Annotated in this window: 37 protein-coding genes and 2 pseudogenes; 23 read left to right on the forward strand and 16 right to left on the reverse strand. The window is 48.0% G+C overall.

Going from position 1 to position 53,849, the window contains the following annotated elements:
* From HP401_RS33830 to HP401_RS33840, 3 genes and pseudogenes are all read right to left on the reverse strand, one after another.
* Positions 1-1,435 (reverse strand): annotated as a pseudogene (locus tag HP401_RS33830) (hypothetical protein); the annotation flags it as partial.
* A 151-nt stretch (positions 1,436-1,586) separates the two neighbouring features.
* Positions 1,587-2,789: a BMQ_0737 family morphogenetic spore coat protein gene (locus HP401_RS33835; RefSeq protein WP_041749331.1), complete on the reverse strand. Its 1,203-nt coding sequence runs from the start codon at positions 2,787-2,789 to the stop codon at positions 1,587-1,589.
* Positions 2,790-2,897: 108 nt separating this feature from the next.
* Positions 2,898-3,782 carry a glycosyltransferase family 2 protein gene (locus HP401_RS33840; RefSeq protein ID WP_012685457.1) on the reverse strand — a complete coding sequence of 295 codons (885 nt, stop codon included), beginning with the start codon at positions 3,780-3,782 and terminating at the stop codon, positions 2,898-2,900.
* Between the two features lie 136 nt (positions 3,783-3,918).
* Between HP401_RS33840 and HP401_RS33845 the strand changes: the two genes are divergently transcribed.
* Positions 3,919-5,280 (forward strand): hypothetical protein, encoded by a 1,362-nt coding sequence (locus tag HP401_RS33845; protein ID WP_173606857.1) that lies wholly within the window; start codon positions 3,919-3,921, stop codon positions 5,278-5,280.
* Between the two features lie 55 nt (positions 5,281-5,335).
* On the opposite strand, the gene HP401_RS33850 is transcribed toward HP401_RS33845, so the two are convergent.
* Positions 5,336-6,424 (reverse strand): peptidoglycan-binding protein, encoded by a 1,089-nt coding sequence (locus HP401_RS33850; RefSeq protein ID WP_173606858.1) that lies wholly within the window; start codon positions 6,422-6,424, stop codon positions 5,336-5,338.
* A gap of 95 nt (positions 6,425-6,519) precedes the next feature.
* Here HP401_RS33850 and HP401_RS33855 point away from each other — a divergent pair, with 95 nt between their 5' ends.
* On the forward strand, positions 6,520-6,867 hold the full coding sequence (locus HP401_RS33855) for a DUF1360 domain-containing protein (RefSeq protein WP_012685460.1): 348 nt from the start codon (positions 6,520-6,522) through the stop codon (positions 6,865-6,867).
* Between the two features lie 4 nt (positions 6,868-6,871).
* Here HP401_RS33855 and HP401_RS33860 read toward each other — a convergent pair whose 3' ends face one another.
* Both HP401_RS33860 and HP401_RS33865 read right to left on the reverse strand, forming a co-directional pair.
* On the reverse strand, positions 6,872-8,059 hold the full coding sequence (locus tag HP401_RS33860) for a glycosyltransferase family 2 protein (protein WP_173606859.1): 1,188 nt from the start codon (positions 8,057-8,059) through the stop codon (positions 6,872-6,874).
* A gap of 123 nt (positions 8,060-8,182) precedes the next feature.
* Positions 8,183-9,031 (reverse strand): DUF1698 domain-containing protein, encoded by an 849-nt coding sequence (locus HP401_RS33865; protein WP_173606860.1) that lies wholly within the window; start codon positions 9,029-9,031, stop codon positions 8,183-8,185.
* A 207-nt stretch (positions 9,032-9,238) separates the two neighbouring features.
* Here HP401_RS33865 and HP401_RS33870 point away from each other — a divergent pair, with 207 nt between their 5' ends.
* The 6 genes from HP401_RS33870 to HP401_RS33895 all read left to right on the forward strand — a co-directional run bounded on the left by HP401_RS33870 (position 9,239) and on the right by HP401_RS33895 (position 15,020).
* On the forward strand, positions 9,239-10,084 hold the full coding sequence (locus tag HP401_RS33870) for a hypothetical protein (protein WP_173606861.1): 846 nt from the start codon (positions 9,239-9,241) through the stop codon (positions 10,082-10,084).
* Between the two features lie 113 nt (positions 10,085-10,197).
* Positions 10,198-11,601 carry a sugar phosphate nucleotidyltransferase gene (locus tag HP401_RS33875; protein ID WP_173606862.1) on the forward strand — a complete coding sequence of 468 codons (1,404 nt, stop codon included), beginning with the start codon at positions 10,198-10,200 and terminating at the stop codon, positions 11,599-11,601.
* On the forward strand, positions 11,594-12,685 hold the full coding sequence (gene rfbG / locus HP401_RS33880) for a CDP-glucose 4,6-dehydratase (RefSeq protein ID WP_173606886.1): 1,092 nt from the start codon (positions 11,594-11,596) through the stop codon (positions 12,683-12,685). Before HP401_RS33875 ends, rfbG begins: the two co-directional genes overlap by 8 nt.
* Before the next feature lie 24 nt (positions 12,686-12,709).
* Entirely contained in the window at positions 12,710-13,489 is a 780-nt protein-coding gene (gene rfbF, locus HP401_RS33885; protein ID WP_173606863.1) for a glucose-1-phosphate cytidylyltransferase, read from the forward strand.
* Between the two features lie 13 nt (positions 13,490-13,502).
* A complete protein-coding gene (locus HP401_RS33890) occupies positions 13,503-14,096 on the forward strand; it encodes an FkbM family methyltransferase (RefSeq protein WP_012685468.1) in 594 nt (197 codons plus the stop codon).
* Between the two features lie 36 nt (positions 14,097-14,132).
* Positions 14,133-15,020: an NAD-dependent epimerase/dehydratase family protein gene (locus HP401_RS33895; RefSeq protein ID WP_173606864.1), complete on the forward strand. Its 888-nt coding sequence runs from the start codon at positions 14,133-14,135 to the stop codon at positions 15,018-15,020.
* Positions 15,021-15,071: 51 nt separating this feature from the next.
* On the opposite strand, the gene HP401_RS33900 is transcribed toward HP401_RS33895, so the two are convergent.
* The 6 genes from HP401_RS33900 to HP401_RS33925 all read right to left on the reverse strand — a co-directional run bounded on the left by HP401_RS33900 (position 15,072) and on the right by HP401_RS33925 (position 21,863).
* Positions 15,072-16,511: an FkbM family methyltransferase gene (locus tag HP401_RS33900; protein WP_173606865.1), complete on the reverse strand. Its 1,440-nt coding sequence runs from the start codon at positions 16,509-16,511 to the stop codon at positions 15,072-15,074.
* Between the two features lie 27 nt (positions 16,512-16,538).
* On the reverse strand, positions 16,539-17,645 hold the full coding sequence (locus HP401_RS33905; protein WP_173606866.1) for a glycosyltransferase family 4 protein: 1,107 nt from the start codon (positions 17,643-17,645) through the stop codon (positions 16,539-16,541).
* Positions 17,642-18,598 carry a GDP-L-fucose synthase family protein gene (locus tag HP401_RS33910; RefSeq protein ID WP_173606867.1) on the reverse strand — a complete coding sequence of 319 codons (957 nt, stop codon included), beginning with the start codon at positions 18,596-18,598 and terminating at the stop codon, positions 17,642-17,644. The genes HP401_RS33905 and HP401_RS33910 overlap by 4 nt, the downstream gene beginning before the upstream one ends.
* Positions 18,599-18,628: 30 nt before the next feature.
* The gene (locus tag HP401_RS33915; RefSeq protein ID WP_173606868.1) at positions 18,629-19,864 is read right to left on the reverse strand and encodes a glycosyltransferase family 2 protein; all 1,236 of its coding nucleotides are present in this window, start codon (positions 19,862-19,864) and stop codon (positions 18,629-18,631) included.
* Between the two features lie 44 nt (positions 19,865-19,908).
* A complete protein-coding gene (locus HP401_RS33920; RefSeq protein WP_064200891.1) occupies positions 19,909-20,880 on the reverse strand; it encodes a GDP-mannose 4,6-dehydratase in 972 nt (323 codons plus the stop codon).
* 125 nt (positions 20,881-21,005) lie between these two features.
* A complete protein-coding gene (locus HP401_RS33925; RefSeq protein WP_173606869.1) occupies positions 21,006-21,863 on the reverse strand; it encodes a hypothetical protein in 858 nt (285 codons plus the stop codon).
* A 179-nt stretch (positions 21,864-22,042) separates the two neighbouring features.
* On the opposite strand from HP401_RS33925, the gene HP401_RS33930 reads away from it, so the two are divergent.
* The gene (locus HP401_RS33930; protein ID WP_309145159.1) at positions 22,043-22,771 is read left to right on the forward strand and encodes a hypothetical protein; all 729 of its coding nucleotides are present in this window, start codon (positions 22,043-22,045) and stop codon (positions 22,769-22,771) included.
* A gap of 6 nt (positions 22,772-22,777) precedes the next feature.
* Here HP401_RS33930 and HP401_RS33935 read toward each other — a convergent pair whose 3' ends face one another.
* Positions 22,778-24,514 carry a phospho-sugar mutase gene (locus tag HP401_RS33935; RefSeq protein ID WP_173606870.1) on the reverse strand — a complete coding sequence of 579 codons (1,737 nt, stop codon included), beginning with the start codon at positions 24,512-24,514 and terminating at the stop codon, positions 22,778-22,780.
* Between the two features lie 106 nt (positions 24,515-24,620).
* On the opposite strand from HP401_RS33935, the gene glf reads away from it, so the two are divergent.
* Complete coding sequence (gene glf / locus HP401_RS33940) at positions 24,621-25,742, forward strand: UDP-galactopyranose mutase (protein WP_173606871.1); 1,122 nt, start codon at positions 24,621-24,623, stop codon at positions 25,740-25,742.
* Here glf and HP401_RS33945 read toward each other — a convergent pair whose 3' ends face one another.
* Positions 25,743-26,537, reverse strand: a complete 795-nt coding sequence (locus HP401_RS33945) for a glycosyltransferase family 2 protein (RefSeq protein ID WP_173606872.1) — start codon at positions 26,535-26,537, stop codon at positions 25,743-25,745.
* Between the two features lie 195 nt (positions 26,538-26,732).
* Here HP401_RS33945 and gmd point away from each other — a divergent pair, with 195 nt between their 5' ends.
* The 10 genes from gmd to HP401_RS34000 all read left to right on the forward strand — a co-directional run bounded on the left by gmd (position 26,733) and on the right by HP401_RS34000 (position 40,936).
* Positions 26,733-27,701 carry a GDP-mannose 4,6-dehydratase gene (gene gmd, locus HP401_RS33950; protein ID WP_173606873.1) on the forward strand — a complete coding sequence of 323 codons (969 nt, stop codon included), beginning with the start codon at positions 26,733-26,735 and terminating at the stop codon, positions 27,699-27,701.
* A 156-nt stretch (positions 27,702-27,857) separates the two neighbouring features.
* On the forward strand, positions 27,858-30,335 hold the full coding sequence (locus HP401_RS35575) for a BMQ_0737 family morphogenetic spore coat protein (protein ID WP_305852447.1): 2,478 nt from the start codon (positions 27,858-27,860) through the stop codon (positions 30,333-30,335).
* Between the two features lie 361 nt (positions 30,336-30,696).
* Positions 30,697-31,722 (forward strand): asparaginase, encoded by a 1,026-nt coding sequence (locus HP401_RS33965; protein ID WP_173606875.1) that lies wholly within the window; start codon positions 30,697-30,699, stop codon positions 31,720-31,722.
* 79 nt (positions 31,723-31,801) lie between these two features.
* Positions 31,802-33,472, forward strand: coding sequence for a peptide ABC transporter substrate-binding protein (locus HP401_RS33970; RefSeq protein ID WP_173606876.1), 1,671 nt, complete (start codon positions 31,802-31,804; stop codon positions 33,470-33,472).
* A 75-nt stretch (positions 33,473-33,547) separates the two neighbouring features.
* Positions 33,548-35,623 (forward strand): sigma-54 interaction domain-containing protein, encoded by a 2,076-nt coding sequence (locus tag HP401_RS33975; protein WP_173606877.1) that lies wholly within the window; start codon positions 33,548-33,550, stop codon positions 35,621-35,623.
* Positions 35,620-37,053 carry a dipeptidase PepV gene (pepV, locus tag HP401_RS33980; protein ID WP_173606878.1) on the forward strand — a complete coding sequence of 478 codons (1,434 nt, stop codon included), beginning with the start codon at positions 35,620-35,622 and terminating at the stop codon, positions 37,051-37,053. Before HP401_RS33975 ends, pepV begins: the two co-directional genes overlap by 4 nt.
* A gap of 15 nt (positions 37,054-37,068) precedes the next feature.
* Complete coding sequence (locus tag HP401_RS33985; RefSeq protein ID WP_173606879.1) at positions 37,069-38,001, forward strand: ABC transporter permease; 933 nt, start codon at positions 37,069-37,071, stop codon at positions 37,999-38,001.
* A 9-nt stretch (positions 38,002-38,010) separates the two neighbouring features.
* Positions 38,011-38,946, forward strand: coding sequence for an ABC transporter permease (locus tag HP401_RS33990; RefSeq protein ID WP_173606888.1), 936 nt, complete (start codon positions 38,011-38,013; stop codon positions 38,944-38,946).
* A gap of 20 nt (positions 38,947-38,966) precedes the next feature.
* Complete coding sequence (locus tag HP401_RS33995) at positions 38,967-39,989, forward strand: ABC transporter ATP-binding protein (RefSeq protein ID WP_173606880.1); 1,023 nt, start codon at positions 38,967-38,969, stop codon at positions 39,987-39,989.
* Complete coding sequence (locus HP401_RS34000) at positions 39,986-40,936, forward strand: ABC transporter ATP-binding protein (protein ID WP_173606881.1); 951 nt, start codon at positions 39,986-39,988, stop codon at positions 40,934-40,936. The genes HP401_RS33995 and HP401_RS34000 overlap by 4 nt, the downstream gene beginning before the upstream one ends.
* Positions 40,937-40,987: 51 nt before the next feature.
* Here the strand turns inward: HP401_RS34000 and HP401_RS34005 are convergent, their stop codons facing one another.
* Together HP401_RS34005 and HP401_RS34010 are read right to left on the reverse strand one after the other, a co-directional pair.
* A complete protein-coding gene (locus tag HP401_RS34005; RefSeq protein WP_173606882.1) occupies positions 40,988-41,365 on the reverse strand; it encodes a DUF3899 domain-containing protein in 378 nt (125 codons plus the stop codon).
* A gap of 18 nt (positions 41,366-41,383) precedes the next feature.
* Complete coding sequence (locus HP401_RS34010; RefSeq protein ID WP_173606883.1) at positions 41,384-42,253, reverse strand: LysR family transcriptional regulator; 870 nt, start codon at positions 42,251-42,253, stop codon at positions 41,384-41,386.
* Between the two features lie 127 nt (positions 42,254-42,380).
* Here HP401_RS34010 and HP401_RS34015 point away from each other — a divergent pair, with 127 nt between their 5' ends.
* The 3 genes and pseudogenes from HP401_RS34015 to HP401_RS34025 all read left to right on the forward strand — a co-directional run.
* Positions 42,381-43,277, forward strand: coding sequence for a PhzF family phenazine biosynthesis protein (locus HP401_RS34015; protein WP_173606884.1), 897 nt, complete (start codon positions 42,381-42,383; stop codon positions 43,275-43,277).
* Between the two features lie 178 nt (positions 43,278-43,455).
* Positions 43,456-51,198, forward strand: coding sequence for a S8 family serine peptidase (locus HP401_RS34020; RefSeq protein WP_173606885.1), 7,743 nt, complete (start codon positions 43,456-43,458; stop codon positions 51,196-51,198).
* A gap of 62 nt (positions 51,199-51,260) precedes the next feature.
* Positions 51,261-53,849: pseudogene (locus HP401_RS34025) on the forward strand (type IV secretion protein Rhs); the annotation flags it as partial.

Genomic DNA, 53,849 nt, shown 5'->3' on the forward strand with positions numbered 1-53,849 from the left:
GTTTTAAAGATTGCAGTTCTTGGTTTTGCCTGTGCAACTCTTGCTCAAAACCGAGAAGTTCCTGCTGTCGTGCTTGAAGCTCTTGTGTCTGAGAATGCAACTCCAGCTCCTTAGCCTCGAGTTTTTGCTCAGTAACAAGCAGCTCCTGTTCTTTGGTCTGCAGGTTATGTTTTAAGGATTGCAGTTCTTGGTTTTGCCCCTGCAACTCCTGTTCAAAACCGAGAAGTTCCTGCTGCCGTGCTTGAAGCTCTTGTGTCTGAGAATGCAGCTCCAGCTCTTTAGCCTCGAGCTTTTGATCTGTAGCAAGCAGCTCTTGTTCTTTGGTCTTCAGGTGATCCGCTTGCGTATGCAGTTCTAACCATTGGGTCTGAAGCTCTTGTTCAAGACCAAGCAATTTCTGCTCCCGTTTTTGTAAGTGTTGCGACTGAGAGTGTAGATCCTGCTCTTTCGTCTCAAGGCTACTCGATAGGGATTGCAGTTCCTGCCCTTGCCCCCGCAGCTCTTGTTCAAGATCGTGCAGCTCCTGCTCGTGAGCTTGGAGACTATGCTCAAATGCGTGGAGGTTTTGCTCGCGCACCTGTAGTTCTTGTTCTCGCATCTGTAGCTCCTGCTCCCGCTGTACCCAATTTCCGCTTACTGCTGTAAGCTGCTGTAGGTCAGAGAGTGTTTGCTCTTCCCGTGCCCGTGCATCCTCCAACTGCTGATTCAATGATTCAATTTTGGATAGTTGCTCGTGCTGTCTTATCTGCGCACTCTCAAACTCTTCATTTGCATGATCCAAAGCTTGTTTCCATGTAAGTTGTTGCTGCTCCAGATGCGCGATCATGTCTAAATGCTGCTGGCGTTCATGCAGGATCTCCTCGATTTGACTCAGCTTCTGCTGATCTTGCTCCTGTAACGCCTTTTGCCAGTGTGCCTCTTTTTGTTCGTAGCTTTGTACTTGCCGCTGGAGCAATTCAATGTGCTCGCGCAAGTGTGCTTCCTGGGCTTGATGTTTGGACATGATTTCTTCAAGCCGTGGACCTTTTCGTTGTTCTCTGATCTCGGTTTGCAAGCTCTCGATTGAACGCTTTAGTTTTGCCTCTGTTTCCTGGTGGTCGGTTATGGCATTTTCGCGTTGTTTCAAGAGATGTTCGTAGTAGTCGAGCTTGCCCTTCATTTCTTGAAGCATGTCTTGTGAATCGTTCAAGCGCTGCTTCCATTCTGCCCCTTTGCTGTCCAAATCGTGGAGGTTCTGGTTCAGATGTTCAAGCTGCTCTCTATATGCTTCGTTTTGTTGGGATGTTTCCTCGATCAGCTTTTGTAGGTGCCACACTTCTTGCATGAGTTGTTTTGTTTTTTCTTCGTAGTAGTGTGCTTGTTTTTTTAGCAGGAGGAGCTTCTCATTTTCTCTCTCTTTCGACTTGTTCGCATTGGAGATTCTCCTTTTGTACACAGTGTTGTCCTCCTTTTTCCGTCTGGCTTACCCATATAGACATATGTACGGGGTGGGAATTGGTGCCTGTATTGTAGTGACGGTTCCTCTATAGAAAAAACGGGAGAAGAGTTGGTCTTCTCCCGCCTGATTGGAAACGAATATTTTTTTCTTATGGAGTGGTAATGACAATATCCCCAAACGTGATGCAATCGGCAACCAGTAATTGTTCGTCCGGAACGACTGTAATGGTGGCGCTGAAGACGAGAACACCAGAAGAGTCGGTGAGTGTGAGAATGATAACGTCTGGCAGGCCGAGTCCTGTTTCGGCGAGTGTCAGAGAGTAGGTCAGGGTTTCTTGTGCGCCTGTTGCTGTGAATGTCCGTACACCAGTACCTGTTACGACCAGACCTGTCACAATTGGCAGGATAGGCAGTACGGTAATGCATGTTGGAGAGCTGATAGTCGTTGGAGAGAAGCTGAAGCTTTGATCGCCAAGGACATCAGGCAGGAGAGCATCAAAGAAGTTAAAGGTAAACGAGCTGCTGGATGGATCGCAGCTTGGGCAGATATCTGCGATGAGCTGGATCGTACCGACGGCAACAGCGAGTGGGATACCAATAGAAATGGAAACGTTTGGTACCAACGCGTTGACGGACGCCTGGCAATCGCAGTTGCGTACTGGGAAGATTGGTGGGCATTGTGGCGGGAATGTAATCGGCGGGCAACGGAAAGATGGCGTTGGCGATGGAATTGGAATGCTGTTTGGACGTGGAGAGCAGAATTTCGCCAATACTTCCAGTTTGACTTCTGCTTCTACTTGGATTTCTACGCAGACAATGACGTCGAGTTGAACCATGCCTCCGAGGAGAACAGTACCGGTCGGTGAGCACTCGAAAGCACTGATTCGGCACAAGATATTGTCCTCGTCAAGCGGTTCAGGCAAGCAGAGAACGACTTCCTGATCGAATTGCACTGTCGTTGTGAATTCGCAGAGAGGCGTTCCGTCTGCGAAAACGCGAACGAGCACAGTGGCTCCGAACACAAAGCGAACGACTCCGACCCGAACAGTGGTCCCATTGACTGTAATGTTCTCGCGGCGAATACTGACGACTCTGCAAGTAGGACCAGGAGAAACTGGCTCAACGCAGGAGAGCGTGATATCTTGCCCAGCACGAATGGCAGCGTCTACCAGAGCTTGACAATCGTCGGGAAGGGCAATCTTGTTTCGGTAGCTGTTCGCTAATACTACCCAGTCATACACCTTATTGACGCGAATGCACTCTTCCTGCAGGTTGTTCGATATAGGAGGAGTTGCTGTAGGCGTCGGTGTAGGGAGCTGGCGACCCATAATGGGCTTCACGTGATGTTTCACCGTAAGAATCCTTCCTTTCCTAGGGAGTTTGCTTTGCAGTTACATACTATGTGGGCAACGGGAGTTTGGCATGTTGAGCATGCGCCTATTTTTTAGGTCACTATCTTGTCAGAAAGGAATTTGGAATTTTTGGAAGAACCAATTGTCGTCGAATTTTCTTTGGGAAGTGTATCGAACACGCTGAGCAGCAGCTCCGCAAGTCAGCACATCATCCGCAATTTCACTGGCATTTGCGTAGAGCACAAGTTTTTTCGCAGCCTCAATCCGCCGCTCGTTAAAATGGCTGTACGCCATTCGAAGCATATTGTAATAAATGTGCTCATGTGCAACTGTGTAAGGGTGAACTTGCCTAAACAAATGCAAGATTTTTACGGATGGCTGGACCATACACGTATACCCAAAGAGCCACATCTTAATGGAAAATTCGATATCTTCAAATCCCCAAATGCGAAAACCACGGTCAAAACCCCCGACCTTCATAAAAGCTTCTCGGGTGACCAGGAAGCAACCCCCTGGCAATATCGCAACCGGTGAAGGGCCCGTTGGCTTTGGATACCAGGTGATTTCGAGCTTCTGATTCAGATTTTGCCCATATCCGATTTTATGTGGCTCTGTCATGGAAGCGATTCCGGGAGCAACGCCATCTGCTTTCTTTGTCAGAATGAGCTCCATCATGCGATCGATCCAAAAGTTTTCAAAAGACAGATGGGCATCGCAAAAAATGAAGTAGTTGCCACGGGCATGATTCACGCCCAAGTTTCGTGCTGCTGCAGCACCAATTCCTTCTGTCGTGATTAATTTTATTTTTTCATTCTGCCCTTGGCCTTGTAAAAAGTGACAACCGTTATCAGTTGAGGCATCATCGACTACGATCACTTCATACGGAAACGTGGTTCTTGTATTCAAAAGGGAAGTGATGGTAGAACGCACATTGTCCCCCTCATTTTTGACAGGAATGATAATGGAGATTAGGGGCATTTGTGAGGTGGGCATATGACCACTCCTTTCTGTAGCATCGTATGCGCAAAGCGTTTCTTCGGAACAGTCATCGCGAAAAATGTTCACTTTGGACACTGGGTATTCATACAATATCGCGGACTGACGGAAAGTTTCGTGAGGAGAGATGGGAATGGATGTTGAGGTATATTACAGTGGTCAACGTGGCGGGACCATGCCGTACGCGGCTCTGCCAGCGTTTCGTTTATTTTGCAAGCAAAATGGCTTTCAATTGAAGTGGGATTCGACGAATAAAAGAGTTGACCTGGATTCGGGGTTGAAAGGAAAAGTTTGCGTTCTCTTTACAGGCATATCTTCAGGAGGAGGAACTGCCTATGAGTGGGAGGTATTGGGGAACGTTCAAAAATTTCTTTCTGATAGCGGGATGGAAGTTGTCATAAGCCAAAACAATCCGTCTTTGGCGAAAAATACGGATGTCGCTATACGTTTCAGCTTGAAGGAAATGAGAGTCCTGGAAAAGCCAAGACTGATTTTCTTTCAGTCGGAGGATGAAAAGCGGCAAGACCTGGTCAAGTGTTTGCGTGCAGAATTGCAGCAGTCTGGAATCTCGTGTCACTACAAAGTAACCAAAAACCAAAAGCAACCATTGATCGTTCACATCCAGTTGCAGTTGCCGCTTTTTACGGAAGTGAGCAAGCGTAAACTCTATGCGGAAAAAATTGCGCTACATTTAGCGTCAGGGGTTTTGGAGTATTTCCAAAATGGATTGCACATTCAACCAATGGCGTTTTTACCACCCACTATTTTAAAGCTGTTTTATTCCACCATGCTCATTACCTCTGACAATGAAAGTCAGCAGGGAGCAGATGAAAAGCCATGGGCAGAGGAACAAAGCACGATTCAGGAAAGTAACCAGTCGAGTGCTGAGGACAGTGACTCAAATATAGAAGGAAACAGTGAATCAGACAGTGAGCGGGAAGAGCTGATGATCTTGGCAGAAGAAGAACTGCTGGATCAAGTAGTGACCATTCACCCGGTCGAAGAAGTGCCAGAACAGGTTGAAACGCGTACAGCGGCAGAAGTGTATTTTGATTACACGTTGATTCACTCAGAATCAGCTGAGAAGCCGTACCTGTTGATTGGGACGCTTCAGGTGAAAAATACGGGGAACGTTGAACTGAAAAATCCAATCGTTTGCCTGCGTGTTTCACCTGTCGATTCGATCAAAATGGGAGGCCAGGTATTGCCGCCGAAGCTCGTGGAGACGATGGCCGTGCAAGGTACATCGGGCTTAAAAGGATGGAGATACTTGGAAGACGATTGGTTTGCCCAAGCGATGGAGAGAGGGGAATATTGGATAGCGCCGATCCAGCCTGTAACCATTGCACCGGAATCGACGGAATCCTTCCAGAATTTCCAGATTTCGTTTTTGAAACAAGAAGCGGGGAAGGGAATCGTTGTCGAGGGTGTCGTGCTGTGCAACGATCAGACCGTACACTTTTCCGCCAATAACCGGATCGCCGTGTCTTTCTAATCGAGAAGAAAAGCCACCATTTCAGTAGAAATGATGGCTTTTCCGTTCCGCGCCTTTATTTTTTCAAGAACATTTGTACGAACGTTTTCCCGTACGGACCGCCATTTACAACAGCAATGGCAACGTAGTCGTATGTTGGACTCATGATATTAGCTTTGTGCCCAGAGGAATTCATGAACATTTGATGAGCGCTGCTTACAGAATTGTTTTGGGCAATATTTTCAGCAGCAGCCAAATAGCGAATACCAAAAGTGTCCATCATTTGAAACGGTGAGCCGTAAGTGGGAGAGGTGTGGCTAAAGTAGCCTTTGTTTACCATCTCTTGAGCTTTTACACGTGCAACGTTTTCCAACTGCATGTCCACTTGATAGGGTGCGAGTCCTCGGCTGGTGCGCTCTTGATTCACGAGCTGAACCATTTCTTTTTCCTCAGCCGTCAAACCTGCGGGTAGAGGCACTTGCGCGTCAGCACCAGGGTTTTGCGGCTGCTCAGGCTTGCTAGGTGTTACGGGAGTTGGTGGATTTGTTGGAGTGGTTGGCTTCGTATCTGGTTTGGGCTGCACGGGATTGTTCTTGTATTGCGTTTGAATGGCTGTATAAGTTTTGGCATCGGCTTCACCAGTCAAGGTTTGTTTATTGCGCGACTGGAACAGCATGACGGCAAAACGTGTAGATTCATCGAATTGTCCCGATGCCGTTACTTTGTAACCGAGGCCAGCGAGCATCGTTTGCAATTCCTTCACGCGTTCACCGCTAGCACCCAATTTTAGCGTAGCGTAATCATTGGACTCAGCAGGAGTGCCAGGCTTGGACGGTGTGCTTGGCTGCACTTGCTTGCGAGCTTGGTACACGCTCGTCAGTTTATCGTAGGTGGTTTTGTTTACAATTCCGGTTTGCGGCAGCTTGTATTTTTTCTGAAAAGCTTTGACGTTATAAGCTGTGTTGCTGTTGTAGATCTTGTCCACTACCAGCTTGTAGTCGTAATGGAGTGCATCGAGCATCTTTTCCACTTCAAGCACGCGCGAGTTCTTCATCCCTTTTTTCAAAGAGGTAAAGCTTGTTTTCGCAAATGCAGGTTGTCCGATCATGGTAACGAGGACGGACAGGGAAAGGATGGTTGCCATTTTCTTTATGTTGCGATTCATCTCATCACGCCTTTCTCTGTTTTGTCGCACCACAATGGTACTAAATGTGGAACAAATGAGAAAAGCACAAAATATTGGAAAGAGGTGGAGGTGGAATGTTTGACCTCTCTTGGATCGACCTAATCATTCTCGTGCTGGCAAGCTTTCGTCTCACGCATTTGATTGTTTTTGATGAGATCACGTCTTTTTTGCGAAACCCATTTTACCAGGTGTTCTATGTACCCGACGAGTCGGGGCAAATGGTTCGGGACTTTCAATTTAAAGGCGGAAGGGTGCGCCAATGGATAGGCAGATTGTTGAGCTGCCATTGGTGCGTGGGAATTTGGGTGGGGGCCTTGATCGTGGGGTTGTATATGTATGTGCCAGCCGCCTATCCGTTGCTGCTCCTGCTTGCCATAGCCGGAGCGGCGGCTGTCATTGAAACGAAGCTATATACGAGTTGAATGGTTAACTCCTTGAAAAAATTCTGTACACGATCATTTCGTCATACGAAAGAGGAATAATCTCTTCGGCCATGTATCCCCCCACGATTCTTTGCTGGACTTGCGGGGTGTTCGGTAGACCGACACTAGAAGAAGCGATGTCCACACGGTGTGTCGTGGCATTCGGATCGAGTGGGATTTCGAGGGCAAAGGTGGGTTTATCAACGGTGTAGCTTTTTACGTTTACGCCATTCACGAGCGCAGTCAAAATAATGGGCTTTGGCAATTTTGCAGGGGAGCCAGGGACTTTGCCCTTCACTAACAACATTTGAGCCGGTGCAGCTGGATCTGATTCGACAATCGCACGCAGGACAGGAGGCGCCCACAAGTCCATCCCCCGGTTCATGCTTGTAATTCTGGTTGTATTGGATGGAAAGGACTTATAGATCCTCAACAGGTCGAGTACACCCATGCCTTTGTAGTGTGGGACGTACGATATCCAATGGCTGGGGATGGACGAATAATTTTTTGCTAATGATCGCAATACTTCAGGTACGCCGACAGAATGCCATTGTGTAGCTGATTTGCAGGTCGTGTGGATTCGGGCGTTTCCTAAGTAATGAGGCACATAACCGATGGGATAAAATTTGGCGATGCGCATCCACAGGTCGTAATCCATGCAAAATTGCAATTTTTCATCCACGCCCCCCATATGCCTGAAAACGTGAGTCCTGATGAAAGCGGATGGCTGGCAAATCACGCAGCTCTGATACAGCTTCTTGGAATCAGCCTGTTCGGACGGGTAGGTGCTAGATACTTGACCGTACTCGTTCATTACTTGGCAATTGCCGTGAAGCATTCCCCAGTTCGGGTTGCTCGCAAAAGCGTGAACAGCCATCATGATGGCGCCTGGTACATAGGTATCGTCTGAATTCAGCCAGCCAATGATTTCCCCTCTTGCCATTGCCAGACCTTTGTTAAGCGCATGAGACTGTCCGCGATCCGGTTCGGAAATATAACGGAAGCGCGGATCTTTTTGTGCATATTCTTGCAAGATGGAGAGCGTATCGTCAGTCGAGCCTCCATCTACCACGATATGCTCAAGGTTTGCATAGTCCTGGGTCAATATGCTATTTATCGTCTCACGAATAAACCGGCCTTGGTTAAAAGAGGGGGTAATGATACTCACTAATGGTTGCTGTGAGTGGGACACGAGATTCACTCCCATCTTTCCATCATAAAAAATGCATGCACTACCATCAGACTATGAAAGAATGGAAAATCGGGTACACAAGCATCGTCGATCTTGTGCACCCGATTTAAAATTCCCGAGATATTACAGGTAGTCCGGAATGATCCCTGGATTGCGGAAGATACGGAGTAACTCCGCGTGACAGTTCTGGTCGATCGCGCTACCAGGAATGGCTCTTGCCACGAGGCTGATGCGACCCGCATCGTAATTGTTTATTTTGCCAGAGGGAATGGTCCTAACCGATTCAGGAATAACTTCAAACAACGTGCCTCGGAGCATCTCCTCAATGCAAAGGACAGATGGCAACCACCAAGTCGTATCGTCCTTATAAATCCGATTCATTTGTCCAGGAGCTCCATTGTAGACCATGATGGACTGATTCGTATCCAGAATACAGGCAGTTTCCAACAAGAGGTGCCCACCTGGCTTAATCACGCTTCGGCATTGCGACAATGTCCACATCGGATCGCGTAGATGATAGAGCAGTCCAAGATGCTGGACGACATCAAATTGATTGTGCCGTATTTGTTGAGGAAATGGCAGTGGTTCTATAAAATCGTCCATCAGCAAAACTTGCAGCCCTTCCCATAGTTTGTAAGGGCTGGTATTGTACAGCGGCAAAACTTTGCTTTGCAGGATGTTCTTGCAAAACTCAAAATTCAAATAGAGCGGCTGCATACAATCCGTAGCCACGACAAGACTTGCCCCTCGCTGCTCCGCTTCAAAAGCCCACATACCGTCAAAGCTAGCCAGATCAAGAACGCGTTTCCCCGAATATTGGATGTATTCTCTGGATTGTCTCGTCATATTCCATATATTTTCCAGAAGCGTAATCCCGGGAGTGACAATACCGGGTCGCAACTCGATTTTATGGTACCATCGTCGTTTGCTGATCTCATCGAGGATTTCCTGATCTGTCCAAAATCTTCCCATCGACATGTCCCCCTCCACTACAGAGTGCTTGCCCTATACAATATGTTCGGACCGTGCTGAGGGAAATGATATAAATGCATTAATTTCGTCCTATTCACGTCTAAAGTTGCTTGGCAACAAGGAGGTTTTTGGAAAAAAGGCATATGCCCGTTTCTCGTTGTCTGTCACATACATAAAGTATGGGGAGAAAAAGGAGGCGGAAAGAGTATGCCCTTGCCCATCGTGATCATCCATCGGGGGGACGATGATTATCTCACATACAGCTTGCAGCAAGCGAAAAGAAGTAATCCCCATTCGCCTGTCTATCTGATAGGGAACGGGGGAAACAGAAGGTATGCCGTGAATGGCATCATTCATGAGATGATAGACGATTACATGCCTGCTGCTAGTGAAATGACGAGAGTCTATAAACATATTCATTTTATGCCTTATGAGTACAATCTGTTTTGTTTTCAAAGATGGTTTATTTTGTTGGCGTTTATGGAAAGGCATCAGATTCCGAAATGCTGTTATATCGATACGGATGTCATGCTGTTTACCGACGTGAACCATCCGCGCTTTGAAAACTTTACGATGGAATTCGTATGGACAAATTTCGTGGATAGGCAGAAGTTGGAACTATATTGTGAGTTCATGAAGTCTCATTTTGCCAATCCGATTGCATTCGCGCAAGTCGTCCAATACACCATGCGGAGAAAGGAACACGTACGATTCAATCAACCTCTCATAACGGATATGGTGCTGGCCTTGCTCTTTCTTGAGCGGCTCAAGGGTTACCAAATCACGAATGGCTTGTTTCATGATGGCTTAATTGACGGGAATATTCAGCAGGCGACATCAATGGAAAATTTGTACGGCTATAAGAAAATTTACTCGATAAATGGTGTCCTGTGCTGCAAGGATAAGGCAACGGGGCGATATCTGCCGGTGTTTTCTCTGCATTTTCAAGGATATACGAAGCACCATATGAAGTTTTTCACGGCTCCCTCTCTCCCGCAAGCCGGTTCTTACATTTTCGACTATATTTCTAACCGGTGGATTCAGTTTCTATAGGCTTCTATCATTCCTCGTGTTAGTTGACCATTTTCATTGGACGATAGAGCATCGACTGCGACAGACGCATAAGATGGTGCATACAACACGCTAAACGGATCGAGGTGGCCTGAGTGAAACTGATATTACTATCGGGTGGTTCAGGGAAAAGGCTGTGGCCGCTCTCCAATGATGTCAGGTCCAAACAGTTCTTGAAATTGATAGGCAATGCACATGCCCAACCAGAGGCGATGGTTCAACGAGTATGGAGGCAGCTGGCCTCCCGTAATTGGTCGGAGCCTGTTTATATTTCAACAGGCCGCTCACATGTTGATTTGCTTCAAAGTCAACTAGGTGAAGACGTTCCTTTGATCGTGGAGCCGGAAAAAAGGGATACCTTCCCTGCCATTGCTTTAGCGGTAACCTATTTGTACTCTGCTTTGACAATGGACCCGGATGAAGTCATTGCCATCATGCCTGTAGATCCATTCGTTGAGGACCGCTTCATGGACAGGATCAAGGAGCTAGAGAACGTCATCCTCAAATCTGGCGCGAATCTCGCATTAATCGGAGTGAAACCTACGTATCCATCTACGAAATACGGCTACATTGTTCCGCAGCTAGAATCACAATCGGATCAGGGTAAAATACCCCCTACCTATCAAAAAGTAAAAAGCTTCAAAGAAAAGCCGTCCCTTGAGCAAGCGCAGGATTTAGTAGAAAAGAAGGCCCTGTGGAATTGTGGAATTTTTGCTTTTCGATTGGGCTATCTGATTCGCGAATTGGAGCAAAAAGGATTGCCTACTGAATACAACCGCATGCTTGAGCAATATAGCCAAATGCCTGCCATCAGCTTTGACTATGAGATTGTAGAAAAGGCAGAGAAAGTAGTCGTTCTCCCGTATGAGGGAGCCTGGAAGGACCTAGGGACGTGGAATACGCTCACGGAAGAAATGAGCAGGAATACAATTGGTAAGGTTTTGCTGGATGAGAGCTGCACCAATACGCACGTTATCAACGAATTGGACATCCCTATCGTGTCCATCGGTCTATCGGATACGATCGTGGCGGCGAGTCCGGACGGCATCCTCGTTTCTTCTAAGGAACAAAGTCATATGGTCAAAAATTTGTCTTTGGATTGGACAAAGCGCCCAATGTATGAAGAGCGGCGCTGGGGTTGGTATCAGGTTATGCATTTTCAGAAAAATGAAGACGCCGTGGAAGTATTAACGAAACAAATCCATGTATACGCCGGGAAAAATTTGAGCTATCAGTACCATCACCACCGTAGCGAAGTATGGATTATCGTAGAGGGTAGCGGAGAGTTCATTTTGGATGATCAGCTGAGCCAGGTTGGACCAGGTGACGTATTGCAAATCCCGGTAGGAGCCAAGCATGCAATCAAAGCTACGACCGAGCTGGCATTCATCGAGGTACAGATGGGCAGTCAGCTGGTGGAAGAAGATATCGTTCGACTTGGGATGACGTGGTCAGCGATTCTGGAGCAGATTAGGAAGCACGGTGATCACAATGATTGATCCTGCGTTCTGGAGAGACAAAAAAGTGTTGATCACTGGTCATACAGGCTTCAAGGGCGCATGGCTGTGCTTATGGCTGCATGACTTGGGGGCGAAGGTAACAGGATATGCGCTGTCGCCGCCGACAAATCCAAGTATTTTTGAGTGCGCCCAAATCAGTTCATTGGTTGATTCAATCATTGACGATGTCAGATCGAAGGAAAGTGTTCAAAAAGCAATCAACCAAGCAAACCCGGATATCATCATTCACATGGCCGCTCAGCCGCTGGTGCGTTTATCGTATCAATATCCAGCGGAAACCTTCGAAATCAATGTCATGGGTACGGTGAATGTACTCGAGGCGGCGAGAGTGGCTGTGCAAAACGGAATGAAAATCAAAGCAATTATCAATGTTACGACGGATAAGGTTTATGAAAATCGGGAGTGGGTGTGGGGATACCGTGAGCAGGATGTGCTGGGCGGCTATGATCCGTATTCCAACAGTAAAGCATGTTCGGAGCAAGTGACTGCTTCCTATCGCAATGCTTTTTTTCACCCCGACCAGTATCATCAGCATGGCGTCGCAGTTGCTACAGCGCGAGCAGGCAATGTGATCGGCGGTGGTGATTGGGCGATGGATCGTTTGATACCGGATTGCCTAAGTGCCTTGATAAAGGGAGAGACCATCGTCATCCGAAATCCAAAAGCAATTCGACCGTGGCAGCACGTCCTGGAGCCCTTGAAGGGGTACTTGATGCTCGCTGAAAAAATGTGGGCGAATGGCAAGGATTACTCCGAGAGCTGGAATTTTGGTCCGAATGAGGAAGATGCCAGATCGGTAGAGTGGATCGTCCGGCAATTGTGTGAGCGTTGGGGGGCTGGTGCTCGTTTTGAAGCAGAGCGAACCGATCCACAATGGCACGAAGCCAAATATTTAAAGCTGGACTGTTCGAAAGCCAAAGGCGTAATAGGTTGGAAGCCCAACTGGTCGCTCGAACGGACCTTGGACAGTATCATTTCTTGGCAGAAGGCTTATCAGAAAAAACAAGACGTAAGAGAAATTTGTTTGTCCCAAATCGCGGCGTATACCAATGAGGCCAAGTGAACACCAGAGAAAGGAGGGCAGCCAATGAAAGTCGTCATCCTAGCAGGAGGGTATGGCACGCGCATTGGAGAAGAAACGCATCTTCGGCCGAAGCCGCTCATTGAGATCGGTGATTGGCCCATCATTTGTCATATCATGTCCATTTATTCCAAGTACGGTTTCCATGATTTCATCATCTGTCTCGGGTACAAAGGCTACATGATCAAGGAGTACTTTGCGCACTACTTCCTTCACCATTCTGATGTGACGTTTGATTTTCGTACCGACAATCAGGTCACTTTTCACAACCACAATGCTGCTCCGTGGCGAGTCACATTGATTGATACGGGGAAAGACACAGGGACAGGTGGAAGGGTGAAGCGGATACAGAAGTATGTGGGAGAAGATACATTCATGCTGACGTATGGAGATGGCTTATCCGACATCAATATTGAACAGCTGGTAAAATTTCATCGCACGCATAAAAAACTCGCAACGATCACCACGACTCAACCGCCAGGCAGATTCGGAGCATTGGATATTGCCAATGGGAACACCGTAACAGGATTCCAGGAGAAGCCAAAAGGGGACGGCGGATGGATCAATGCTGGTTTTTTTGTCATGGAGCCAGGCGTATTTGATTATATGGCGGGTGATGAGACGGTATTGGAAAAAGAGCCGTTGGAGGGCTTGGCCAAGGCGAATCAACTAATGGCCTTCAAGCATACCGGTTTTTGGCAGCCAATGGATACGCTCCGAGATAAAAACTACTTGGAAGAACTGTGGAAATCCGGAAAGGCAGCATGGGCATCTAGCCGAACATAAGGAGGAAGCAGGAGTGGGCGGATTAAACGAGAACAGTGAAGAAGTTTTTTCTCCGATCGGATACGGGGACATAACGATCGATTGTGGGGCAAATTATGGGGTCATTTCTCAAAAAATGGCGGATAAAGGCGCTCTCGTCTTTGCGTTTGAGCCGAATCCATACGTATTTGAGGAATTGAAAAAAAGGGTAGGCGCCTATCCCAATGTCATATGTATCAACAAAGCCGTTTGGCATAAAAACGATAAGCTGCGCTTGCACTTGCATGAACATTACCATACGGATCCGGCAGGGTCTGCTTACGCCTCTTCCCTTTTGAACAATCATCCTGTTACGAATCCCCATAAGTATGTAGAAGTAGAGGTCATTGATTTGACACAGTTCATCCAGATGCTCAATCGGCCGATCAAATTAATCAAAATAGATATCGAGGGGGCAGAATTTGAACTGTTGGAAAAAATCGTAGAGCAAAATTTACACCTGCAAATCGAAAAAATCGTCGTAGAAAATCATGAATGGCTGATTGAAGGCTTGAAAACGAAAGCCGATCACTTTCGGAGGGTCATGCAAGAAAAACAAATTCACAACATCGACTTGAACTGGATATAAGAAGATTGTAGAGCAGGTGAAGGGGAGCGATCCCGAATGAAGATACTAGTGACCGGCGCGACAGGCTTTCTCGGAAGCCAGCTCGTAAAAGCGCTACGATTAGACGGACATACTGTCATCATCTTGAAAAGGAGTACTTCCGATTGCTCGCGCATCCAGGACATATTGCCTGATTTGATTACGTATGATGCGGATCGCGGTCAATGGGAAGCTCCTTTTTTCCAGCAGGGGAGAATCGACGCAATCATCCATACGGCAACCTGTTATGGACGAAACAACGAGAGCATTACCACGATGGTAGATGCCAATGTGACCTTTCCGCTGAAGCTGCTGGATATGGCCATGCGCTTTGGTACCCCTGTTTTTCTAAATACAGATACGTTTTCCAGTGCGCCCACCCGATTATCCAAGCATCTGCAACCATACAATTTGACGAAGCGTCAGTTTCGAGAATGGGGAAAATGCCTAGCAGATACCTCTTCCTTACAATTCATCAACGTCAGGCTGGAGCACGTGTATGGTCCTTATGACAATACGAATAAATTTGTCACTTCTGTCATCAAAAGCTGTCTCGAAAATCAACCTGAACTAAGGCTTACAGAAGGGAAGCAAGCAAGAGATTTTATTTATGTGGAGGATGTTGTTGCTGCCTTTCGCGTGCTGTTGGCGCATGCTTCACGTCTACCCGCAGGCTTTACGGAATACCAGGTAGGGACAGGTACGGCTACTTCGATACGAGAGTTTGTAGAACTGGTTCATCAGATGACGCAATCAAGCACGGTCTTGAAGTTCGGATCGATTGCGTATACAGATAGGGAAATCATGCATTCGCATGCAGATACTCGATCGCTGCAAGCACTAGGGTGGAATCATCGAGTGAAGCTGGAGGATGGATTGAGAAAGGTAATGGCCACTTTCAAATAGCAACGCAACAAAAAACATGGCGAGCCTACAGCCATGTTTTTTCATGTGCACTTAATCGAGGAAAGTCTTGTTTGTGCAAAACAGATCAGCGTGAAAAGGTTTCATTTCGTCTAGTAAGTGATTGTAGTTCTTCACCTTTACCACTGTATTGTCCCGTTTAAACATATACAGGTGGGTAAATAATTTCTCCAGCAGTGTGTAGAGCACGAGTGGATGTCTGCCGAAGTTTTCCGTGATGCTCTCAGGGTTGAATTCAATGATCACATCTGGGTCCCACTGCTTAAGCGTTCGCATGGCACTTTCCAAGACGATGACCTCAGAGCCTTCCACGTCAATTTTTATCAGGTCGATGCGCGAGATCATATTCTGCTCTACCCAGTCATCCAGCCTGACGCATGATATGAATTGGGTGGATTTCTCCACGGCTTCTGGCTCATGTGGGATATAAGACCATCCGCCTCCACGCGGGTCGTCGTTAAAATGAATGTTCCCGTTGCGGTCGGCTATTCCCAGCTGGATAGGCTCGACATTGGTGATGTGATTCTCGGCAAGATTTCGTAGGAGATAAGGATAATTGACATCGGAGGGTTCAAATGCGTAAACCTTGCCTTGAGGCGTGAGATAGCTCAGGGCGAGCGAGATCGCACCGATGTTTGCTCCGATGTCTAGGCAAACATGGTCAGGTTGTACGATTTTTTTCAGAGGATGGATAACGTAGTCTTCATAGTACCCTTTGTAATACTCCATAAAATACAGGACGCTTTGATCGGAGTCGTCCCCATAGACGGTAAAGGTTTGATTGTCAAACGGCAGGTGAAAGTCAACTTTCTTCATCGAATTTGTTGCTCCTTCAAGTGGATTGTAGATCATGATGATGTCATTTCCTACGACGAATAAGAGGTCGGGACGAAGAGAATGAACGAATTCTCGTAGTTCTTGGATAGTGGGATAATCTTTCAACAATGGGTTGGGACCAATAAAGCAACGAGCATCATCAATCAAAATGACGTGATTATAAACAGAATGCTGCAAAATGGCAGCCAGCTCATGCAAGATAGGGGTGTCCAGGTCCCCCTTGGCTGCCTCCGTTGAGCGCGGGATGTAATGACCGTCCAGCCAAAACAGGCAAGGTGATGTAACAGAGTGCATCAGGTTGCTCAATACTTTTCCACTGTCACCGTGGAGGATATGGATGTGGCTGTCGCGTGAGAATCTCTCTTTTGCCGCGATAAACAATGCTTCATCCAGCTCGATGGAAACAAGCAAGTCGAAATGGTGTTTCATTGCTTGCAACATGTCGCCCTTAAACGTACCTGTCTCGATCAAGGTGCGGATGCCCATCGTTTTTGCGATATGCTTGATCTTCGACTTTTTCAAATCGTTTGTCGGTGCTTCCAACAGCCAAAAATCCCAAGTTTCTTGTTCGGTTAACGGAAACGGGATTCGGCGCTCCTTCCTCCACGTATCCCGAATTTGCTGCATGCGTGACATACAAGGATGACCTCCTTTCAAATGACATTAGCGTGCGACGGAAGAAAAGACAGCCAAAGTTTCGCGTGCGCATTTCTCCCACGAAAAATGCTTGGCTTGATGGATGCCTTTGGCAACCAGGTCTGCTCGTGCCTCAGGTGTCAGATAAATATGGGCGAGCTTCACCGCGATATCATCGGAAATATTCGGGTCGAAGGTGAGAGCAGCGTCACCCACCACCTCAGGAATGCTCCCTGCATTGGAGCAAACAATTGGAATGTTGGACTTCATGGCTTCTACCAGCGGAATGCCAAAGCCTTCGAAGAGGGAAGGGAAGCAAAGGAACTGGGCATTCCGGTACAAGTAAGGCATCTCTTCCTGCGGTACGTAATGAAGCCATTTGACTTGGTCCCAAAGCTGGTTACTTGTGATGTAATTCATGACGTTTTGATGAGCCTCTTGAGCAAAACCAGTGAAAACCATGGGAATTCGGATTTGGTGTTTATCCCGTAAAGTGACAAGTGCTTTGAAGACATTTAGGTGATTTTTGTGATGCCATGTATTCGCGGGGAAAAAGCCGTATTCGCTGGGCAGCTTATACTTTTGTATGACCTGTTGGTTGAGTGCCTCATTATGTGGCAAGGAAAATTCCCGCGAGGCATCCAGGTGGATCGCATGTACTTTATGCGGAGCAAGCCCGAATTTTTGGAGGATCGTTTGCTTGGAAAACTCCGAGAGAGTCAGCACGGCACTGCAACGCTCAGCAGACGATTTGTAGTTGTCTAGTCGCCAGCGCAAGGAATGTGCATCGAAAAACTCTGGGTAATACTCGTGTTGGATATCTGGAATGTTGATCACAGAAGGAATTGTGACATCGGATGGATTCAATACAAGCAGCGGACAAAACCACAAATTCAACTGCAGGGAGTTTATCCAGAAATGAAGCATCGCGTGTGCATTACCGTGGTCAGGGACCATGAATTTGCGCATATTTTTTTGCGCCTCAAAGGTATGGAAATTGTGTGAGGATAAAAAAAGAAACCACTGATGGCCATCCCCAGCATTCATCGAGTAGGCCAGCAAGTTCCTGACATACTGCTCCATCCCGCCGATTTTGCCAGGAATCACTGACATCAGGTTTATTCCGATTCTCATGTAGGGATCCTCCCTTGCACGTGAGGATGTGCCATGTACCAATTGATCGTTTTCTCCAGGCCAGCGAGTAAGGACGTTTGTGCGACGAAGCCGAAATGCTCTTTTGCTTTGGTCACATCTAAAAGGCGGCGCGGCTGTCCGTCTGGCTTGGTTTTATCCCATTCGATCTCTCCTTGGAAGCCGCTTAGCTGCTTGATCGTTTCTGCTAAGCTTTTAATGGAGATTTCTTGACCAGAACCGATATTGACCGGTTCGGATTGATCATAGTTCATGGTTGCAGCAATAATCGCTTGAGCCGCATCCTCGACATAAATGAACTCGCGTGTGACGCTGCCTGTTCCCCAGAGAACGATCTTCTTCTCGTCATTGCGAATAGCATCTACGCATTTTCGAATGATGGCAGGGATGACGTGTGAGGTTTCCAAATCGAAGTTGTCGCCCGGGCCGTACAAATTGACAGGGAGCAAATAAATGGAATTGAACCCGTATTGCTCGCGGTAGGCTTGTGATTGCACCAGCATCATTTTCTTGGCTAAGCCATACGGAGCATTGGTTTCTTCAGGGTAACCATTCCATATATCTTCTTCCTGAAACGGTACAGGCGCATATTTCGGGTAGGAGCAAATGGTTCCGATAGCTACAAATTTTTCAACACCGAATAAACGGGATTGCTCCATGAGCTGAGTCCCCATGATCAAATTATCGTAAAAGTATTTCCCGGGATTTTTTTGATTAGCGCCGATTCCGCCAACGACGGCAGCCAAGTGAAGAATGATATCGGGACGGAAATCCTGCAACATCTTGTTCACATCATGTTCTTTGCGAAGATCGTATTCATGGCTTCTAGGGATGAAGATGTCCGTACAGTCCAGCTTGCGCAAATGATGAACGACGTGGCTTCCTAGAAATCCTGATCCACCCGTAACCACAATCCGTTTTTTCGCCAGATTCAATTCTTGTCAACCTGCCTTTCTCGTCCGCATTCAAATTCGAGGCGAAGGGACTCTGCGATTTACCCAATTTTCGATCTGGGCCTTTCCTTTGGTAAATTCCTGATAAAATTGGTACTCCTCATAGGAAAGCGGGAGGACTTCTTCCAGGTGGTAGCTGACAGAGCGTTTGACTTCAGGATTGTTGGGGTGGTTCTGAAGAACCTGCTGGCTGCAAAAAATACTCACTTCGCATTGCTGTCCCTCTGAGGTAATGGGAATCACGACTTGAAAACGCCCTTGGGTAACTTGGAATTTGTATACGAATTTTCCATTCCTCATGACATGGAAATGAAGAAGAGGGGCAATATCTTGGTTGCTTCCTTTGATAAGCAAAGCGTTCATTGGTCCATGGCTGGCTTCGATGGTCATTCGCAGGTTTTGGGGAGCCCATGAGTCCGAGTAGCGGTTGGATGCGATGATTTGGGGAGAGGGCCCGAAAGCATGATACGCTTTTAGTTTATTGAGAAACCAAAAGGCTCCTTGCTTGTAATGATTCTGCGTATAGTGATAGAGCCATTCATTTGAGATGGTGCCATGATGCTTCACGCTTGTTTTCAAAATTTCGGAAAACCCTGGCTCCAATTCATAGACAAACGTTTTGCATGCGTCATATAAGCGTGAGTTAGCCAAGAATTCCGGTATCGTTCCAATCGGATAATGCAGGGAAATCCGGTTCCACAAATCGTAATCCATGCACCAGTCGTGTTCTTCATTTACACCACCAACTGCTTCAAAGGCATGCTTTCGCAGGAAAGCAGCGGGTTGGCAGATGATGTTGAAATTAAACAATTTTTTTCTGTCAAACTCCACCCAAATGTACGGATATTTTACTTTGTCATCCTCATCAATGTGGAGCCCTTTACCGTATACCACGCCCCATTCGGGATGCTGCTGTAAGGCAGCTACAGCCTTTCGAATGGCACCGGGAAAATACGTATCATCTGAATTGAGCCATCCGATAATCTCACCACGTGCCATTTGCAATCCTTTATTGATAGCATGGGATTGGCCGCGATCTGGTTCGGAAACGTAGCGGAAGCGGTCTGCCAGGTGGCTGTACTGCTGCAAAATATTCTGTGTACCGTCAGTTGAGGCGCCATCTACCACAATATGCTCAATATGGGGATAGTCTTGTGTCAATACGCTCTCGATCGTTCGTTTGATAAATTTTGCCTGATTGTACGAAGGGGTGATGACACTGACGAGAGGAAGGGATTGCATGGACATAAGAAGTTCCCTCCTGATTTTTTCTACTCATCCACTCGGCGTTTTTAAGGGCTGATCTGTTGGCGTAGGACAGAGCGCCAGTAGTTCAATAAATCTTCCATGGTTTGCTGGAAGGAGATCTCGGGCTCCCATCCCGTCTTTTCTCGGAACAGTGAAGAGTCTCCCAATACAATGTCCACATCAGAGGGGCGCAACCGATTGGTGTCTACATGTATTTCTACCTGCACATCAGTCAAGGCCAGTAGCGTCTTCAACATGTCCTCGATGGTGTAGCGAGTACCCGCGGATATATTGTAGACATCGCCTGGTTCACCTCGGGTAATCGCCAACCAATACGCCTTGACAATATCCCGCACATCCGTGAAGTCTCGAATGGCCTCAAGATTGCCTACATGTACTTTTGGCTCTTGCAGACCAAGCTCAATCTGGGCAATTTGTTTGGCAAAATTAGAGGTCACATAGCTTTCGCCTCTTCTCGGACCGGTATGGTGAAACGTACGTGTACGGATGATCGCCAGACCGTAACTGTGGTGGTATTGGTATCCGAGATAATCCTGGGCAATTTTACTGACCGCGTATGGATTGAGAGGACGGAGGGGGTTGGTCTCCTTAATGGGGATTTCCTCCGGATAAACCAAACCGTACTCCTCACTGGAGCATGCGATTTGAATTTTGCAAGCAACAGCATGGTTGCGTACCGCCTCGAACAAATGTAACTGTGGGACAATATTGTTCACCATCGTATCCGCAGGAGATGACAACGAGGTGGGGACGAAGCTTTGGGCAGCCAGGTGAAAAATGAGATCAGGCTTTATTCTCTGGATGAGTTCATTTACAGATTGGGGATCTTTTAATTCACAGTTTTCCATATGCACGCGGTCTATCAGGTGCCCCAGCTGCTCCTTTTTGGTAAGGGACCGGAATGTACCGTAAACATCTACATCTCCCCGCGACAGTAGATACTCAGCCAAGTGACTGCCGGCAAATCCCGTTACTCCGGTAATCAATGCCTTCATGAGTCGAATCCCCCCTGTCCATGATGCTCGTAGCGAAGGATGAACAGCTTAACATATTATGAATATGGAAAAACGTGAAAAATGGCACGGCGTACAGCTCGTTTCCAGAGGGAATTTTATGGGGATCAGGGCTCGGCATGCACCCATTTGCAGGTCGCATAGTCGAAAAACATGAAATCATCTGTGTTCGGGATAGCCTGTGAGCCAAAGAAGGGGATATAGGCTTTTGCATGTCCTTGGAAATGCAAGGAATGAGCAGGAAGGTAGTCAGTCGTGCCTGTTATTTTGCAAAAAAGAGCACCAGCCTTTTGATAAATCTGCTTTTTCCCATCTTGACTGTCAGCCTGCGGGCAGGATGGAGCAAAAGGACAGTTGAGATTATGATCGAAAAAGCCGTTGGCGACTATACCATACGTAGCTTTACGGCGAAGCGCGTAATTGTGAAACAGGATAAACAACACCATGTCGGAAATGGGGACATCTCCGATTTCTTTTGCGAATTGAAGCAGAGTCTCGTAGTGAAGAGGGTCGCGAAAAAATTTGGTCGCGTAATCGCAAAATTGATTGAGTTCTTCCAGATCGCATACAGTCGTCCAGGTATACTCAAATGTAAAGTCATCGAACTCCTCGTTGTATCGCTTGCTGATATCGGTGAATAGCATGACGTCCGAGTCCAGATAACAGCAACGTTCTATCCCTTGATTCCTCATAAAATCGCGCAAAATAAACCATCGTTGGAAGCAAAACAGATTGTATTCGTAGGTGTTGGAAGTGGAGTGCTTGTAAACAAAAGAAAAAGCTTGGGCACTTTGGTAGAAACGACTCAACAGGAAGTGCTCTGTATTTTCCGCAGAAAGATACTTGTTTTCTGGGCTCCCGATAAGAATGACACGAGAAGAAGGGTTGCTGTATTTCGCCTGTTGCATGCATAATCCTACATGCTCTTCAGCCGTTCTGTGAATAAACACGATGGGCAAACTCACAATTATACATCTCCTCTGTCTTACAAAATGCTTGCTAGGCTCCTATTGATAAACTTTATCCTAATATATTGTCCCGAGGAGGGCCTTGAAACCATGCAAATAGCCTGTTTTGCGGCCTGTTCCTTGAATGACCAATCGTATCCGCAAAAAGATAAATATGATACGGAAAGAGGGAAATTGTGAATGGAGGCATGGAGAGAATGGATGTGTTAAACCGCTATGAAAAACGAGTGTATTCTCAAAATGGAGAAGACGGCATTATTGAAGAAATATTTTCACGAATCGGAACTACGAATCGCTATTGTGTAGAATTCGGCGTTGGAGATGGCTCGGAATGTATGCTCAAAAATCTCGTCACGCAGCACGGTTGGAGCGGATTGGCGATGGAAGGCGACCTGAACAGCTGCAATAAAATGTCTGCGGATTATGCTGCCTATCCCCAGGTCATCATCAAGAATGAGTTAATCACGAGAGAAAATATTGCTGGTTTATTCGAAAAAAATGGTGTCCAAAAAGAATTTGATCTGCTTTCTATCGACATTGATGGCAATGACTACTGGGTATGGCAAGCTCTTTCTGCTTACACCCCGAGACTTGTCGTTATTGAGTACAATGCGGCTTTTCCGCCTCCACAAAAAATGGTGATCGTGTATCAACCGGATTTTAAATGGGGTGGGAATACCTACTATGGTGCCAGCTTGAGTTCCCTGGCCATTTTGGGAACCAGCTTGGGATATGCCTTGGTGGGGACAGATTCAAAGGGCGTCAACGCTTTTTTTGTAAGACGCAACTTACTTCTTCAATCCGGTTTCCCTGAATTAACACCAGAACAGGCTTATCATCCTCCTCGTTACGGATCAGTCGCGGGCGGACATCCTCCTCAGTCCGGTCCCTATTTGGAAATCTAGTCCTGACTAGAAATCGAGCAGCTGCAAGACAGCTTGCTTCAAGGTGAAGAGCTTTTCTTGGCTATCCTGACTACTCGTTCCTTTCACTCCTAAATAAATTTTAATTTTGGGCTCCGTGCCTGAGGGTCTGACACAAAACCACGCATGATCGTGGAAAAAGTATTTGATTGTATCCGAGGCTGGCAAGGTGAGCGGTGTGGTTGTACCTGTTTGACAATCTGTGCGGATTCCGCTGGCATAATCTTCGATGGCTAGGATGGGGTGGGAGGCGATTTGGGAAGGTGGCTGATTGCGCAGGGAAGACATCGTTGCCGATATTTTTTGCATGCCTTCTCCACCTTTGCATGTGAAAGAAATCAGCTCTTCTGCATAATGACCGTAACGGTCGAATAAGTCATTCAGTGTGTCAGCGAGGCTTTTGTGTTGTGATTTGTAATACGCGCACATGTCAGCAAGTAGCAAAGCGGTTTGTACGGCATCCTTATCCCGGACAAAATCACCGATTAAGTATCCGTAGCTTTCTTCGTACCCAAACTGGAAGACGTACGCTTCACTTTTTTTATAGGCTTCGATTTTTTCGCCAATATATTTGAAGCCTGTCAGGGTGTCTTCTGTCGATACACCGAAGTCTGCCGCGATGGCTCTACCCATTTCGGACGTGACAATTGTTTTCAAGACAAGGCCGTTTGTGGGGAGCTCCCCCTTTTTTTGTTTGGTTTCCAGCAGGTAATGAAGAAGCATGGCTCCCAACTGATTTCCTGTCAGGACGCTGTAGTCTCCTGCCTTATTTTTGACGAGCACGCCAAGGCGATCTCCATCAGGGTCCGTCCCCATGATCATGTCGGCATCCATCTTTTTGGCGTATGAAATCGCTAATCGAAAGGCCTCAGGATCTTCGGGATTAGGCGAGTCTACCGTCGAAAAGTTAGGATCGGGGATAGCTTGCTCGAGAACAACACTCACTTGTGTATACCCGAACTGTTTCAATCCACGCGTAATCGAGTCATGGGTCGTGCCGTGCAGGGGAGTAAAGACGATTTTCACTTGCTCTCGGATCGCAGGAGATAAGTCTGGATGGACACGCAATTGCTTTACTTTTTCCAAATACGCATGCAAGAGAGAATCGTCAATGTAGTGGAGCAGTCCATTCTTGTGCAGCTCTTGCTCATCTGCTGTAGTGATTTCGAGTTCATTTCCGGCATTAGCGATATGGTCCATCAGTCGTTCGGCTGTCGCGACAGTAATTTGTCCCCCGTCTGCGCCATAAATTTTGTAGCCGTTATATTCGGGCGGATTATGGCTCGCTGTAATGACAATGCCAGCACACGCACGATAGTGGCGCACGGCAAAGGAAAGCAGAGGGGTAGGAGTCAGCTGTTTGAATATACATGTAGTAATCCCGTACTGCCCGAGAACTTTGGCGGTTTCCTTGGCAAACATCTGTGAGTGTTTCCGTGAATCATAGGCAATGACGACTTTTTTGACGGCCAGATTCGGGTATGTTTCGAGTAAATAAAGAGCCAGCCCTGCGCTTGCTTTGCGAATCGTGTAAAGGTTGATACGGTTTATTCCCGGCTCCATGACCCCGCGCATCCCTCCGGTTCCAAATGCAATCGGTGCAGAGAAGCAATCCGCAAGCTGCTTTTCATCAGCGTGCATGGCGGTTAACTGCTGACGAAGCTCTGAATCAAGGGATTCACACTCGTTCCATCGTGTGTAGTGTGTGTACCAGTTTGCATTCATATAGAATTCACTCCCGCGTGTAGAGTACGACATCATTTACTAGGGTATTAACGGAATGGTAAGTGAGTGAGTGGATGTGATTAAGACGGGAGGATGTGAGTCTAACATGAAGGTGGATTGGCTGATTGTCGGAGCTGGATTCACGGGTGCTACACTCGCAGAGCGGATTGCCAATGAGCTTGATCAGAAAGTGTTGGTGGTAGAGGGGCGCAATCATATCGGAGGAAATGCCTATGATTGCTATGATGAGCAGGGGGTACTGATTCACAAATACGGTTCGCACACCTTTCATACGAATTCCAAGCTGGTCTGGGACTATTTATCGCGTTTTACCGAGTGGCGGCCGTACTTCCATGAGGTGCGTGCCTATGTCGATGGCATAAAAATACCGTTGCCTTTCAATCTAAATGCATTGTCCGCATTGTTTTCTCCGCAATATGCTCAGAAACTGGAGAGCTTGCTGATCCGTCAATATGGATTCGGGGCGAAGATTCCAATTCTGAAGCTTCGGGAAAGTGCTCATGAAGAGCTTGGCTTTTTGGCTGAGTTCATTTATCAAAAAGTATTTCATCGGTATACGATCAAGCAATGGGATTTGAAGCCGGAGGAGCTGGATCCGTCTGTTTCCGCAAGGGTTCCTGTGTATGTCAGCAGGGACAATCGGTTTTTTCAGGACACGTATCAGGGAATTCCGTTGCATGGCTTTACAGCAATGTTTCATCGCATGCTCAACCATCCGAATATAAAGGTGCTCCTCAATACGGACTATCAAGAAATCGCGGATGAATTTAGGTATAAACGAATGATCTACACCGGCCCGATCGATTCCTTTTTTGGCTATAAGCATGGGCAATTGCCTTATCGAAGCCTGCGCTTTCATTTTGAAACGCATCAAAAGGCATGGTATCAAGAAGTGGGGACTGTCAATTATCCCAATGAGTATGATTTCACCAGAATCCTCGAACAAAAGCACCTCACAGGTCAAGTCGTTCCTCACACAACTATATCCTTCGTATATCCACAGTCGTATTCACCTGGCGAAAACGAGCCGTATTATCCAATTCCCCGCAAGGAAAACAGTCAACGGTACAGCCTCTATAAACAAGAAGCAGAGCAAATACGTGATCAGGTGCTTTTTGCGGGCAGACTCGCGGATTATCAATACTACAACATGGATCAAGCGGTGGCGCGGGCATTGACCTTGTTTAAGCAGATTGTCGCAGAATAGTTAGGAAGGCTTCTCTTTTGGTATGAGCTTGCTCACATAGACCCAGCCCTGGGGTGTGTACACAAAAACAGGCTCGTACTCGTCTCCCCACAGTTTCAAGATTTTCGTTAGAATGTACTTTCTTGCTTTTGTCCATTGCGGCCAGTTCTTTGTGTGGGAATTGTTGCTCTCGTGAATCAAATAATGATAGAGGTTCGCATCGACCCAGTGAATATCACCTGTTCCGATCAATTTTAATAACATGTACTTGTCATGAGAAAACCTTCCCTGCATAGGATCGTCACATTCAAATCCGCCGACATCACGAACCGCTTGTGTCCGATAAAAACGAGGCCAAACCATTGGGGCTTCCAGGTAATCATACTTATCTTCATAGCTCCGAGGCCGCAAGATTTCGGATAGTTCACGCGTGTCACCCACTTCCCTCCAAAAAACGGTGTTGGAGAACACGACGTTCGTGGTTTCCGGCTGGCGTTCCATCTCATCCAACAAAATTTCTAAGGTTTTTCCGTCGAACCAGTCATCCGAGTCAAGTGAGACAAAGTAGGGCGTATCAATTCGTTCCAGAGCAGCAGCCATTGTTTTTCCAATCCCTGAATTTTCAGGGAGTAGCACGTAGTGAATGCGGGGATCATCGAGGTACTTTTCGACGATGGCTTGTGTGTGATCAGTAGAGGCGTCATCTACAATGAGGAGCTTCCATTCCTTGTGTGTTTGGTTCAACACACTTTCGATGGCTGTGGGGAGATACTTCGCCCGATTATAGGTTGGAATCACGACGGTAATGAGCGACATGTCACCTGCCTACCTCCTTATTGATCTATGACAACGGCTTGCTTGCTTTCATTAGTTTATTACGGACTTCTATTCTTGACCCTCACCCTGACAACTGAACGTATGAACATGATCCGGCATAAGCTTAAGAGATGCTCAAGGGAACTTACCGGAATCAACATTACGGCACAGCCTGAAGAAGGGGAGTAGAAGCGGATGAAAACAGCTTTCCTTACAGGAATTACAGGTCAGGATGGAGCCTACCTGGCAAAATTTCTACTGGAGAAGGGATACCATGTGGTGGGACTGGTTCCACGCAGGAGCACAGTGGACAGGTGGCGACTGGAGTATTTGAACATCGCAGATCAGGTAGAGTACAAGGACGGCGATTTATTGGATGTGTCGTCGTTGACGCGTGCGCTGAAGGCATGTAAACCAGCGGAAGTGTATCATTTAGGTGCGCAGAGCTTTGTCGGTTCGTCGTGGGAACAACCTATTTTGACCGCGCAAGTAACGGGAATGGGTGTCCTGCATATTTTGGAGGCGATTCGGGAAACGGACCCTGCTATCAAAATGTATCAGGCTTCGTCAAGTGAGCTGTACGGATTAATCCAGGAGCCACAGCAATCGGAGCAAACACCTTTTTACCCAAGAAGCCCATATGCAGTCTCCAAGCTGTTTGGCTACTGGATGACCAAAAACTATCGGGAAAGCTTTCAGATGTTTAGCACTAACGGCATTTTATTCAATCATGAATCACCTTTGCGTGGACTGGAATTTGTTACGAGGAAAGTGACGCATGCTGTTGCAAGAATTGCCGCCAACAAGCAAAAGGAACTGCGGCTGGGGAATATTCAGGCGAAGCGGGATTGGGGCTTTGCAGGAGATTTCGTAGAAGCGATGTGGCTGATGCTCCAGCAGGATAAGCCGGATGATTATGTCATCGCGACGGGAAAAACATCGACGGTGGAAGAAATGTGCAAAATCGCCTTCGATTATGTTGGGTTGAACTACTTGGATTATGTCGTGATCGACCCGGAATTGTATCGGCCAGCAGAAGTGGACATTTTGTTGGGCAATCCGGAAAAAGCGAAAAGAGAGCTCGACTGGACACCGAGAACGAAGCTGGAAGAGCTCATTCACATGATGGTCGAAGCGGATATGCAGCGGGTGGCAAAAGCATAGCGGAATCGAAAGGTCTATGACCAAGTGACGAGGCGTCCTGCCTATGGGACGTCTTTTTCTATTCTTTCGCCTATGTCGTATCTACAGTCAACACATATATATAGGAGTGGGCAATTATGTGTGTGTATAACCATGCTTGGAAAGGAATGGTGGGCAATGCCAACGCAGAACTTTGCTTTTACGGGCACTATTCAAACCTTTATTGTCCCTCCAGCTGTTACTTCGTTGACGATCCGGGTGGTGGGTGCCCGAGGCGGCGACGGACTCACAGCTGGAGGGAAGGGGGCGTATATCCAGGGCGACTTTCCTGTGACACCCGGCGAGGTATTATCTATCCTCGTAGGCGGAGCAGGTGGTGGCGATGACTTAACTGCAGGGAGTGGAGGCGGCGGATCATTTGTGTGGCGCACGACGGGTCCCGTTACTGCCGCCAACATTCTGATTGCAGCAGGCGGTGGAGGTGGCGGTACCCAAGGCTCCGCAGGCGGAAATGCGAATGAATCGAGTATATCGGGTCAAGCTGGACAAGAGACATTAGGAGGCGCAGGGGGAGTGAATGGCCTCGGAGGTGGAGGGGGCAACGGATTCCTAGGGGGAGGAGGTGCTGGAGGAGCAGGTATCATTGGAAACGGTGCCAACGGCTCCACGGGTGCCATAGGAGGAACTGCTATTAATGCTGGGGGTGTTGGGGGAGGTACTGGAGGTTTTGGTGGCGGCGGGGCAGGGAGCGCAGGAGGCGGAGGCGGTGGAGGATATAGCGGCGGTGGAGGTGGAGGCGGTACAAACCTTGTAGAATCATTCGGAGGCGGAGGAGGCGGAGGAGGCGGGGGTTCCTTTAATGCCGGACTCAATCAGAAAAACGTTTCCGGTGTGGGAACAGGCGATGGTATCGTAGTCATCACGTTTGCGGCTGTTACACTCCATTTTACGGGTGAGCTTCAGACCTTCGTTGTCCCTCCTTGCGTTACTTCGATGACGATTCAGGCAGTAGGGGCGAGAGGCGGCGGGTCATTAGATTTTGGCAGAGGAGCGTTCATCCAGGGGGATTTTCCCGTCACGCCCGGTGAAGTATTGACTGTTTTGGTTGGAGGAATGGGAGCTAGTCAAAGTGGCGGTGGCGGTACATTTGTATGGCGGACTGCAAACCCGGTGACAGCAGGCAATCTGCTCGTAGCAGCGGGTGGCGGAGGCGGGGAAGCCAATCTACTGCCAGGAAGGGATGCAGCTCTAACCACAAGTGGAACGGGAGGAGCGCCTGGCGGAGCTGGAGGGATCAATGGGTTAGGTGGTGGTGCGGGAGCGCCAGTTGATGGAGGAGGCGGTGGAGCAGGCATTGTTGGAAATGGTTCTTCCTCACCAGGGGGAGGCGGCGGAGGAACCGCGATCAATGCCGGTGGCACGGGTGGAGCACCCGACGGTGGCGGCGGAACTGGTGGTTTTGGAGGCGGCGGCGGAGGTGGAGCTAGTGGCGGTGGAGGTGGTGGAGGCTTTAGTGGAGGCGGAGGCGGAAACGGATTAGATCCCTTGTTTCCTCTAGTCGCTGGGCTCGGAGGAGGCGGAGGCTCATTCAACGGGGGGAGCAATCAGCTTAACTTGGCGAGGATTGGGCTTGGCAATGGTCAGGTCATCATCAGTTTTCCTTTCGTCGAACCCCCGACTATCACATGTCCCCCTGATATGAGCACGGGTACAGATCCAGGTGTCGATTTCGGCACGGTAACGTATACGGTAACAGCGACAAGCCCTAGCTGCGGCATCGTTTCGATTTCCTGCAGTCCGTCTGGCGTCGTTCACAATTTCCCGTCCTTACCTGTAGCTGAAGTAGTTGAGACCATGGCGTTTCCGCGGGGAATGACAGTGGTGACGTGTACGGCAATGGATGCGGCTGGAAATACGAGTTCCTGTTCGTTTACCGTTACAGTTACGGGCGTATTTCCAACTGCCACACCTCCGCCCCCGAACAATCTAGAGGCTAGATGCATCATTGTACAAGAGGTATACGACTGGGTGGTCTTTACGAACAGGGAACGGAGTAAGGTATCCATCCTTGATGAGTTCCTTCCGTTGATTGACGAAGCCATACAATCTGGTCAGGACATCTCTATTCAATGCATAGAGCCTGTCGTCCCTCCACCATTTCCGCTCTTTCAACGCCCACACCTGAAGTCTGTCTCTGATTTTTCCTGCAACATCGTCAACGTTCGGAGAGTGCAGATGACGGTCAATCAAACGACTTTTCTGGCAGGGATGGTACAGTTTGTTTTCCAGGCAACTGTCCTACTCCGCGTCTTCGCGAACGGTGACTTTTTGTTCGAATTCCCGGTTGTCGTTTCGTTCGACGATGAAGTGATTCTATGCTTACCGGAGCCTTTGGATGCAAACAACATCTCCTGCAGGATCACAGGTATCGAGTGTACACCGAATGAGCACTTTTTGCTTGGTGGAAGGGTGGAATTGGAAGTGATCATCTGCAAGGAGATTCAGGTACATGCGGAAGTCAAAATGGAGGTGTTAGGGAAATTTTGTTCTCCGCGTCCAAATAACATCCTTGCTCCTACTCCTACGCCCTCTTTTCGTTGTCCGTCTTTTATATTTCCTCGGCAATGCCAATCGATCTTCCCGATTCAGGAGTAGGGGTTGTCAAAATAAGATCACAACACGAGCCAAGGAGGGACGTTTCATGGGGAACGTCTCTTATTTTGTAGCATGTAAAACTTTCTGCTAAAAACGTGGTGACTCATAGGCTTATGGGAGTCATCTGAACGTACTCCGTTTTGAAATGAAAATGGAAATGTCACCCTGTTCCTTTTTAAGGCGAACCTATTTCGGTGAATGAGTTAGCCTATTCTTGTTCAATTCTAGGAAAAGGCTGATCTGTTTCTCTGGAAAATAGCCAAACTCCGCCTGGTGCTTAGTTTTTTCAGTTATTGGCACATTACTTGCTTATTTAGAAAAGTACAAACATTCAAACATTCACACTCAAAGGAGACTTGCTATGAACGTCGTTGCCAACGTATACCGGGGAGAACAGGTAGAGAGCTCACATCTTGGACATATCGCAGTTGTTGATTCGCAGGGGAGATTGCTCTATTCGTACGGGGACCCCCATCGCCTCACATATGCACGCTCCAGTATGAAACCGTTGCAGACGATTCCGGTAATCGAGACGGGGACGGCAGATCGGTATGGTTTTGAGCCAGCTGATCTCTCGCTCTGTTGCGCTTCTCACAGTGGAGAGCCACGCCATCGCACGCGGGCGCTCTCGATGCTTGCGCGAGCAGGTCAGCCAGAAGCGGCATTACAATGCGGGACACATGTGCCACGTCATGAGGAGAGCTACAAAAAGCTGATCCGGGAGGGCAAGCCGCTCACACCCGTATTCTCGAATTGCTCCGGTAAGCATTCCGGCATGATTGCCACTGCGACACATATGGGGGAGGACGTGACTACCTATCATTTGCCTACGCATCCGGTGCAACAGCGAATTCTCGAAGTAATCGAGGACATAACAGGCTACCCCAAAGACAAAATCAACCTCGGGACAGATGGATGTGGGGTTCCCGTCCATCAATTGCCGCTCGCTCATTACGCGTGGGCCTTCGCCAAGCTGGCGAGACCAGAGGTGATTGAGAATCCGGAGCGACAAAAAGCTGTTCAGCGAATTACGGATGCCATGACTGCTCATCCCGAAATGGTCGGGGGCGAGAATCGATATTGCACAGACCTCATGTCAGCATTTAGCGGTCGTATCGTAGGGAAGGCAGGCGCAGAGTCCGTGTATTGCTTGGGCGATAGAGAAACAGGATTGGGCATTGCCATCAAGATCGAGGATGGAGGTCCACGAGCGATCAACCCGGTCGTCAATGAAGTTCTTCGTCAATTGGGAATCGGCATGGACGGTCCATTGGAAGCCCTCGCGGAATATACCAATCCGCCCATTACAAACATGAGTGGGAACGTTGTTGGACGGATCGAGACTTCCTTTCGTCTCGCCAAGACAGATTTTTCATTGCGTGTATAAATGGCATTCCCAGCGTGCCGTTTATTCATAAAGCAACAAAGGCTACATGCTGTTTAAAAAGAAAAGGGGGTCACATGCAATGAACATGCGAAAAGGATGGAAGCTGCTCAGTACCGCTGCACTTGTCACTGTTCTTGCCATTACGGGTTGTAGTCAGTCGGCAACGCCGACACAGCCAGGAGGGGGAGGGACAGCAGGCCAAGCGTCCACAGATTCAGGTGGACAAGCAAATGTCGCTGCAAAGCTCAAACTCAATCTGAAGACCGAACCACCTTCGCTCGATCCTCCAAAGGGCTTTGACAGTACTTCCAACGAGGTGTTGAACGCCACAATGGAAGGCTTGGTTCGACTGGACAAGCATCACAAGCCGCAAGCAGCCATGGCCGAGAAATGGGCAGTGAGTGAGGATGGAAAAACGTATACCTTTACCCTGCGCGATAGCAAATGGTCGAATGGTGAACCAGTGACAGCGCAGGACTTCGAGTTTGCGTTTAAGCGCATTGTCGATCCGAACAATGCATTCCCGTCTGCTTTTCTCGCCTATTACATCGATGGAGCAGAAGCGTTTAACAAAGGAACAGGAAATGCAGATGGCGTACAAGTAAAGGCCGTAGACGAGAAGACGTTTGAGGTAAAGCTGAAGGCGCCAACAGGTTATTTCCTCCACATCCTGACGCAGCCGACCTTCTTCCCAGTGAATAAAAAAGTCGTGGAGAGCAATCCGAAATGGGCGGAAGGCGCTGCAAGCATCGTGACGAATGGACCGTTCAAAATGGAAGATTGGGTTCATGACCAGACAGTGAAGCTGGTGAAAAACGATGGCTACTGGGACCGTGATTCGATCAAATATGCGGGAATCGAGTTTGTCATGGTCAACGATGAAAATACACAATTCCAAATGTACAAAACAGGTCAGCTCGACATGATCCAGACCGTTCCCAATGATATGAAGAAACAGTTGATCGATTCCGGAGAAGCAAAAGTGGAGACGGAAGCGTCCATCTACTACTACCGAATGAACACTACAATTCCTCCGTTCACAAACGCTAACATTCGGAAAGCATTTGCATTGGCCATCGATCGCAAAACCTTAATCGACAATGTCGTGCAAGGGAAGCAAACACCTGCCATGGCCCACGTTCCATTGGGCTTCCCGGAGCCAGACGGAGCGGATTTCCGCACAAAGGGCGGAGATTTCTTCAAGGATAACGATGCGGAGCAGGCAAAAGCATTGCTGAAAAAAGGGATGGAAGAAGAAGGCTGGACAACCCTGCCGCCTGTCACCATGACCTATAACACCAGTGATGCACATAAGGCCATCGCGCAAGTTTTGCAGGAAATGTATAAGAAAAATCTTGGGGTAGATGTGAAGCTGGAAAACAAAGAGTGGAAAGTATTCTTGGCAGAACAGCGTGCCCGCACTCTTCAATTCTCCCGCTCGACGATCCCTGCCGATTACGGAGACCCGGTCAATTACCTGGAGCTGTTCGTGACTGACCATCCTGGGAATCGTATCAATTACAGCAACAAAGAGTATGACGCACTGGTCGAGAAGATTCGCAACACTGCCGACGAACCCGAGCGCTTCAAGCTCATGCATGACGCGGAGAAAATTTTCATGGATGATATGCCACTCGTACCTATCTATTTCGGGACAAAAGTATTTATGGAGCAGCCAAACATAAAAGGAATTATTCGCCATCCAGTCGGCACGATTGACTACAAATGGGTAGAAATCGGTAATAAGTAGTAAGTAAAATAAGCGAAGACAAGAGCGAATATTCGAAACGTTCTTGTCTTCACTTTACATCTTGGAGCGGCTGAAATGGACAAAAAATCGATCATATTTATTGCGAGAATGGATGAGTTTCTACAGTCTGTCGTTAGTCAATACCATGAATTGGGAATCGGCGATGATATCCATGTCGAGGCGATGCGAGTCGACCAGCTTCCGTTACGCCCGATCACGCCTGGTGCTCTCGTCATTGTATCCACCAAAAGGATCGTCCCTCTTGTACAACCGTATATGCCGAAAGAATCCAGCATCATCATTGCCAAGCGAATGCTGCCGTATCATAATTTACGCGGCATGCTGGAAATCCCGAAAGGCGTGAAAGTGCTTCTCGTCAGTGACACCAAGGAAACTGCTGAAGAAAATGTGGAATTGCTGCGTGCCTCAGGGATGGATTTTGAGCTGTATCCCTATTATCCAGGTGCTGACTATCCACCTGACATCGAGATTGCGGTTACGCCAGGAGAGGCAGAGCATGTGCCCACGCACATTCGCAAAGTCGTCGATATCGGGTATCGGATCATCGATTTATCTACATGGCTTGCCATCTACTCTCATTTTCAAAACGGTAATTTTCAAAAGGTGACCGCACGCGCTATGCAATCGTTGGTCGATATCACCAAAGAGCTGAACAACGAGATTCAGCATGCGCATCTGTTGAGCAAATATTTGGAGGCCATCGTCAATCGAATCGAGGACGCAGTGATTGCCATGGATGAAAAAGAAAACATCCGTTTTGTCAATCAGAAAGCAATCGATACGTTGCAAATGGAAGGGAATGAAGTCGTCGGTGAGCGGGCATCCAATTGCTTGCCCGCGAGTTTTTATCAGTTGATCCGGCAGTGTGAAGAGAACAAGGATGTTTTGGTAGATTGGGCGAACAAGACCTACTTTTTCCGCAAAATGCACATCGTCATGGAAGGTAGCTTTCTGGGGAGCCTGCTCTTGTTTCGTCAGGCGGCAGAAATTGAAAAGCTGGAGCATGATTACCGCATGCGCCTTTATAGCAAAGGATTGATAGCCAAATACCAGTTTGATGATTTTTATGGGGAGAGTGCCCCTGTACAAAAAGTCATTCAGATTGCCCGCAAAATCGCCAGAAGCAACTCCACCGTGCTGTTGTTGGGAGAAACAGGGACAGGGAAGGAATTGCTCGCCCAGGCTATCCACAATGCTTCGCCACGCAGAAGAGAGCCATTTGTTGGGGTCAACTTCGCTGCTATATCGGAATCTCTTTTGGAAAGCGAGCTATTCGGCTATGAAGAAGGGGCTTTTACCGGAGCGCGTAAAGGTGGACATATCGGCTGGTTTGAATTGGCCCACAAAGGGACCATTTTTCTTGATGAGATCGGGGATGCCAGCACCGCTATTCAAAACCGACTGCTGCGTGTATTGCAAGAACGTCAGATTATGCGCGTAGGAGGGGGCAAGATCATTCCGACAGATATTCGCGTCATCGCCGCAACGAATCAAGACTTGCAGCGGATGATTGCGGAAGGAACCTTCCGTGCTGATTTGTATTATCGCCTGAATATCTTGCCGATTCATTTACCGCCGCTACGGAACAGACGGGAGGATATCCCGTGGTTGGCCCAACAATTTATAAAGAAATATTCCTATGATTTGCGCCGTCCGCCGTTTACGTTGACCAATGAAGCGATGCGGGCGCTCCATGAGTACGATTGGCCTGGAAATATACGCGAGCTCGAAAATGTGATCGAGTATTTAGCGCATGTCGTGGAGGAGGAAGCGTATCCGTATCATTTGCCGTTTCTGCGGGAAATACCGGAAGCGCCGTTGCCTGTAGATGGTCTACACAATGAATGTGAAAGTATCGTCACTGAATATAAAAAACGAGGATTTCTAGATGAAATCACGGCTATTTTGCAGGAGCTGGGACAAGGAAGCGGCGGACGCTATACGCTACTTGCGCAGTTGCAAGAACAAGGTCACTCGGTTACGTTGCAACAGCTGCGCTATCGCCTGAAGCTTTTGCAGCAGGATGAGCTGATTCAAGTGGGAAAAGGAAGACAAGGGAGTCAGATTTCCTCGAAAGGTGAATCGTTTCTTGCCTATTTACATCGGATGAAAGCAGGGGAACGTATATGAGCGATTACTGGAGGCAGCAAGCGCTTCTGCAAAGAGAGCAGTACCTGGATGATTTGAAATCCTTTCTTTCCATTAACAGCATCGAAGACATGACGACGGCAAAGGAAGGAAAGCCATTTGGCGAAGGTGTTGCCGCGGCGCTTGAAGCCATGCTCGGACGCGGTGAGCTGGATGGCTTCCAGATCAAAAGCCTGGATGGTTACGCTGGGACAATCGAGTTCGGTAGTGGAGAAGAAGAGGTCGGCGTGCTCGTTCATATCGATGTCGTCACTGTGGGAGAAGGTTGGACGACCCCGCCTTTTGAACCGAGCATTCGCGACGGTCGCATCTATGCGCGGGGAGCGATTGACGACAAAGGCCCAGCAATGGCTGCGTACTATGCGCTGAAGCTGGTCAAGGATTCAGGCTTGCCACTAACCAAACGCGTGCGCATGATCATCGGAACGGATGAAGAGAGCGGCTGGCTGTGCATGAAGCATTTTGCCCAGCATGATCGCATCCCGCCGATTGGTTTTTCCCCGGATTCCTCCTTTCCGATGACACATGCCGAGAAGGGACAGATCAATCCGACATTGACGATTCCCGTGATGCAAGCAATCGAACGAAATGGAGCATGGCAGTTAGCGTCGTTTGTCTCCGGTGATCAAGGAAACAGTGTACCCGAAAAAGCAGTCGCTCTAGTACGACTGGACTCCGAGGCACGGCAGGAGGTCGTCCTTTCCCGATTGGCGGAAGAATGGGAAATGTTTCTGAATGAAAATCACACAACTGGTCGTATGGAGCTGGTAGGGCTGGGACAGCTGCAATTCACGCTCGCAGGAAAGCCAGCACATGGGATGGCGCCATTCCAAGGCGTGAATGCGGGAACCTTGTTGGCTACTTTTTTACGAGCGTATCCGTTTGGTGGCTCCTGTTTGTCCTTTCTTACGCTGTTGGCTGATGTTTTGCATGAAGATTATTTTGCTCACCATCTCCATATGGCTTGCGAGGATGAAGTGTCAGGTAAGCTGACGGTCAACGCGGGGATTTTACATTACGATTCCAGCGAAGGGGGGACAGTTCGGCTCAATATCCGCTATCCGGCGACCATTTCTTGTGAAGAATACGTTGAGAAATTGAAGCAAAGGACTGCTGAGCTGGGCTGGACGCTTTCCGCTCTGCGGACATCCAAGTCGCATTTTGTACCCAAAGATCATCCTGTGATCCAAACCTTGTCGCGCGTGTACGAGGAGCACACGGGAGAGCCAGCGACCCTTCTTTCCTCAGGAGGAGCAACTTACGCCAAAATCATGCCGCATGGTGTTGCTTTCGGTCCGCTCTTTCCGGGGAAGGAATCTATGGCCCATCTCGCTGATGAATATGCCGAGATTGACGACCTGCTGCGTGCCATGGCGATTTACGCGCATGCCATTTACGAGCTGGCTAAGTAAACGAGGAGGACTTCCATGTCAAACTATCTGGTAAAACGTATTTTGATGATGTTCGTCACCCTGTGGATTATCGTGACGCTGACGTTTGCCTTGATGCATGCCATTCCGGGGAACCCGTTTGCCTCCGAGTCGGATCAGTTGCCAGAGCAAATTCTCAATAATTTACGTGCCAAATACAACCTGGACGAGCCGTTGCCTGTTCAATATGTTTTATATCTGAAAAATCTGTTAATGCTCGACTTGGGCCCATCCATCAAGTCAGACTCTCGTGGAGTCAATGACATGATTTCCGATGGTTTTGCTGCATCTGCTTGGTTGGGTGCGCAAGCGATCGGGGTCGCACTCCTTTTCGGCATTACATTGGGCATTATCGCAGCGCTTAATCGCAACAAATGGTTGGATTACGTTGCCATGGCGTTTGCCGTATTGGGGGTAGCGATTCCGAGCTTCATTATGGCACCGCTTCTGATCAATTTTTTCGCGATCAAGCTGCCGATCTTTCCCGTTGCGACATGGGGTACCTGGATGCATACGATACTGCCTTCACTGGCGCTCGCCTTTGGTCCAGTTGCGGTCATTACCCGCTACATGCGTGCCAGCATGATTGAAGTCATGAACCAGAACTACATTCGAACAGCAGAAGCAAAGGGGATTCCGATGTTTATCATCGTCGTCAGACATGGAATTCGCAATGCGATTCTGCCTGTTGTCACCTTTCTCGGACCATTGATTGCCAGTTTGATAACAGGAACCTTTGTCGTGGAGAAAATCTTTGCGATTCCCGGCATTGGCAAGTACTTCGTAGACGGCATTTTCAACCGTGACTATCCGGTCATTTTAGGTACGACGATTTTTTACAGTGCGATTCTGATTTTTACCATTTTCCTGATTGATATCGCATACACCCTGATTGATCCGCGGATCAAGCTGACCAACAAGGAGAGATAAACTGTGGCGATGGAGCACAAAGTGGACCCGTTATTTCGCCCGTTGGCGAAAAACACGCAGGCGAATGTCATTTCACGACCCAGTCTCAGCAATGGGCAGCAGGTCATTCGGAAGCTGCTGAAAAACAAGCTGGCTATGCTCGGGCTGTTCATTATTCTCGCTTTGGTTGGCATGGCGATCATTGGCCCGAACCTCGTGCCGTATAGTTATTCCGATCAGAGCTTGCTGACCAAAAATCAGGAAATCTCCGCAGAGCATTGGTTCGGGACGGATGAGCTGGGACGTGACATGTTTGCCCGTACGTGGTATGGGGCGAGGATTTCTTTGACGATTGGCATTGTCGCGGCATTGATCGACCTGGTCATCGGGGTGACAGTCGGGGGCATTGCAGGCTATATGGCAGGACGAGGCAAACGAGGGGATCGCATCGATACGATCATCATGCGTATTATTGAGGTTTTGTATGGGCTGCCGTATTTGCTGGTTGTCATTTTGCTCATGGTGGTGATGGAGCCGGGAATGCTGACGATTATTATTGCCCTGTCTGCTACGGGTTGGGTTGGCATGGCTCGGTTGGTGCGCGGACAAATCCTGCAATTGAAAAATCAGGAGTTCATTCTGGCTGCCCAAGTACTGGGAGCGAAGTTTTCACGAATTTTGCTCAAGCATTTGATTCCCAACACATTTGGCGTCATTATCGTCAATTTGACCTTTACGATTCCATCGGCCATTTTTGCGGAGTCTTTTCTCAGCTTTCTTGGACTCGGTGTACAAGCTCCCGTCGCCAGTTGGGGAACGATGACAAACGATGGCTTGGGCGTTATTTTGACGGGTGATTGGTGGCGACTGTTTTTCCCAGCATTGATGATCTCGCTGACGATGTTCGCCTTCAACGTATTCGGCGACGGTTTGCAGGATGCGCTTGATCCGCGTCTACGCGATTAGAGACGACAGGGGGAATGAAGATGAATCAGCATTTGCTGACAATCGATGACTTGCGGGTGAATTTCAAGACGTATGGCGGAGAGGTTCAGGCCGTGCGGGGCGTGTCCTTTTACGTGGATAAAGGGGAGACGGTTGCCATCGTAGGGGAGAGTGGATGTGGCAAGAGCGTTACGGCTCAAGCGATCATGGGATTAATCCCTGATCCACCTGGAAAAATCGTCGGGGGAAGGGTTGTATTTGAAGGAGCTGAAATCAGCCACCTGCCCAAAAAAGAGCTGCTGGGTATTCGCGGAACGCAGATCGGCATGGTCTTCCAAGACCCGATGACAGCGCTCAATCCGACGATGAAGGTAGGGACACAGATCGTAGAGGGGTTCGTTCGCAGCCACCGAGTATCGAGAGAGGAAGCGCGAAAGCGAGCGATCGAGATGCTTTCCCTCGTAGGAATTCCAGATCCGGAAAAGCGAATCGATCAGTACCCGCACCAATTCAGCGGAGGGATGCGTCAGCGTGTGGTCATTGCGATTGCTCTCGCTTGCCAACCCAAACTGGTGATTGCGGATGAGCCGACGACAGCGCTGGATGTGACGATTCAAGCGCAGATTTTGGATTTGCTCAAGCGACTGCAAGAGGAACAGGAGTTATCGGTTGTGATTATTACCCATGATTTGGGAGTCGTAGCCGAGATTGCTCATCGTATGGTTGTCATGTATGCGGGAATGGTGGTTGAGACTGGGACGGTTGAGGATGTTTTTGCAAACCCTCGTCACCCGTATACATGGGGACTAATGCGCTCGCTCCCTCGTCTGGATGAAGGCGAAAAGCAACGGCTGATTCCCATCGAAGGCAGTCCGCCGGATTTATTTCATCCGCCAGTCGGCTGTCCGTTTGCTGCCCGTTGTGATTTTGCGATGGAGATATGCGAACAACAGATGCCTGTGACGAACGAATTCGGTCGTGGACATCAGGCTGCTTGCTGGCTTCACGATCCACGGGCACCGCGAATAGAGGAGCTCGTGGCAGCGGGGAGGCAGGGAGTATGACAGAAGCGTTGCTTGATGTTCGCGATTTGAAGAAGTATTTTTCGCTTGGAACGGGATTTGATTTGAAAGCAGTCGATGGTGTCTCGTTTACGATCAACAGAGGGGAGACGTTCGGTCTGGTCGGCGAAAGTGGCTGCGGGAAGTCTACGCTGGGCAGGACGATTATTCGCCTGTATGACCATACAGATGGCGAAGTGCTGTTCAAAGGGAAGAACGTTCATCAGCTTCGGGGAAAAGAAGCGGGGCAGTTCAATCGGGATGCCCAGATGATTTTCCAAGACCCGCAAGCAAGTCTGAACCCGCGTATGACCGTAGAGGATATCATTGCAGAGGGCTTGGACATCCACCATTTGAACCGCGGGATGAGACGAGAGCGTGTGGCGGAGCTGCTCCATCTAGTGGGCTTGCATAAGGACCATGCGCAGCGTTTTCCGCATGAATTCAGTGGGGGACAGCGCCAACGGATCGGAATCGCGCGTGCGTTGGCAGTGGAACCGGAATTTATCATTGCGGACGAGCCGATCTCCGCACTCGACGTCTCGATTCAAGCGCAAGTCGTTAATTTATTGGAGGATTTGCAGCATGATCGTGGATTGACTTATTTGTTCATCGCGCATGATCTGTCCATGGTCAAACATATTTCCAACCGGATTGGCGTCATGTATTTGGGCAAAATGGTCGAGCTGGCATCGAGCTATGAGCTGTACGCTCGTCCGTTGCACCCCTATACGCAGGCTTTGCTCTCTTCTGTGCCAGTACCGGACCCGACGGTAAAGCGAGAGCGTATCGTTTTGCAGGGAGATTTGCCGAGTCCAGCGAGCAAGCCGAGTGGCTGCGGATTTCGCACACGCTGCCCACTCGTTCAACCTCGTTGTGCGGAAGAAGTACCGAGGTGGCAGGAGGCACAACCCGGGCATTGGGTGGCATGTCATTTGATAGAGTCGTAAGAGAGGAAGAAGGGCTGTTCCCGATCGATGGGACAGCCCTTTCTTGTGAGATTATAAATAGTAGAAACAGGTAAGAACGATTGAGAAGACAATCAGTCCAGTGCCCGATGTAAGAAAAAGCGAGGTTCCGATTCGCACGAACGACTCCTTCTTTTCTTCGAAAGCAGGGTCGTTAGCTTGGACGATGTCACTGTCCATCAAGCGCGGCTTGCGAAAGAACATCCCTTTCAACTGCTTGAATCCACGCAGAAAAATCGTGAAAAATCCGGAGCGTGTCACGACGGCAATACTCCCTACGATCAACAGGAAAAGACCGATTAAAAAACTCTGGTTAATCAATGGCACCAACGTACCGGCTTGAATAGTAATTCCTAAAATCACACTGCTGATCACGGAGAGAGCGAGTAGGAGAATGAGCCATTTTTTCAACGAAGAAGCACGTCCTTTTTATAGTGTAGGTGCAATGCGCTCTGCCTCCCGCAAAAAAGCCTGAACGGCAGGTGGGGCTTCACGAAGCGAACGTACAGCCAAGCCGATTTGCCGAGAGAGAGGCGGCGTGATTTCTTTGACAGCGACATCGGGTAGTTGTGCTGGTAGAGTCAGTGACGGAACGACTGTCACTCCAACACCGCTTTCTACCATGGCCAAAATCGTTGTATTATCAGCGATTTCATAGGAAACAGTTGGCGTAAGCCCAGCCTTGGCAAACTCCGCGCCAATCAACAAGTGACAACCCGCCATGGGCATGAGAAACGATTCGCTGGCTAATTGCTCCAAGGTGAGAGATTGCTCTTTTGCCAAAGGATGCAGGGCTGGCACGACAGCATGCAGGGCGTCTGTCGTCAGCAGAATTCCCTCGAGCTCGTCATCGGGCCACACATGAAAACCGACATCGACAACTCCCGAGCGAATCCATTCTTTTATTTCTTGATAGCTACCTTCATATAGCTTTGTTTGTATATGCGGATAGTGACTTTCTATCGACTTTAGCAATTTTGGTAGGAGCTGAGCGGTTACGCTGGGAAAAGAAGCAATCCGGAGCGTTGCCTCCACACGCTCGCCTGATTCGACAGCCACCTGTTTAATCACTGAGACGTTATCCAATATGATCCGAGCCGAGGCGACGATTTTTTCGCCAGCTGCGGTCAGCTTAACACCACTGCGATTGCGGGTGAACAAGGAAATACCGAGCTCTTTCTCCAGTGCGCCGATGGTATGACTTACACCTGACTGGCTCAATCCGATTTGTTCTCCTGCTCGCGTGAAGTTGCCAGCGTTGGTGACAGCCACAAGGACTTCCATTTGAAACAAAGTCATAGAGCTTCTCCTTTCATGAGGTTTTTATCATGGTTGGTATGCGAAAGCTTCATTTTACAGCGCGCTTGCATCACTTTAAGATGAAAAGCAAGAGAAGCATTCGTTTAAAAAAAGGAGAGAAATAACCATGAATCATGTGAGCGTATATCATGTGGACGCCTTTACGAGAGAGCCGTTTGCAGGCAATCCCGCGGGCGTCATCCCGGAAGCAGGTACTTTGACTTTACACCAAATGCAGAAAATTGCCAATGAGTTGAATCTTCCTGAGTCTGCCTTTTTGATGCCATCCGACCATCCAGAAGCTGATTTTCGCATTCGCTATTTTTCTCCTTCGGTTGAGATCGATTTCTGCGGACATGCGACAGTGGGTTCTGCTTGGCTATTGGCAACAGAGCTTGGATGGTTGGAAAAGGGTAGTCGTATCGTGTTTGAGACAAACGTTGGTTTGATTCCTGTTCAATTGATGATGGAGGATGGCCAGTTACAGCGAGTGGAAATGACCCAAATCAGGCCTTCTGTGAAGGAGATTGATGTAGACAGCGAAGAGGTAGCGAGGCTGGTAGGCATAACATTGGCCGATCTGGATGATCGCTATCCGATGAAGCTCGCTTCCACTGGAAATAGGCATCTACTCGTTCCAGTCCGCACCCGCCAGGCAATCGATGCAGCACAGCCATTGCTCGCTTCGCTCGCAGAAATGAATAGGCAGCACGGAATCACAACCACCCATTTGTTTTCGTGGGATGCTCCTGAAGGCTATGACTTGTATACGAGAGATTTTGCGCCTGCGATCGGGATTGCGGAAGATCCTGTAACAGGTGCTGCAAACGGGGCTCTGGCTGGCTATCTGGCATTGGAAGAGTTGCTGCCTGCTGGAAAAGTGACAGAGCTCGTCATAGGGCAAGGACATGCGATTGGTCGGCCAGGAAAGCTGTATGTAACCGTTGATCGATCTGGAGAGGAGCCTGTTATTCGTGTAGCAGGTGAGGCGCATTTGACGATTGCGGGGCAAATGAGAGGATAAATAAGGAAAAAAGAAAGGCGTTCTTGTCTAAGAACGTCTTTTTTGTCTTTATTTCCTGTTGATCCAATATAAGGAATTCATTATAATTCGAATTGTGTGTTTAAGGAATATTTCACTAATTTTACCTGTACTTATTTTCTTTCGGTTTTGAACCGGTATGGGGGAGGGAGTCTTAGAGATGAACAGTAAATTCATCCGTTCCATCAGTATTTGTAACGTATTTATTCTGCTCTCTTTACTGTTTTTGCAAGCGGTTCCTGAGCAGGTGCGTGCAACGGAAAAAAGCAAAACATACTTGATTGGTTTCAAGGACAGTAAGCGAACGAAAAGGAGCGCCATTCAAGGAACGTCTGCGCAACAACTCAGCTCCAAAATTATGGTGGCTACCTTAACTGAAAGCGAGAGGGAGGAATTATCTCAAGATCGAAATGTCGCGTACATAGAGGAAGATAGTGACACAGAGTTAGCAGAGATCGACCTGACAGAAAAACAGGAGACCCCATGGGGAGTCGAGCATGTAGGTGCACTTCAAGCACATAGCAAAAATTACTTAGGTAAAAATGTGAAGATAGGAATTTTGGATACCGGAATCTCACGTCATGAAGATTTGAACGTGAATGGCGGCATTTCCTATGTTGAAGGTGAAGCGGATTATGATGATGCCCATGGTCATGGTACCGCTGTAGCTGGAGTAATCGCAGGAAAAGACAATCATCTTGGAATAGTAGGAGTCGCGCCAGAAGCGGAAATCTATTCGATCAAAGTTCTTGATGAAAAAGGTCATGGCAAGTATTCGAGTATGATTCAGGGAATAGAATGGGCCATCCAGAATGGCATGAATATTATCTCGATCAGTGCAGGTGGGTCCGTGGACAGTCAAGCGTTGCACGACCAGATTAAAAGGGCAAATGAGCATGGAATTCTGGTCATTGCAGCAGCGGGCAATCGAGGCCTGGGGGAGGATACTCAATTATTCCCGGCACATTATCCGGAAGCCTTGTCGGTAGGTTCCGTTGATCGGGATAACCAGCGTGCAGATACCTCCAGTGTAGGAGCGGGTTTGGACCTGATGGCTCCGGGCGTGGATATTTTAAGCACTTCCCTTCACAAAGGATATGAATTGCGCTCGGGTACTTCGCTAGCTGCTCCTCACGTGGCAGGTGCCGCAGCAGTCATTTGGTCGAAGAAGGGAAAGGCAACCAACGATGAAGTCCGGGATATTTTGATCGAGAGTGCAACACCTCTAGGGGAGCCACGTTTTTATGGTAAAGGGCTGGTGAACCTGGAAAAAGCCTTGGAGATAGGAAGCACACAGTCTACCGGGATTCAGGCGATTGAATCTAATCCTAACGAGCTGGCTATTTCCGTAGGGCAGAGCTATCCATTGAAGATCAGGGCGAAGCTGACAGATGACACGACCAAGGACATTACCGAGCAAGCGAGTTATGCCAGTAACGATGAAAAAATCGCTACAGTAAAGCCAACAGGACTGGTGACAGCGACTGGCATTGGTGAGACGCGATTGGTCGTAAAGTTCGAAGACAAGACGATCGAAATCCCAGTAGTGGTTAGTGAAAAGGTACCTTTGACCCCACGTGGCGGTCTTGATACCCCAGAAAATGGTGAATTCATTGTCGGTACGTATGAGATGAAGGGATGGTACCTAGATCCAGCAGGCGTGTCCCAAATCAGTATCATGATTGATGGCATAAAGGTTGGAGAGGCAACCTATGGTGACCCCAGACCCGATATTGAGGCCAAGTATCCAGCGTATCAAAATGGAAACGCAGGTTTTCATTTTAACCTGGATACAAGAGAAATGAGCGTAGGATTGCATACGATTTCGCTTGCCATTCAAAACAAGAATGGAGAGCAGTCGGTTATGGAAGGAAATACGTTCTATGTTGGCACCAAGCAGCCAGTAGAAGGCCTTCATGCGGATGTTTCCAAGCTGGAGCTAACGGACGAGAATACGCATCAGCTCGTTGTCTCTACGATTCTCGAAGATAAAACGCTAAAAGATGTCACGATGCTGACTGAATACACTTCTTCGGATGAAAGTATCGTAACGGTATCCCCAACTGGCTTCGTAAAAGCAATAGGACTGGGAACAGCGATTGTGACGATTCGCTATGAAGGACAAGCCATCACGCTTCCTGTCACGATCCAGGAAAAAATCGCGCTCATACCGCGTTGGGAAGTAGAGAGTCCAGCCAATCATTCCACAATGACGGGAGTCTCTCTCATGAAAGGCTGGTATTTAGATCCGGCAGGTGTAGCAAAGATAGCGGTCCATGTAGATGGGAAATTAGTCGGGGAAGCTCTTTACGGACAATCGCGACCTGATATCGCGCAGGAGTACCCGGCATATCAAAATGCTACTTCTGGTTTTCAGTATTTTTTGGATACGACTCAAATGACGGAAGGGCAGCACACCATTACGGTGATCGCTGTGAATCAGGAAGGCAAAGAGCAAGTGCTGGCGGAGCGCTCCGTGTCTATCGAGCGTGCACAACCAGCCAAGAGTATAGCTGCAAATGTAAGCAAGGTCGAGCTATCACAAGGGAATACACAGCAACTTACCATTTCGGCTGTTTTGCAAAATGACCAAATCAGAGATATAACAAGAGAAGCGAAGTACACCCTTGAGGATTCTACAATTGCCAGCATTTCCAATCACGGAATCATCACTGGTCTTCAGATCGGACAGACCGCATTGATTGTCGACTACCAGGGACAAGTGCTGACGTTACCGATCTCAGTGAAAGCAGCTGCTGGAGCTTCCCAAGGGGGATTGGACAGTCCTCTCGACAATGCGACGATTAGCGGAATCTACCCTGTAACAGGCTGGTTTATCGCCTCAAGTGGCGTCTCGAGCATTGAGGTATTGGTGGATGGCGTTGTAATTGGTGAAGCCACGTATGGAGTTCCGCGTCCCGAAATCGAGATTACGGATATTTCTTTACCTGGTAGCAACGTTGGATTTCAATATAGCCTCGACACAGCTCTTCTCCAAAAAGGAAAGCATACCATTTCTGTTCGTGGAACAGCCAAGGATGGAAATCAAACGATGTTGGGGTCAAGAACCGTTCAGGTGGTCGAATTGATCCCGGCAATTGGATTGCACGTAGATATTGCCGAGCTGCAGCTTTCTCAAGGAAAAACACATCCACTCACTGTCAACGCAGAGCTAAAGGATCAGAGCAAGCAGGATGTGACCAAGCTAGCCCTCTACACCGTAGAAAATCCATCTGTTGCAAAAGTGAATCCATACGGCGTAGTTACGGCTCTCGCGCAGGGCAATACGAGCCTTACAATCAAATACGGAAATCAGAGTATCAAGATACCAGTCGTCATTACAGCAGCAGAAGTACAAAAGGCAATCGGCGAAATAGAAACACCAGCAAATGAAGCGATTATCCATGGTTCATATACGATAGCGGGCTGGTTTTTACATCCTTCAACGCCTACACGTTATCAGGTCTTCCTTGATGGAAAAGAAGTCGGACAAGCCAGTTCAGGAATAGCACGCCCTGACATTGCCCTGCTGCATCCGGACTATCAGAATACGCATGCAGGATTTAGCTATACGATGGACTTGTCCGAGTTGCAATCCGGTCATCATACGGTATCTGTTGTGGTGACGGATAGCGAAGGCAAACAACATCCGTTGCCAGAGAAAAGCTTTGTGGTTGGAGAAATAGCTCCGGTAGATAGTCTGAAGCATACGGAATCGGGGATCAGCTTAGCAAAATCGTCGATGCAGAAGCTACAGATTACCGCAACTACAGCTGGTCAAAGTCCAAAAGATGTAACTGCGCATGCCGTATATTCGTACGAGAATGCCAATGTGATTCACGTGAGTCCACTGGGAATCGTCACAGGATTCGAAGTAGGAATGACCAAGATTGTCGTCAGTTATGGAGGTCAGACCCTAACGATTCCAGTGGTTGTGACGGAAACAGAATCAGGCCCACTGGTTGCAAAAGGAAAGATCGACATTCCGATGGAAAAAGCAGAAATTGGAGGAACCACAACGATTCAGGGATGGCTTCTTGATCCAGACGGTGTAGCCAAGATTGAAGTTTGGATGGATGGGCAGCTACAAGGAACGGCAGTATATGGCGGACCTCGCCCAGACATTTTTGCCCTGTATCCACGCTATGAGAATGCAAATGCAGGCTTTCAGTATCAACTCCATACAATGAGTTTCAATGAAGGCGAGCACAAAATAACCGTACGAGTAACCAACAAAAAGGGAGTAGAAAGTCTCGTCCTCGATAAAGAGGTAACAGTTGGCCCCGTAACAGGGATTACTACCAACCTCTCCACAATTGATCTTGAGAAAGAAAAAAACGCTTCTCTCACGGTTGTAGCAGCTTATCGGGACAAGAGTACAAAGGACGTAACAGGCGAAGCCACCTACGCAATTCAAGACCCAGCCATTGCAAAAATAGACGAAACTGGTGTGATAACGGGCCTAGCACCAGGGAATACCGTTCTGTCTGTCACTTTTGCTGGCATCGTCCAGCAAGTGCCTGTTCATGTAAAGGGTGGCGCTCTGACGACGACAGGTACAATTGATGCTCCAGGAGAGAATGAACAGATTAGTGGAAGCTATAACGTGACAGGCTGGTTCATGACCTCCGGTGAAGTGGAAAAAATCGAAGTGCAGATGGATGGCGTTGCATTGGGTGAGGCGAAATATGGACTGGAGCGCCCAGATATTTTGCGAATGTACCCAGAGGCACCACATGCAAAACCCGGTTTTTCGTATCTGTTGGAAGTGAATGATCTGGACTTGGGACAGCATCAGCTGACTGTTCTGGTAACGGAAAAAGACGGGAAACAGACCAGCATGGAAAAGGCGATCACGATTGTGAAACCGATTCATGACAAATACACCTATTGGCTGCAATTTTCAGATCAGCAGGGTAAGGACAATTGGTCCTATCAAGAGGTGTCAGGGAATCAACATGCTGATTTGACATGGAATAAGCAAACAGAAGAATGGAAGGGCAATCACGATACGGCCATCGGAAATACCTGGATAAAAGTTGGCAGCACAAACCCTGTCATCAAATGGGAAGCGCCACGATCAGGAAAAATCCAGGTCAGCGGTTGGATTTCCAAAATTCAAGTCGATGAGGGCGATGGGGTAAACGTCCGATTGATGAAAAACGATGAACAAATTTGGCCGGCTACTGGCTGGCAAGCCATTGAATTCAACGATGAAATTGGTGTGGAAATCCAAGAAGAACTTGAGGTAGAGCAAGGAGATGCGCTCTTGTTTCAAGTGGATCAAAAAGAAAGCAGCATCGGTGATTTACTAAAATGGACACCTGAAATTACCTACACGAGCAACGCCATTAACGATAATGCGTCTCCCAAAATCTATTTGACCTCTCCTGCTGTGGGAGCAGCGATCTCCACTGTTGATGGCAAAGATGTTGTTGCGATCTCAGGTTTTGCCATGGACCCGAATGTGGGGGATCAGGTAAACATTTGGTACCAGCTGGATGATGAAGATCCACAAGAGTTGACGAGATTTACGGCTTCGGAAAAGCCCCAACCATTTTTGTTCAACCTGCCCACTCATCACTTGAAACCGGATGTTTTGTACTCTCTTCGTGTCTGGGCAGTCGACCAAAAGTCCGGAAGATCAGTCAGTGAAAAAGTAGACTTCACCCTGGACATGATAGCGCAAGCCGAAAAGGAAGACATTGTGGTTGTCGCAGACTGGAAATCTCCGAAAGATGGAACCGAAATTTCAAAAGGAGAAAAGGTTTCACTGACATGGGAATATGTAGGCTACGGTGGGCACTCCAGTAAAATCGAATCGCAAGAATTACTCATTTATATAAGCGAAGGTGGGCGTGTCACCTCAACGATCCGCGAAAAATTGACAGGCACAGCACGTTCCTACGTGTTTGATACAAGTGTGATTGAGAAAAATGCCCGAGTGGAAGCACGAATTCGCACAATTATGCCGAAGACGCCTGTTTATGTTTATGGTGGTACGGCGAAGTTGAATTTTAGTGTTCTGGCTGCCAATCAAGCACCTGTCGTAGCCAGTACGGGGTTTGTCGCCTTGGACAGAGGGCTTACAGGAACCATCAACTATACGCTCAATGAAAATGATGTCACAGACAAAATCGTTTCGACAAAATTACGAGTGGGCTTCACGCCAGGTGGAAACGAGATTGTTGAAAAAGAGGTGCTAATCCCGGAGGCTTCTCAAAACAGACAAGTTGTTAGCAGGTATTCCTTCCCGCTTACAAAAGATATGCTGCACCAGACCATTTACTGGACAGTGCAGGCGCAGGATAACCGGGGAGCTTGGACACCAGCGGTTAACTATTCCGTCCCACTGGAAGAAGCACTTCCGAAAATCGTGATCTACACGCCGGTTGCCAAGAGAGTCATGGACCTTGATGACATCTTTACATTGGATGGAACATACACGAAGCTTACCTCTGGAGAAACGATTGAAGCCAAAGTGTCCTCCTCTCATTCTGCCAAAAAATACACAACAACAGGAACCTCCGGTCAGTGGGAGCTGAATTGGACGGGGCGGGAAATCGGATCGGGCACGTACGAAAATATCCAAGTGATGGAGCCGACTGTAGTCTATTACTACGGAAGCTTAACGGTAGAAGATAAGCCGGATGCACCGAGTATCGTTAACGTGGAGGCCGAAAGCAATTCACTCAAAATCTATTGGAGTCCATCTGTAGGGGCCATTGACTACGGAATCCAAGTCGATGGCGGCGGTATTAAAAAAGTGGGTGACGTTACCAACCATACCATCACGGGCCTTCAGCCTGCGCGTGTGTATACCATTAGACTGTGGGCGTATACTTCAGATGGAATTAGCAGCTACAGCAGTTCGATTACGGTTGAAACGAAACCGGCAGAAGGCAATTTTAATGAAATGGTTGAGAATAGCCCCGTACGGATGTATTTCCCTGCAAATGAGGCGAAATACATGAAAATCGTTGCCGGAACAAATGGAACCTATTCATTCACGTTAAACAACGATTCGGGTTCACCTGCAAATGCAACCCTATCCGTCTATAAAACGGCAAGCTTGCAGGCACATGAGGAGATTGCGGCGGGAGCGAATGGAAGAGTCAACCCGGTGTTTGTTGCAGGAAAAACCTATTATGTAAAAATTGTCGCCAAGGATTCCATTTACGCTACACTTCTGGCAAAGCCGGGGAGAGAGGCCTTTACCTTTAACCAACCAAAGGAAATTACGCTAAAGCCTGGTCAAACGGTAGAGATCGCCATGAATACGACCATTCCTGGTAAGTATCGCATGATGACACAATTGAAAAACCAAACAAATAAATATCCGGTTGTCACAGTACTGTCAAACGGAAATGCCGTAACCCCTAAAGAGACGCCAACTCCTTCCGAAATCAATTATGAGCTGGGGATGGGCGGCTACACGATCAAATTGACCAATACCGAGAGTTATCCGGTGAGTGTTTCCTTTACTGTTTTTGCTCCCCTCCCTGATGGGACTTTTTATGAGTACGTTTACGATCAAAACAATCGGATTAAGGCGATCAAAGAAAATGGCGTAGAATCCGTAACGTTCATTCATGATGAGAACGGAAACATTTTAAAAAGTGTCAAGCATGAAGTGACGCTTCCACCAAAAGGAACCGTATTACATGTGGATTTGGAAAAGGTGGAGGTACGAGCTGGTAGCACGCGACCGATTAAGGTCACAGCAACACTGGAGGACGGCAGTACGCTGGACGTAACCACACAAGGTCTTTACTCGGTGGTAGATTCTAGGGTTGGATTTATCGTGAAAGGCGTTGTGCATGGGATGAATCCTGGAACAACAGAGGCCAGGGTGTTTTACGGCGGACAGTATAAAACGATAACGATTACGGTTGTACCCTAATCCATGTTCATGCAGTCCCCCCTTCGCATCATGGGGGGACGAATATCTCTAACGGAGGCATTATGAAACATTTTTCCATAAAATCACTCATGATCGTTGTGCTGTGCCTTGCATTATGCACGACGATGCTGCCGCTTGGAACGACGTTCGCAAATGAATCCTCCCCCGTGTCGATCTCTCGTGTAACCTCAGGTGAGAAAGCAACTCCTGACACGGTAATCGAAGAGATTCAACAATCCATGGGCGAGTCAATCACCAATGACAAAGGAGCAGCAAAAAATCCGACCGAGTTCACGGAAACGGATATTTCTTCGCTTACATGGACGCAGCTAGAGACTGACACTGTTATTGACATTCATCGCAGTTTTGACAGAGCATTGTTAAAATTCGCAGCCTATTTCTATTCCGAGCTGCTGCAGTTACTAACAGTAGAAGAACAAGAAGAAGTCAAGCGTCTTTCCACTGAGCAGATTATCACCCAATTCGAGAATCTGAGTCAGGAAAGCAAAGACCTCTTGCAGCGGTTAACCCCTCTCGTTCTATCTAAAATCAATGAAATGAAACAACTCGAAGAACAGATGGAGGTTCAATCCACTTCGCTTCCTCCGGTAAAATACACCGAACAGGATCAGGAGTTTCGATTTGCTCGTTCCAAAACAGAGCAATCCGTCGATGATCTATACCGTGCTGCGAACCTGGTCGAGCAAGATCTTTATTTGCCTGGGAAACATGGACTGGATTTGGACATAAAACGCAGATACCACTCCCTGAGCAGTAAAATCAGTGTGCCAAGCTGGGATGAGGACTTTTCCAAGAATGAAGCGCTGAAGGCCAATGAGAGATTTGCAACTGGCTGGGATTTTAATATGCCGAGATTGGATATCGTCACGCGGGAGCAGGCCGTAACAGTAAGGGACGACTCTAAAAATCCAAGTCAACAAATCTACTCCACCAAAGTAGAGAATGATCCATCGAGCAATCGGTATTACATTACCTTAGAAGACGGGACATCTTTAGAATATCGGTTCAACAAGTTTGTTAATTATCCGTATCAAGACATCTTCTTTACGATTGACGACGTAAATCGGAAGTACACGCTGCATTACCGAAATTTGAAGTACGAGTTTGATGTCACGTTGGGAACGGTCGTCAAATCCAATATTTATGGAGACACGATCAAGTACAACGTGAGTAGTGATGGAGAGCCGGTGAGCATTGAAGATAGCGTCGGTCGTTATGTGGTGCTGAAACGAAAGCATAGCGACACTACGCAGGACTTGATTGTCTACAAAGACAAGACAGAGACCACAGTACTCAAGCACATTCGCTACCACTTTGAAAGAAAGCTGGCATTGAGCGGATACTATCAGCTCGTTCGCGTAGAAGTCCTGCCGACAGCAGGGAGCGGTAGTAGCGCATATACAGTAGCCCGGTATGCCTATCATGATCCCAAAACGAAGGGCATTGCCTATTTCAATTTAAACAAAAACTATACGCTGGAAAAGCTGCCTGTAGATCAAGCTCTACAGGATTCAGCGAAGTTTTGGGAGTCCGATGTAGCCAAGCGCGCGGAAATCGATTACTTGCTCATGCAAGAAGCGGTTTATCCCTTGCAGGGCCTAAAAATCAATTACGATTACCGCCCCTATCAATTAGGTCAGACTACTTTCAATGACGGACTCGTACGGATTTTTCAAGACAAGCATGCCTTGAGCTATGTATCTTATCATCCTGTCAATAAAGTATCGTACAGCTATACGCAGAAAACGCCGAACGGTACAAATACGTATAAGCTGGAAAAGACCTATACAGATAACGGCAATTTTCGCGAGATATGGAAGGTGCCAAAGGAACAGCTGCCCAGATTGAAGAATTTTGCGGATCGACATGGGGATACCATCCATGTCACCGAATCAGAGGCATCCCGTTACACGAAAAATAAACGGTACAAGGTCAATCAAGACGGAAATCCTTTGCTGAGAAGTGAGAAGACGACAGGTATTAGTAAAGGCGGAACGAATGTATCTGGCGCGAAGTACCGGGTTGAGTATAATCCAACTACCTACACGACCTACGCCTACTCAGGTCGGAATACAAAGCCGACGTATCAGTACGTTTTCCTGGAGCCGTCATCGGCCGTTAGTGATCTGGACGTCTACAATCACTACCTGAAAGACCCGAATGTTTCCAATCGTGCACAATATGCTGCCAGGATCAACAATTACGCACAAGAGACGTACCTGGAATACAACCATTATGGACAACTGATCAAGCAAATTGCGCCAGACGGGATTATGAGCACATGGACATATGATGAGGTGGCGCTGAATCCATGGGGCTTCCGGACCTTCTCCGTGTTGAAGGCAACCCGAACACAATCAACAACAGCATCCGGTGATCCCTATTATTCGAATACCACCTATGAGTACAACGATCAATATTTGCTCCGGAAGGAAACGGAGATCAACTCGTTCCCTGCCAATTTAATCAATACGCCCAAGAGTCAATCGATCGAACGAACCTACGAGTACACAAACAAACAGCTTTATTCGATAACGGAGAACTTTGGCGGAGGAAAGACACGGACGCAGACCTTCACGGCCTATGATCAATACGGAATTCAGCCCACGCAGATTACACTCGCAGGTGTC

The organism is Brevibacillus sp. HB2.2, assembly GCF_013284275.1.
In the GTDB taxonomy this organism is placed as follows: domain Bacteria; phylum Bacillota; class Bacilli; order Brevibacillales; family Brevibacillaceae; genus Brevibacillus; species Brevibacillus brevis_D.

What these genes read in the sequence shown, in the direction of transcription:
- HP401_RS33840 (WP_012685457.1), bottom strand. Translation starts at nt 3,782, where the DNA reads ATGCCCACCTCACAAATGCCCCTAATCTCCATTATCATTCCTGTCAAA.
- HP401_RS33845 (WP_173606857.1), top strand. Translation starts at nt 3,919, where the DNA reads ATGGATGTTGAGGTATATTACAGTGGTCAACGTGGCGGGACCATGCCG.
- HP401_RS33850 (WP_173606858.1), bottom strand. Translation starts at nt 6,424, where the DNA reads ATGAATCGCAACATAAAGAAAATGGCAACCATCCTTTCCCTGTCCGTC.
- HP401_RS33855 (WP_012685460.1), top strand. Translation starts at nt 6,520, where the DNA reads ATGTTTGACCTCTCTTGGATCGACCTAATCATTCTCGTGCTGGCAAGC.
- HP401_RS33865 (WP_173606860.1), bottom strand. Translation starts at nt 9,031, where the DNA reads ATGGGAAGATTTTGGACAGATCAGGAAATCCTCGATGAGATCAGCAAA.
- HP401_RS33870 (WP_173606861.1), top strand. Translation starts at nt 9,239, where the DNA reads ATGCCCTTGCCCATCGTGATCATCCATCGGGGGGACGATGATTATCTC.
- rfbG (WP_173606886.1), top strand. Translation starts at nt 11,594, where the DNA reads ATGATTGATCCTGCGTTCTGGAGAGACAAAAAAGTGTTGATCACTGGT.
- rfbF (WP_173606863.1), top strand. Translation starts at nt 12,710, where the DNA reads ATGAAAGTCGTCATCCTAGCAGGAGGGTATGGCACGCGCATTGGAGAA.
- HP401_RS33895 (WP_173606864.1), top strand. Translation starts at nt 14,133, where the DNA reads ATGAAGATACTAGTGACCGGCGCGACAGGCTTTCTCGGAAGCCAGCTC.
- HP401_RS33900 (WP_173606865.1), bottom strand. Translation starts at nt 16,511, where the DNA reads ATGTCACGCATGCAGCAAATTCGGGATACGTGGAGGAAGGAGCGCCGA.
- HP401_RS33905 (WP_173606866.1), bottom strand. Translation starts at nt 17,645, where the DNA reads ATGAGAATCGGAATAAACCTGATGTCAGTGATTCCTGGCAAAATCGGC.
- HP401_RS33915 (WP_173606868.1), bottom strand. Translation starts at nt 19,864, where the DNA reads ATGTCCATGCAATCCCTTCCTCTCGTCAGTGTCATCACCCCTTCGTAC.
- HP401_RS33920 (WP_064200891.1), bottom strand. Translation starts at nt 20,880, where the DNA reads ATGAAGGCATTGATTACCGGAGTAACGGGATTTGCCGGCAGTCACTTG.
- HP401_RS33935 (WP_173606870.1), bottom strand. Translation starts at nt 24,514, where the DNA reads ATGAATGCAAACTGGTACACACACTACACACGATGGAACGAGTGTGAA.
- glf (WP_173606871.1), top strand. Translation starts at nt 24,621, where the DNA reads ATGAAGGTGGATTGGCTGATTGTCGGAGCTGGATTCACGGGTGCTACA.
- HP401_RS33945 (WP_173606872.1), bottom strand. Translation starts at nt 26,537, where the DNA reads ATGTCGCTCATTACCGTCGTGATTCCAACCTATAATCGGGCGAAGTAT.
- gmd (WP_173606873.1), top strand. Translation starts at nt 26,733, where the DNA reads ATGAAAACAGCTTTCCTTACAGGAATTACAGGTCAGGATGGAGCCTAC.
- HP401_RS35575 (WP_305852447.1), top strand. Translation starts at nt 27,858, where the DNA reads ATGCCAACGCAGAACTTTGCTTTTACGGGCACTATTCAAACCTTTATT.
- HP401_RS33965 (WP_173606875.1), top strand. Translation starts at nt 30,697, where the DNA reads ATGAACGTCGTTGCCAACGTATACCGGGGAGAACAGGTAGAGAGCTCA.
- HP401_RS33970 (WP_173606876.1), top strand. Translation starts at nt 31,802, where the DNA reads ATGAACATGCGAAAAGGATGGAAGCTGCTCAGTACCGCTGCACTTGTC.
- HP401_RS33975 (WP_173606877.1), top strand. Translation starts at nt 33,548, where the DNA reads ATGGACAAAAAATCGATCATATTTATTGCGAGAATGGATGAGTTTCTA.
- pepV (WP_173606878.1), top strand. Translation starts at nt 35,620, where the DNA reads ATGAGCGATTACTGGAGGCAGCAAGCGCTTCTGCAAAGAGAGCAGTAC.
- HP401_RS33985 (WP_173606879.1), top strand. Translation starts at nt 37,069, where the DNA reads ATGTCAAACTATCTGGTAAAACGTATTTTGATGATGTTCGTCACCCTG.
- HP401_RS33990 (WP_173606888.1), top strand. Translation starts at nt 38,011, where the DNA reads ATGGAGCACAAAGTGGACCCGTTATTTCGCCCGTTGGCGAAAAACACG.
- HP401_RS33995 (WP_173606880.1), top strand. Translation starts at nt 38,967, where the DNA reads ATGAATCAGCATTTGCTGACAATCGATGACTTGCGGGTGAATTTCAAG.
- HP401_RS34000 (WP_173606881.1), top strand. Translation starts at nt 39,986, where the DNA reads ATGACAGAAGCGTTGCTTGATGTTCGCGATTTGAAGAAGTATTTTTCG.
- HP401_RS34010 (WP_173606883.1), bottom strand. Translation starts at nt 42,253, where the DNA reads ATGACTTTGTTTCAAATGGAAGTCCTTGTGGCTGTCACCAACGCTGGC.
- HP401_RS34015 (WP_173606884.1), top strand. Translation starts at nt 42,381, where the DNA reads ATGAATCATGTGAGCGTATATCATGTGGACGCCTTTACGAGAGAGCCG.
- HP401_RS34020 (WP_173606885.1), top strand. Translation starts at nt 43,456, where the DNA reads ATGAACAGTAAATTCATCCGTTCCATCAGTATTTGTAACGTATTTATT.